Source organism: Sphingobium sp., from assembly GCF_003248505.1.
In the GTDB taxonomy this organism is placed as follows: Bacteria; Pseudomonadota; Alphaproteobacteria; order Sphingomonadales; family Sphingomonadaceae; genus Sphingobium.
The window spans coordinates 1-56109 of sequence record NZ_QFOA01000008.1; the positions used below are offsets into that span (position 1 = coordinate 1).

The 56109-nt window shown below is 66.7% G+C and carries 55 protein-coding genes, 1 pseudogene and 2 riboswitches (1 of these 58 only partly in view); of the genes and pseudogenes, 9 read left to right on the plus strand and 47 right to left on the minus strand.

Annotated elements, in window-relative coordinates:
• The 28 genes and pseudogenes from DI606_RS05270 to DI606_RS05405 all read right to left on the minus strand — a co-directional run.
• A pseudogene (locus DI606_RS05270) lies at positions 1–215 on the minus strand (hypothetical protein); the annotation flags it as partial.
• Between the two features lie 60 nt (positions 216–275).
• On the minus strand, positions 276–911 hold the full coding sequence (locus DI606_RS05275) for a DUF938 domain-containing protein (RefSeq protein WP_293980360.1): 636 nt from the start codon (positions 909–911) through the stop codon (positions 276–278).
• Positions 908–2482 (minus strand): aminomethyl-transferring glycine dehydrogenase subunit GcvPB, encoded by a 1575-nt coding sequence (gcvPB, locus tag DI606_RS05280; RefSeq protein WP_293980362.1) that lies wholly within the window; start codon positions 2480–2482, stop codon positions 908–910. Before gcvPB ends, DI606_RS05275 begins: the two co-directional genes overlap by 4 nt.
• The gene (gcvPA, locus tag DI606_RS05285; protein WP_293980364.1) at positions 2479–3837 is read right to left on the minus strand and encodes an aminomethyl-transferring glycine dehydrogenase subunit GcvPA; all 1359 of its coding nucleotides are present in this window, start codon (positions 3835–3837) and stop codon (positions 2479–2481) included. Before gcvPA ends, gcvPB begins: the two co-directional genes overlap by 4 nt.
• Positions 3838–3889: 52 nt before the next feature.
• The gene (gene gcvH, locus DI606_RS05290) at positions 3890–4261 is read right to left on the minus strand and encodes a glycine cleavage system protein GcvH (RefSeq protein ID WP_293980365.1); all 372 of its coding nucleotides are present in this window, start codon (positions 4259–4261) and stop codon (positions 3890–3892) included.
• Between the two features lie 34 nt (positions 4262–4295).
• Positions 4296–5459, minus strand: a complete 1164-nt coding sequence (gcvT, locus tag DI606_RS05295) for a glycine cleavage system aminomethyltransferase GcvT (protein ID WP_293980366.1) — start codon at positions 5457–5459, stop codon at positions 4296–4298.
• A gap of 73 nt (positions 5460–5532) precedes the next feature.
• Positions 5533–5633, minus strand: a riboswitch (glycine riboswitch).
• Between the two features lie 2 nt (positions 5634–5635).
• A riboswitch (glycine riboswitch) is annotated at positions 5636–5736 on the minus strand.
• Between the two features lie 96 nt (positions 5737–5832).
• Positions 5833–6993 carry a deoxyguanosinetriphosphate triphosphohydrolase gene (locus tag DI606_RS05300; RefSeq protein WP_293980367.1) on the minus strand — a complete coding sequence of 387 codons (1161 nt, stop codon included), beginning with the start codon at positions 6991–6993 and terminating at the stop codon, positions 5833–5835.
• Positions 6994–7002: 9 nt separating this feature from the next.
• Positions 7003–8955, minus strand: a complete 1953-nt coding sequence (locus DI606_RS05305; RefSeq protein WP_293980368.1) for an SPOR domain-containing protein — start codon at positions 8953–8955, stop codon at positions 7003–7005.
• A 118-nt stretch (positions 8956–9073) separates the two neighbouring features.
• Positions 9074–10495, minus strand: coding sequence for a cell division protein FtsZ (gene ftsZ, locus DI606_RS05310; protein ID WP_293980370.1), 1422 nt, complete (start codon positions 10493–10495; stop codon positions 9074–9076).
• A 111-nt stretch (positions 10496–10606) separates the two neighbouring features.
• Positions 10607–11890, minus strand: a complete 1284-nt coding sequence (ftsA, locus tag DI606_RS05315; protein ID WP_293980371.1) for a cell division protein FtsA — start codon at positions 11888–11890, stop codon at positions 10607–10609.
• Positions 11891–11894: 4 nt separating this feature from the next.
• Positions 11895–12833 (minus strand): cell division protein FtsQ/DivIB, encoded by a 939-nt coding sequence (locus DI606_RS05320; protein ID WP_293980372.1) that lies wholly within the window; start codon positions 12831–12833, stop codon positions 11895–11897.
• Positions 12826–13776 carry a D-alanine--D-alanine ligase gene (locus tag DI606_RS05325; RefSeq protein WP_293980374.1) on the minus strand — a complete coding sequence of 317 codons (951 nt, stop codon included), beginning with the start codon at positions 13774–13776 and terminating at the stop codon, positions 12826–12828. Before DI606_RS05325 ends, DI606_RS05320 begins: the two co-directional genes overlap by 8 nt.
• Positions 13773–14672 (minus strand): UDP-N-acetylmuramate dehydrogenase, encoded by a 900-nt coding sequence (murB, locus tag DI606_RS05330; protein ID WP_293980376.1) that lies wholly within the window; start codon positions 14670–14672, stop codon positions 13773–13775. Before murB ends, DI606_RS05325 begins: the two co-directional genes overlap by 4 nt.
• Positions 14669–14866, minus strand: coding sequence for a hypothetical protein (locus tag DI606_RS05335; protein ID WP_293980378.1), 198 nt, complete (start codon positions 14864–14866; stop codon positions 14669–14671). The genes murB and DI606_RS05335 overlap by 4 nt, the downstream gene beginning before the upstream one ends.
• A complete protein-coding gene (murC, locus tag DI606_RS05340; protein WP_293980380.1) occupies positions 14866–16293 on the minus strand; it encodes a UDP-N-acetylmuramate--L-alanine ligase in 1428 nt (475 codons plus the stop codon). Before murC ends, DI606_RS05335 begins: the two co-directional genes overlap by 1 nt.
• Complete coding sequence (gene murG / locus DI606_RS05345) at positions 16290–17456, minus strand: undecaprenyldiphospho-muramoylpentapeptide beta-N-acetylglucosaminyltransferase (protein ID WP_293980381.1); 1167 nt, start codon at positions 17454–17456, stop codon at positions 16290–16292. Before murG ends, murC begins: the two co-directional genes overlap by 4 nt.
• Positions 17453–18655: an FtsW/RodA/SpoVE family cell cycle protein gene (locus tag DI606_RS05350; RefSeq protein WP_293980481.1), complete on the minus strand. Its 1203-nt coding sequence runs from the start codon at positions 18653–18655 to the stop codon at positions 17453–17455. Before DI606_RS05350 ends, murG begins: the two co-directional genes overlap by 4 nt.
• A 48-nt stretch (positions 18656–18703) precedes the next feature.
• Entirely contained in the window at positions 18704–20017 is a 1314-nt protein-coding gene (gene murD / locus DI606_RS05355; protein ID WP_293980482.1) for a UDP-N-acetylmuramoyl-L-alanine--D-glutamate ligase, read from the minus strand.
• A 5-nt stretch (positions 20018–20022) separates the two neighbouring features.
• Positions 20023–21096 carry a phospho-N-acetylmuramoyl-pentapeptide-transferase gene (mraY, locus tag DI606_RS05360; RefSeq protein ID WP_293980383.1) on the minus strand — a complete coding sequence of 358 codons (1074 nt, stop codon included), beginning with the start codon at positions 21094–21096 and terminating at the stop codon, positions 20023–20025.
• Positions 21096–22490 carry a UDP-N-acetylmuramoyl-tripeptide--D-alanyl-D-alanine ligase gene (murF, locus tag DI606_RS05365; RefSeq protein ID WP_293980384.1) on the minus strand — a complete coding sequence of 465 codons (1395 nt, stop codon included), beginning with the start codon at positions 22488–22490 and terminating at the stop codon, positions 21096–21098. The genes mraY and murF overlap by 1 nt, the downstream gene beginning before the upstream one ends.
• Positions 22487–23929, minus strand: coding sequence for a UDP-N-acetylmuramoyl-L-alanyl-D-glutamate--2,6-diaminopimelate ligase (locus tag DI606_RS05370; RefSeq protein ID WP_293980483.1), 1443 nt, complete (start codon positions 23927–23929; stop codon positions 22487–22489). Before DI606_RS05370 ends, murF begins: the two co-directional genes overlap by 4 nt.
• Positions 23929–25632, minus strand: a complete 1704-nt coding sequence (locus DI606_RS05375; protein ID WP_293980385.1) for a penicillin-binding protein 2 — start codon at positions 25630–25632, stop codon at positions 23929–23931. The genes DI606_RS05370 and DI606_RS05375 overlap by 1 nt, the downstream gene beginning before the upstream one ends.
• Positions 25632–26282 carry a colicin transporter gene (locus DI606_RS05380; protein ID WP_293980386.1) on the minus strand — a complete coding sequence of 217 codons (651 nt, stop codon included), beginning with the start codon at positions 26280–26282 and terminating at the stop codon, positions 25632–25634. The genes DI606_RS05375 and DI606_RS05380 overlap by 1 nt, the downstream gene beginning before the upstream one ends.
• A complete protein-coding gene (gene rsmH / locus DI606_RS05385; protein WP_293980388.1) occupies positions 26279–27235 on the minus strand; it encodes a 16S rRNA (cytosine(1402)-N(4))-methyltransferase RsmH in 957 nt (318 codons plus the stop codon). Before rsmH ends, DI606_RS05380 begins: the two co-directional genes overlap by 4 nt.
• Complete coding sequence (locus tag DI606_RS05390; RefSeq protein ID WP_293980390.1) at positions 27232–27729, minus strand: division/cell wall cluster transcriptional repressor MraZ; 498 nt, start codon at positions 27727–27729, stop codon at positions 27232–27234. Before DI606_RS05390 ends, rsmH begins: the two co-directional genes overlap by 4 nt.
• Positions 27730–27910: 181 nt before the next feature.
• Positions 27911–29125, minus strand: coding sequence for an ABC transporter (locus tag DI606_RS05395; protein ID WP_293980392.1), 1215 nt, complete (start codon positions 29123–29125; stop codon positions 27911–27913).
• Positions 29126–29156: 31 nt separating this feature from the next.
• Positions 29157–29468, minus strand: a complete 312-nt coding sequence (locus tag DI606_RS05400; RefSeq protein WP_293980394.1) for a hypothetical protein — start codon at positions 29466–29468, stop codon at positions 29157–29159.
• Positions 29469–29509: 41 nt separating this feature from the next.
• Entirely contained in the window at positions 29510–30505 is a 996-nt protein-coding gene (locus tag DI606_RS05405) for a cysteine synthase A (protein ID WP_293980484.1), read from the minus strand.
• A gap of 159 nt (positions 30506–30664) precedes the next feature.
• Here DI606_RS05405 and DI606_RS05410 point away from each other — a divergent pair, with 159 nt between their 5' ends.
• Both DI606_RS05410 and DI606_RS05415 read left to right on the plus strand, forming a co-directional pair.
• Positions 30665–31645, plus strand: a complete 981-nt coding sequence (locus tag DI606_RS05410) for a cell wall hydrolase (RefSeq protein ID WP_293980396.1) — start codon at positions 30665–30667, stop codon at positions 31643–31645.
• 356 nt (positions 31646–32001) lie between these two features.
• Positions 32002–32130: an entericidin A/B family lipoprotein gene (locus tag DI606_RS05415; protein ID WP_293980397.1), complete on the plus strand. Its 129-nt coding sequence runs from the start codon at positions 32002–32004 to the stop codon at positions 32128–32130.
• An 86-nt stretch (positions 32131–32216) separates the two neighbouring features.
• Here DI606_RS05415 and tatC read toward each other — a convergent pair whose 3' ends face one another.
• The 9 genes from tatC to DI606_RS05460 form a co-directional block, all read right to left on the minus strand.
• Positions 32217–33014: a twin-arginine translocase subunit TatC gene (gene tatC / locus DI606_RS05420; protein ID WP_293980398.1), complete on the minus strand. Its 798-nt coding sequence runs from the start codon at positions 33012–33014 to the stop codon at positions 32217–32219.
• A complete protein-coding gene (gene tatB, locus DI606_RS05425) occupies positions 33011–33469 on the minus strand; it encodes a Sec-independent protein translocase protein TatB (protein WP_293980399.1) in 459 nt (152 codons plus the stop codon). Before tatB ends, tatC begins: the two co-directional genes overlap by 4 nt.
• Before the next feature lie 32 nt (positions 33470–33501).
• A complete protein-coding gene (locus DI606_RS05430) occupies positions 33502–33735 on the minus strand; it encodes a twin-arginine translocase TatA/TatE family subunit (protein ID WP_293980401.1) in 234 nt (77 codons plus the stop codon).
• Between the two features lie 28 nt (positions 33736–33763).
• Positions 33764–34357, minus strand: a complete 594-nt coding sequence (gene scpB, locus DI606_RS05435) for an SMC-Scp complex subunit ScpB (protein WP_293980403.1) — start codon at positions 34355–34357, stop codon at positions 33764–33766.
• Complete coding sequence (locus DI606_RS05440) at positions 34354–35115, minus strand: ScpA family protein (protein WP_293980485.1); 762 nt, start codon at positions 35113–35115, stop codon at positions 34354–34356. Before DI606_RS05440 ends, scpB begins: the two co-directional genes overlap by 4 nt.
• 8 nt (positions 35116–35123) lie before the next feature.
• Complete coding sequence (nagZ, locus tag DI606_RS05445; RefSeq protein ID WP_293980405.1) at positions 35124–36137, minus strand: beta-N-acetylhexosaminidase; 1014 nt, start codon at positions 36135–36137, stop codon at positions 35124–35126.
• 67 nt (positions 36138–36204) lie between these two features.
• On the minus strand, positions 36205–36927 hold the full coding sequence (locus tag DI606_RS05450; protein WP_293980407.1) for an SPOR domain-containing protein: 723 nt from the start codon (positions 36925–36927) through the stop codon (positions 36205–36207).
• Positions 36928–36942: 15 nt separating this feature from the next.
• Positions 36943–38670: an arginine--tRNA ligase gene (gene argS / locus DI606_RS05455; RefSeq protein ID WP_293980409.1), complete on the minus strand. Its 1728-nt coding sequence runs from the start codon at positions 38668–38670 to the stop codon at positions 36943–36945.
• A gap of 119 nt (positions 38671–38789) precedes the next feature.
• Complete coding sequence (locus tag DI606_RS05460; RefSeq protein WP_293980486.1) at positions 38790–39398, minus strand: hypothetical protein; 609 nt, start codon at positions 39396–39398, stop codon at positions 38790–38792.
• 160 nt (positions 39399–39558) lie between these two features.
• On the opposite strand from DI606_RS05460, the gene ispH reads away from it, so the two are divergent.
• Genes ispH through rnhA form a run of 3 tightly spaced genes read left to right on the plus strand, consistent with a single transcriptional unit; the run spans position 39559 to position 41942 of the window.
• Positions 39559–40518 (plus strand): 4-hydroxy-3-methylbut-2-enyl diphosphate reductase, encoded by a 960-nt coding sequence (ispH, locus tag DI606_RS05465; protein WP_293980411.1) that lies wholly within the window; start codon positions 39559–39561, stop codon positions 40516–40518.
• Positions 40519–40521: 3 nt separating this feature from the next.
• Entirely contained in the window at positions 40522–41499 is a 978-nt protein-coding gene (gene thrB / locus DI606_RS05470; protein ID WP_293980412.1) for a homoserine kinase, read from the plus strand.
• A complete protein-coding gene (gene rnhA, locus DI606_RS05475; protein ID WP_293980414.1) occupies positions 41496–41942 on the plus strand; it encodes a ribonuclease HI in 447 nt (148 codons plus the stop codon). Before thrB ends, rnhA begins: the two co-directional genes overlap by 4 nt.
• 22 nt (positions 41943–41964) lie before the next feature.
• Here rnhA and DI606_RS05480 read toward each other — a convergent pair whose 3' ends face one another.
• The gene (locus DI606_RS05480; RefSeq protein ID WP_293980416.1) at positions 41965–42768 is read right to left on the minus strand and encodes a nucleotidyltransferase family protein; all 804 of its coding nucleotides are present in this window, start codon (positions 42766–42768) and stop codon (positions 41965–41967) included.
• Positions 42769–42808: 40 nt separating this feature from the next.
• On the minus strand, positions 42809–44308 hold the full coding sequence (locus DI606_RS05485; protein ID WP_293980417.1) for a M23 family metallopeptidase: 1500 nt from the start codon (positions 44306–44308) through the stop codon (positions 42809–42811).
• A gap of 241 nt (positions 44309–44549) precedes the next feature.
• On the opposite strand from DI606_RS05485, the gene DI606_RS05490 reads away from it, so the two are divergent.
• From DI606_RS05490 to DI606_RS05505, 4 genes are all read left to right on the plus strand, one after another.
• Complete coding sequence (locus DI606_RS05490) at positions 44550–47246, plus strand: helicase-related protein (protein ID WP_293980418.1); 2697 nt, start codon at positions 44550–44552, stop codon at positions 47244–47246.
• A complete protein-coding gene (locus tag DI606_RS05495) occupies positions 47239–47532 on the plus strand; it encodes a S4 domain-containing protein (protein ID WP_293980420.1) in 294 nt (97 codons plus the stop codon). Before DI606_RS05490 ends, DI606_RS05495 begins: the two co-directional genes overlap by 8 nt.
• Before the next feature lie 127 nt (positions 47533–47659).
• Positions 47660–47998, plus strand: a complete 339-nt coding sequence (gene fdxA / locus DI606_RS05500) for a ferredoxin FdxA (protein ID WP_293980422.1) — start codon at positions 47660–47662, stop codon at positions 47996–47998.
• A 232-nt stretch (positions 47999–48230) separates the two neighbouring features.
• Positions 48231–48758, plus strand: coding sequence for a CarD family transcriptional regulator (locus DI606_RS05505; RefSeq protein WP_293980423.1), 528 nt, complete (start codon positions 48231–48233; stop codon positions 48756–48758).
• Positions 48759–49026: 268 nt separating this feature from the next.
• On the opposite strand, the gene uraH is transcribed toward DI606_RS05505, so the two are convergent.
• The 8 genes from uraH to DI606_RS05545 all read right to left on the minus strand — a co-directional run.
• Complete coding sequence (gene uraH, locus DI606_RS05510) at positions 49027–49428, minus strand: hydroxyisourate hydrolase (protein WP_293980424.1); 402 nt, start codon at positions 49426–49428, stop codon at positions 49027–49029.
• Positions 49429–49499: 71 nt separating this feature from the next.
• The gene (locus DI606_RS05515; protein WP_293980425.1) at positions 49500–50003 is read right to left on the minus strand and encodes an asparaginase domain-containing protein; all 504 of its coding nucleotides are present in this window, start codon (positions 50001–50003) and stop codon (positions 49500–49502) included.
• A gap of 20 nt (positions 50004–50023) precedes the next feature.
• Positions 50024–50806 (minus strand): pyrroline-5-carboxylate reductase, encoded by a 783-nt coding sequence (locus DI606_RS05520; protein ID WP_293980487.1) that lies wholly within the window; start codon positions 50804–50806, stop codon positions 50024–50026.
• Between the two features lie 35 nt (positions 50807–50841).
• Positions 50842–51348, minus strand: coding sequence for a YbjN domain-containing protein (locus tag DI606_RS05525; protein ID WP_293980426.1), 507 nt, complete (start codon positions 51346–51348; stop codon positions 50842–50844).
• A 41-nt stretch (positions 51349–51389) separates the two neighbouring features.
• On the minus strand, positions 51390–51689 hold the full coding sequence (locus tag DI606_RS05530; RefSeq protein WP_293980428.1) for an accessory factor UbiK family protein: 300 nt from the start codon (positions 51687–51689) through the stop codon (positions 51390–51392).
• A 39-nt stretch (positions 51690–51728) separates the two neighbouring features.
• On the minus strand, positions 51729–52277 hold the full coding sequence (locus tag DI606_RS05535) for a TspO/MBR family protein (RefSeq protein ID WP_293980429.1): 549 nt from the start codon (positions 52275–52277) through the stop codon (positions 51729–51731).
• Positions 52278–52300: 23 nt separating this feature from the next.
• Complete coding sequence (locus DI606_RS05540) at positions 52301–55405, minus strand: efflux RND transporter permease subunit (RefSeq protein WP_293980431.1); 3105 nt, start codon at positions 55403–55405, stop codon at positions 52301–52303.
• A 4-nt stretch (positions 55406–55409) separates the two neighbouring features.
• Positions 55410–56109: the 3' portion of an efflux RND transporter periplasmic adaptor subunit gene (locus DI606_RS05545; protein WP_293980433.1), read on the minus strand. The gene runs 374 nt beyond the window's last position; 700 of the gene's 1074 nt are visible here — the last part of the coding sequence; its start codon lies off the right edge, out of view; it ends in the stop codon at positions 55410–55412.

Consider the following 56109-nt stretch of genomic DNA (forward strand, 5'->3'; position numbering starts at 1 on the left):
CCCTTGCCATAGGCGGCGGCATAGTCCGACACGATGAGGTAGAAGTCGAGCATCAGCCCGTCGAGATGGGCTTCGCGCAGGCACGATCCGTAAAACAGCACGGCACGCGCGGCGGCCGGATAACGGGCGGCAAGCGCGTCCGCCATGGCAACGGCGCGCGGGTCGGCGGCGAGCAGCAATTCCTCACGAACGAGATCGGACAGGTGCGACGGCATGGCGCTTCCCCCTATCCCGGAGGACGCGTGAATTAAAGTCTGTTTCAGTCGCCGCCCCGCCTACCCTGCGCGCCGGAACAGCAGCGTCAGATTGTTGGCCGGCATGGGATGCACGACAGCGGGGTGGAAGCCGGTGCGGGCGGCAAGAGCGTCGGCCTGCTCCAGTTGCCGGACGCCCCATGCGGGATTGCGAGCGCGCAGGTCCGCGTCGAAGGCGATGTTGCTGGGCGCGGCGGGCGCGTCTGTACAGAACCATGGACCGTAGAGGATGAGCGGTGCGCCCGGCTCCAGCAGCCTAGCCGCCTGGGTGAACAGACCGACCGTGGCTTCCCACGGGCTGATATGCGCCATGTTGATGCAGAGAATGGCGTCGGCGCTGGCGATGGGCCAGTCCGGCGCCATCGCATCGAGGCGGATCGGTGCGCGCAGATTGGGGACTGCGGCCTCCGCCGCCCAAGCCGCGATGGACGACAGGGCAGCGGAATCCGGGTCGGTCGGTTGCCAGTCTAGCCGCGGAAAGGAGACAGCGAAGTGGACAGCATGCTCGCCACTTCCGCTCGCGACCTCCAGCACGAGGCCGGAGGGCGGAAGCATGCCCCGAAGTATCGTTACGATAGCGTTACGATTTCGCAACGTGGCGGGCGCGTGGCGTTTTTCGCCTGCCGCGCCCGCTTCGCCCGGAACCCAGACGCTCATTCGGCGGCTTGCGCCACCTCCGCCTCGGTCCAGCTCAGCACCGGCTTGCGCGCCGCCAGCGTTTCGTCGAGGCGACGACGCGGGGCGTGGTAGGGCGCGCCCTTGAGCGCTTCGTCCCCGGCCTTCGCCCGCTGCGCGAGGCTGCGCAGCGCCATGATGAACTGGTCGAGCGCCGCCTTGCTTTCCGTTTCGGTCGGTTCGACCAGCATCGCGCCGTGGACGACCAGCGGGAAATACATGGTCATCGGGTGGAAGCCTTCGTCGATCAGCCCCTTGGCCACGTCGAGCGTGGTAAAGCCGTCCGCGAACCCCTTGTCGCTGAACAACGCCTCATGCATGCACGGGCCGCTGGGTCCGAAGGGCGCATCGAGCACATCGTCGAGGCTGCGCAGCACATAGTTGGCGTTGAGGACGGCGTCTTCCGCCACCTGGCGCAGGCCGTCCGCGCCATGGCTGAGGATATAGGTCAGCGCGCGGGTGAACATGCCCATCTGGCCGTGGAAGGCACACATGCGTCCGAAGCTTTGCGGCATTTCCTCCCCGACATTGTCCTCCTCGATAAGGTGGATGGTGCCGTCGGCCATGCGCGCGGTGTAGGGCAGCGGACCGAAGGGCGCGAGCGCTTCGCTGAGCACCACCGGGCCGGAGCCGGGACCGCCCCCGCCGTGCGGCGTGGAAAAGGTCTTGTGCAGGTTGATGTGCATCGCATCGACGCCGAGGTCGCCGGGGCGCACGCGCCCGACGATGGCGTTGAAGTTCGCGCCGTCGCAATAGACGAAGGCCCCGGCGGCATGGACCGCATCGGAAATCACCTTCATGTCGCGTTCGAACAGGCCGCAGGTGTTGGGATTGGTGATCATCACCGCCGCCACATCCGGGCCGAGCCGGGCTTTCAGCGCTTCCAGGTCGACGCGACCGTCCGGGGTCGCGGGGATATCCTCCACCTTGTAGCCGCAAAAGGCCGCGGTGGCGGGATTGGTGCCATGCGCGCTTTCGGGCACCAGCACGACCTGACGCGCGTCGCCGCGCGCTTCGAGCGCGGCGCGGATGCACAGCAGGCCGCACAGTTCGCCATGCGCGCCCGCCTTGGGCGTCATGGCGACGCCGTGCATTCCGGTCAGCTTGATGAGCCAGACCGCCAGCTGGTTGATGACGTCGAGCGCACCCTGCACCGTCGACTGCGGTTGCAGCGGATGGATATCGGCGAAGCCGGCCAACCGGGCCACCTTCTCATTGAGGCGCGGATTATGCTTCATCGTGCAGGAGCCGAGCGGAAACAGGCCAAGGTCGATGGCATAATTCTGGCGGCTGAGGCGGGTATAGTGACGCACCGTCTCCTGCTCCGACAGGCCGGGCAGGCCGATGGCGTCGGTGCGGGCCAGCGTGCCGAGGCGGCTTTCGACCTGCGGCGCCTGCGCGAAATCGACGCCGGTCGTTTCGGTCGAGCCGATCTCGAAGATCAGCTTCTCCTCCAGCATCAGCGCGCGGTTTCCGGTGGCGGTGACAGGTGCCATATGCGCTTCGTCCGCGGCCTGCGGCGCAGTGGGGCGACCTTCCTTGAGCATGGTCATGCCAGTTCCTCCTCCAGCGCCACGGCGAGCGCTTCGACATCTTCGGGCGTGGTGGTTTCGGTGACGGCGACGATCAGGCCGTTGGCAAGATCGGGCGCCTTGGGGAACAGGCGACCCAGCGACACGCCGCCGAGCACGCCCCTGTCGGCGAGACGGCGCACCGTTTCCCGCGCATCCTTCGGCAGGACCAGCGTGAATTCGTTGAAGAAGCTGTCGTTGAGCAGGGTAACGCCCGGCACTGTCGCCAGGCGATCCGCCGCCTGCACCGCGAATGCGTGGTTGAGCCCCGCCAGTTCGCGAAGGCCCTTTTCGCCCAGCAGCGTCATGTGGATGCTGAACGCGAGCGCGCACAGGCCCGAATTGGTGCAGATGTTGGAGGTCGCCTTTTCGCGGCGGATATGCTGCTCACGGGTGGAGAGCGTCAGCACGAAGCCGCGCTTGCCCGCCGCGTCCACCGTCTCGCCGCACAGGCGGCCCGGCATCTGGCGGACATATTTCTGCTTGCACGCGAACAGGCCGAGATAAGGCCCGCCGAACTGGAGACCGACGCCGATCGACTGGCCTTCGCCCACGACGATGTCCGCGCCCATATGGCCCGGCGCGCGGCACGCGCCCAGCGCAACCGGCTCGGTCACGACCGCGATCAGCAGCGCGCCTGCCGCATGGGCGGCGTCGGCCAGCGGGGTCAGGTCGGCGATGCGGCCCAGAATGTCGGGATACTGTACCACGACGCAGGACGTGTCCCGGTCGATCCCGGCGACCAGCGCGTCGATGTCTGTCGCGGCGTCCAGCGTGGGCGCGTCATGGACCAGCGCGTCGCCGGTGAATTTCGCCATCGTCTGCGACACCGAAACATAATGCGGGTGGAGGCCCGACGAGAGCAGCGCCTTGCCCCGCTTGGTGATGCGGCGCGCCATGACGATCGCTTCCCAGCAGGCGGTGGAACCGTCATACATGGACGCATTGGCGACATCGCAGCCCAGCAGACGCGCGACCTGCGTCTGGAATTCGAACAGCACCTGAAGCGTGCCCTGCGCGATTTCCGGCTGGTAAGGCGTGTAGGCGGTGAGGAATTCGCCGCGCTGGATCAGGTGATCGACGCTGGCAGGCACATGGTGGCGATAGGCCCCTGCCCCCAGGAAAAAGGGCGCCTCGCCCGCCGACAGGTTCTTCCGCGCCAGCGCGCTCATGTGGCGTTCGACCGCCAGCTCGCTCGCATGGGGCGCAAGCCCCTCGATCGGGCCGGAAAGACGCGCCTGCGCAGGCACGTCCACGAACAGGTCGTCGATGGAAGACGCGCCGACGACGGAGAGCATCTCCTGCCGGTCGCTGTCGGTAAGGGGTAGGTAGCGCATGTCTGTTTCCCGTTCCGCCACCCCCGCCCGCGCGGGAGTGGCGTTCAAAAGATCAAAGGCTGGCGACGAACTTCTTGTAGGCGGCTTCGTTCATGAGGCCTTCCAGTTCGGCCGCATCGGCGATGCGCAGCTTGAAGAACCAGCCGTCCTCCTCCGCGTCGCTGTTGACCAGAGCCGGTTCGTCCTCCAGCGCGCCGTTGCTTTCGACGACTTCGCCCGAAATGGGTGCGTAGACGTCGGACGCGGCCTTGACCGATTCGACGACGGCGGCGTCGTCGCCCTTTTCGAAGGCAGTGCCTTCGGCAGGCAGTTCGACGAACACGATGTCGCCCAGCTGCTCCTGCGCATAGTCGGTGATGCCGACGGTGGCGATTTCGCCCTCGACGTCGATCCATTCATGTTCGTCGGTGAAATAGCGGCTCATACAGATACTTCCCTTCGGCAAAAGGTGGTGAAAGTCAGGCCTTGCGGCGATACCGATGCGGAACGAACGGCATCGGCGCAACCACAGCGGCGATGCGCTTGCCGCGCACTTCGATTTCGAGCGGCGTATCGGGGGCGGCGTGGGGCAGGCTGACCCATCCCATGGCGATGGGCGCGCCGACACTGGGGGCGAAGCCGCCGGAAGTGACTTCGCCGACTTCGACCGCGCCTGCATAGATTTTCGCGCCTTCGCGGGCAGGCAGGCGGCCCTCGATCCGGAGGCCCACGCGGCGGGTGCCGGGGCCATCCGCCAGTTCCCGTGCGACGCGGGCGTGGCCGATGAAGCCCCCCTCTTCGCGCCGGCGCTTGCCGATCGCGAACCCCAGGTCCGCGCCGATGGGGCCGACGGCGGGCGTCAGATCGTGCCCATAGAGCGGCAGTCCTGCCTCCAGCCGCAGCGAATCGCGCGCACCAAGGCCGATCGGCTTCACCTGCGGCAAGGCGCACAGCGCGTCGGCAAGCAACGTCGCGTCGTCGGCGGGGACGCTGATTTCGAACCCGTCCTCGCCGGTATAACCCGACCGGCTGATCCACAGCGACACGCCGCGCCACCGGAACAGGCCGGACTGCATGAACAGGAGGTCGGCGGTTTCGGGGATCAGCGCGGCCAAAGCGGCACCGGCTTCGGGCCCCTGCAGCGCCAGAAGCGCCTGATCGTCCATGTGGTTCATCACCACTTCGTCGGGCAGATGCTCGATCATCCAGCCGATATCGTCATATTTGGTCGCACCGTTCACGACCATATAGACCGCCGCGCCGTCGAACGCGCCGTCCCCCAGCCGTGAGACCATGAGGTCGTCGAGGATGCCGCCTTCCTCGTCCAGCAGCATCGAATAGCGCTGGCGGAAGGGCTTCAACCCCCTGATATCGGCGGGGAGCAGCTGTTCCAGCGCGTCGTCCACGCCTTCGGTCCCATCGGCGCCCGAAAAGCTGAGCTGGCCCATATGGCTGACGTCGAACAGGCCCGCATGTTCGCGGGTCCAAAGATGTTCGGCCATGATGCCTTCATACTGGATCGGCATGTGATAGCCCGCAAAGCCCACCATGCGCGCGCCCTTCGCCCGGTGCCACGCATCGAGCGGCAGTTCCTGCAAGGGCAGTTCTTCTTCCAGATGGGCGATGTCGTCATTGGCGGTCATGAAGCCGGCCTTTCCGTGAGGGGTCGCATGGCGACAGGGATAGCCCGCCCTGCGGGCCGGACTCGCTGCCACCCCCTCTGTCACGGAACCTGAGAGCTTTGACCAGTGGCGAGAAGGCCACATGGCTTACCCCTTCGGTGGGACGGGTTTTGCACGCGTCCGCTTTCCAGAGTGCCCAGCGCGATGCGGTCCTTTGGCCTGAGAGATTCCGGGGCGGTTGCTCCTTCGGCGACGGGTCATGCCTGAAAGGCCGCCCATGCTCTCCCGCATCGTGCCCGACGGACGAATCCGCCGGAGACGCCCGTTGCCTTGCGTCAAAGGACGCGGCGCGTCAATCGCTTTGCTCGATGTGGGGCGATGCCCCTCCCACGGGTCACGCCGCCGGGAGGCTTCCGAAAATTTCCGCATGGCGTTTCTCGGCGTAGCGATCCGTCATGCCGGCGATGAAATCGGCGATGTGGCGGCTACGCGCGGGTTCATCGCCCGCGCAATCGTCGCGCCATTCGGTCGGCATCAGCGTGGGATCGGCCCGATAGGCGCGGAACAGGTCGGTCACGATAATCCGCGCGCGGTCGGCGGCGGCCAATTGTTCGGGGTGATGATAGAGCGTCGCATACATGAAGCGCTTGAGTTCGCGTTCCTGTGCGGTCAGGTCGGGCGAAAAGCAGACGAGCGTGCGCCCGAGCGCGCGGACATCCTCCACCGTCTCCACGCCCGCGTCGGCGATGTTGCGGCGGGTGGAAGCGATGAGGTCGTTCGCCATGACGCCGATCTGTTCGCGCACGAGTTCGCGCAGCAGCCGGTCCTGCGGCACATCGGGATAGCGCGCGCGCACCCGGTCCCAGCACAGGCGCACCAGCGGCACCTCCAGCAACTGGTCGAGGGTCAGCAGCCCGGCGCGCAGCCCATCGTCGATGTCGTGATTGTCATAAGCGATGTCGTCGGAAATCGCCGCCAGTTGCGCTTCGAGCGAGGCATGGCTTTGAAGGTCGAGCGACACCATCGCGTCCAGTTCCCGCATCGCCCAGCCGGGACGCGTGACAGGCCCGTTATGCTTGGCCAGCCCCTCCAGCATTTCCCAACTGAGATTGAGGCCGCGAAACCGTGGATAGGGGCTTTCGAGCAGCATCAGCGTGCGCAGCGTATGCGCGTTGTGATCGAAGCCGCCATGCGCCTCCAGCGCGACCTCCAGCGCATCCTCCCCCGCATGGCCGAAGGGCGGGTGACCGATATCGTGCGCGAGGCAGAGCGCTTCGGTCAGATCCTCGTTCAACCCCAGCGTGCGCGCGGTGGTGCGCCCGATCTGCGCGACTTCGAGGCTGTGGGTCAGGCGGACGCGGAAATGATCGCCGTCGGGAGACACGAACACCTGCGTCTTGTGGCGCAGGCGGCGGAAGGCGATGGAGTGGATGATGCGATCGCGGTCGCGCTGAAAGATATCGCGCGGGCCGCGCACCTCCCCACCCTCCTCGGGATGGAGGCGGCCCCGGCTGGCGTCGGGGTGGCAGGCATAGGACGCAAGGCTGCTGGTCATGCCCGCCCCTTACTCGCCCGAAAGCTTCTCCACCACCTCTCCCGCGTCGCTTTTCCACGCGAACACGTCCGCGCCGCCCGCCTTGAGCTTCGTTTCCAGTTCCCTGGCGCGGGTGAAGCTGGGGAACGGGCCCACGAGCAGGCGATTGGTGCGGCCCCACCCGGCGCTCCAGGCGTCCTGTCCGCCAAGGGCATCATATTTGCGACGCAAACCCTTCATCGTGAAGGCGAGAGCGGACTTGCTTTGCCCCACGCCGACCTGAAGCCAGTTGCGCGACGGGTTTGCGGCAAGGCGCTTTTTCTCTTCGGCCTGCGCCTTGGCCTTTGCATCGGCTTCGGCCTTCGCCTTGGCTGCGGCTTCCTTCTTGGCCTTGTCGGCGGCCGCCTTGGCCGCCGCCTGCTTTTCCGCGCGCCGCTGCGTCTGGAGCGCGGCGACTTCGTCCAGATTGACGGCGGCGACGCGCGCCTCCCGCTCGGTCGCCGGCACGTCGATGGCGCGGATGATGTCGGCGAGCGTGCGGGTCGCTTCCGGGTTGGGCTGCTGCACCGGCGATGGCGGCGGCGGGGCGGCGGCGGTCTGGACCGGGGCGGCGGTCGCAGCCTGCGCAGGGGTGGGCGCGGCGGAAGGTGTCGAAGCCGGGAGCGTCGCGGAGGAAGATGGCGGCGTCCTGGACGCAAGCGTTTCGAAGCCGGGTGCGGGCGGCCCCTGAACCGGCGTGGCGGTCGTGGCATTGGACTGCCGCGTAGGCATAGGCGTGGACTGAGGCGTAGCCGTCGGCTGAGGCGCAGGCTGCGGAGTCGGTTGCGGCGCGCTGGCGACCGGTGTGGACGGACGCGAAACGGGGGAAGCAGGCAGCGGAGTCGCGGGCTGGCGTGTCGATGCAGGCAGGGGCTGCGTGGTCGCGGGGGTGGCGCGCGCCGTGGGTTGCGCCGGGGTGGGCTGCGCCTGCGCCAGTTGCGGCTGCGAGGATTGCTGCGGGGTCGGTTGCGACTGCGCGGGCTGTGGCACGGGGGCGGCGCGGGTCGCGGCAAGGCCCTGTGCGCTGGCAAGCCGCTGGGCCTCCCGGCGCTGGCGGCGTTGCTCGGCGCGGCTGAGAGGTCGTGTCTGCGGAGTCGCCGCCGCAACGGTCGTGGACGTGGCAGCCGGCGGTCGCGATCCGATGGCGACACCGGGCGCGGGCGGGGTCGGCACGATGGCGACCACGGTGGTGCCGATGCGTTGCGGGAAGTGACCGAAATGCACCGCCGCAGCTTTCTGCGCGGCGGTCAGATACGGCATTTTCTGCATATAGGGCGTGATCGCGGTCGCCAGCTGTTCCGGCATGGTCTGGAGCGCGACCTTGCGCGCTTCGGCCTGCTTGTTGTTCATCGCATAGATGAACGCGCGGTAGCGCCAGGCGGCCCGGTCGCTTTTGTAGAGTAGCGGTTCGAGCACCTTGTCCGCCGCCTCCACCTGCCCCGCGATGCCGAGCGAGGCCGCGTATCGGCGGATGAGTTCGTCGTCCTGCGGCGTGCGGGCAAGCGCCGCCTGATAGTCGCGCTGCGCCCCGGCCTGGTCGCCGGTCATGTCCCGTGCAAGACCGCGATCGGAAAGAACGCCGGTTTCGGAATAGCCGAGCCGCGTGGCCTCGTTGAACTGACGCAACGCCTCGGCGGGATTCTGGAGCTTGAGCATCACCCGGCCCAGCCCCGCCTTCACCCGACCGTTGCCGCTCTGCACCGCGTCGGCGCGGGCGAAAAAGCCCGCCGCGGCGCGCGGATCGTCGAGCGCCAGCGCCGCTTCGCCGGCACCGATCAACGCGTTCATGTCGCGGGGATTGGCAGCGAGGCGCGCAAGATTGCTGTTGAGGTCAGCCGCCCCGAGCGGACGCGTGAGTTGCGCCTGATCCGACTGGGCCTGCGCGGCGAAGGGCAGAGAGGCAGTGAGAGCGAGGGCGGAAATCAGGAAAGGGATGGGTTTCACGTCCGGCTCTTAATCACAATGCTTCCGCATGGGGAATGGATGGCATGAAAAAGCGCGCCGGACCGCCTTGAACGGTCGATGGCGCGCTTTCCTGACAAGGCGGGCCGAGCCGCGCCCTTTACTGGTTGTTCTGGCGATTGAGGAAACGCGGGATGTCGACGCCGGTGGCCGTATCGTCCGCACCCGGACCCTTTTCGCTGCCGCGCGTGAGGCCCGCCATGCGTTCGAACAGCGTGCCGCCGGTCGAGACGCGGGGTGCGGGCGCGGCGGCAGGAGCCGGAGCGGGCGGCGCGGCGCTTTCCGCGTCCAGCACCAGTTCGTCTTCATCGGGATTTTCGTCGGAGAAGACCGCTGCGGGCTTGGGCGGGGAGAAAGGCGCGGCGGCAGGCTGAACCGGCGCGGGCGCTTCGGGCACGTCGAGTTCGAGCGCTTCGGGCTCCGGCGCCTTGGCAGAGGTGGCGGGCGTCGCGGGAGCGGCGGGCCTGGGCACGGCGGGGGCCGACTGCGGCACCGACACCGAAGGACGGCTCGCGAAGCTGAACGGCTGCGTCAGCGGCTGGGCCTGCTGGCCGGTGTCGTTGTCGATGCCGGTCGCCACCACGGACACGCGGATCTTGCCGTTGAGATTGTCGTTGAAGGCGCTGCCCCAGATGATGTTCGCATCGGGATCGACCAGTTCGCGAATGTGGTTCGCGGCCTCGTCCACTTCCATGAGGCGCATGTCGTCGCCGCCCACGATCGAGACGATGACGCCCTTGGCGCCGCGCATCGATACGCCGTCGAGCAGGGGGTTGGCGATCGCCTTTTCCGCCGCCTGGAGCGCGCGACCGTCGCCTTCGGCTTCGCCGGTGCCCATCATCGCCTTGCCCATTTCGCCCATCACCGACCGCACGTCGGCGAAATCGAGGTTGATGAGGCCCGGCATGATCATGAGGTCGGTGATCGAGCGCACCCCCTGTTGCAACACCTCGTCCGCCATCTGGAAGGCTTCCTTGAAGGTGGTGTTGGGGTTGGCGATCAGGAACAAATTCTGGTTCGGGATGACGATGAGGGTATCGACATGCTTTTGCAGTTCCTCGATCCCGCTTTCCGCCGACTTCATGCGACGGTTGCCCTCGAAGGTGAAGGGCTTCGTCACGACGCCGACGGTCAGGATACCGCGGTCGCGCGCGGCCTTGGCGATAACGGGCGCAGCGCCCGTGCCGGTGCCGCCGCCCATGCCGGCGGTGATGAAGCACATGTGCGCGCCGTTGAGCGCATCTTCGACCGAGGCGATGGTTTCTTCCGCCGCTGCCTTCCCGATTTCGGGACGCGAGCCCGCGCCCAGACCCTCGGTAATCTGCGGGCCGAGCTGGATGCGGCGTTCGGCGGGCGAGCTGTTGAGTGCCTGCGCGTCGGTATTGGCCACGATGAAGTCCACGCCCTCCACCGAGGCGGCGATCATGTTGGCGATGGCATTGCCGCCCGCGCCGCCGACGCCGATGACCGCAATACGCGGCTTCAGTTCGTCCACATGGGGCGGGCTGATCTCAATGCTCATAATATTAGCTCCCTCAGCTTCCTCGTCAGGAAGCGACACCGTCATCTTCTGTTAACACCAGAAAACAGCCTTTTTCACCAGCTATTTTCACCGAAGCGCAATTTTGTCCGGTCAATAGTTCGTCTTGATCGCGCGCATCATCCTTTGCCACCACATCGGCGTCCCCAGTCGATGCACGGTCTGCGGCGCGGGCGCCATCGCGCGGAGATCAACCGGGTTGGAAGCGCCGTAAAGCGCCAGTCCCGCCAGTGTCGCGAAGGCAGGGCCGCTATGCGCTTCGGGCATGGCGGCAAGGCCGCGCGGACGCCCGACGCGCACTGCGCGGCCCAGCGCGCCCTGCGCATAGTCGGCGATGCCCTTCATTTCGGCGCCGCCGCCGGTCAGCACCACCTGCCGCCCGGTCGAATGAAAGCCCATGCCCGACAGCGCCGCATTCACCTCGATCATGATCCGGTTCAGCCGTTCGCAAATCACGCCGACGAGCGCCGCGCGCGTGATCTTGCCGCCTTCGGCATTGGGCCCGGCGACCTGCCCCGGCAGCGCGCTGTCGCCATGGGGCGCCGCGATCTCGATCATTTCGCGAAAATCGCGGGGGTTCTGCATCGCCGAACCGTAGAAGCATTTGATCCGCTCCGCCTGGCTGCGACGGATGCCGAAGGCCGAGGCGATATCGTCGGTAATGTCCGACGCGCCCATGGCGATGGAGTGCAGCCCGACCAGCATCCCACCCGCATAGAGCGACACATTGGTGACGCCCGCACCCATCTCCACCAGGGCGACACCCAGGTCGCGCTCCTCCTCCGACAAGCAGGCAAGGCCGGTCGCGATCGGCGCAGCGACGATCGAATTGACGTTGAGATAGGCGCCGCGCACGCACAGGTCGAGATTGGCGAGCGGCGCGCCGTCGGCCAGCACGACATGGATGTCGACGCCCAGCAGGTCGGCGTGCATCCCCAGCGGCTTCTTCACCGGCACCTTGCCGTTGATGGTGAAGCAGGTCGGTTGCGCATGGAGCACGACGCGGCCGTCGGGATCGATGCCCTGTTGCCCGGTCGTCAGCAGATCGTCGATATCGGCCTGCTCGACGCGATAGCCGCCCATGTCCCGTTCGACCGTGACGACATCGCTGACCAGGCTGCCGCCCGAAAAGCTGACCCACACATCCTCGATGTTGGTGCCTGCGACGCGTTCGGCCTGCTCGACGGTTTCCCGCACTGCAAGTTCGGTGCGCTCCATGTCGGCGATGAAGCCGCGCCGCACGCCCCGGCTTTCCCGCTGGCCCGTCCCCAGGATCGCGAGTTCGCCCGTGTCGGTGCGACCGGCGATCAGCGCCGACACTTTCCAGGAGCCAATGTCGACCGCCGTAATGAGCTTTTCGACCTTGGGCTGCGCCATGGGATCAGCCTTCCTCGCCCGGCGTCGAAGCCTTGGCGCTTGCGGCGTCGGTCGGCTTTTCCTGCACCTGGCCCTGCGGCAGGCGCAGGACGAAGCGGTCGGGATCGCGCATGTCGAACTTCACGATGCCACGGCCCAGCAGCCGGTTTACCCCGTCCATCCGCGCGAAATTGACGAGGGCGGAGGCGGAGGAACGCTCGCCTTCGGGCAGCGAAAGCGTTTCGCCCGACTGGAAGCGCAGGTCCCAGCGGCGATTGCCGACCCAGGTCGCGCCCGCCAGCATGGGTTTCAATGCCGGGGCATTTTCCATCAGCTTGTTGAGGCCCGCCGTCTGCGTATTCGCATTGGGGCCGACGACCAGCGGCAGGTCGGGCATCGCGCTGGCGGACACCGATTGCAACACCACGCCGTTCACGTCGATGAGGTGAAGCTGGCCATTATGCTGCCACACCGCCACCGGTTCCCGCTCGACGATGTCGACGACGAGCGTGTCGGGCAGACGCCGGGAAATGCGCGCGTCCTTGACCCAGCCGAGCTTCAGCATCTCGTCGCGGACCTTGGGCAGGTCGAGCGAGAGCATCGAGCGGTCCACCTGTCCCAGAGCGATGTTGTAGACCGACAGTTCGTCCATCCGTTCCACGCCGCGCACCTCGACCTTGTCGACTTCGAACCCGGCACGCGCGGCGAGATCGGCGGCCTGCGCCCGCATCATGCCGGGCACGCCTGCGAAAATGGCGATGGCGATGACGATGCCGCCGACGATGCCGACGATGGCCCAGCTGGCCATGCGCTGAAGCGTGGCTTCGCTGACGGGGAGGATTTCGATCAGGTTGTCGACCCAGCTGCGACGCTTGAGCGCGCGCCCGCGACCGCCCCTGGTCGCCCGCCCCTTCGCGCTGCTGAGCCGGGCGGTGCCGCCGCGACGGATGCGTGCTTCAGCCATGCTTCTGCCCCCCGGCGCGGGTCAGCGCCTCCTCCACGATCATCTCGACCAGCGTCGCATAGTCAATCCCCAGCTTCGCCGCCTGTTCGGGAACGAGGCTTAGCGGCGTCATGCCCGGTTGCGTGTTGACCTCCAGCAGGAACAGCCCCTCTATCCCCTGGCTGTCGTCCCAACGGAAGTCGGAGCGCGACGCCCCCCTGCAGCCGAGCAGCCGGTGCGCCCGCAGCGCGATCGCCCGGCACGCTTCGGTGATTTCGGGCGGGATGTCGGCGGGACAGACATGTTCGGTCATGCCGTCGGTATATTTCGCGTCGAAATCGTAAAAGCCGCTCTTGGGCCGCAATTCGGTGACCAGCAGCGCTTCCTCACCCAGCACGGCGGTGGTGAGTTCGCGACCGCGAATATAGGGTTCGGCCAGCAATTCGGCAAAGTCCTGCCACGGCCCTGCACTGTTGCGGCCGATGGGGTTGCCGTAATTGCCCTCCGCCGTCACGATGGCGACGCCGACCGAGCTGCCCTCGTTCACGGGCTTGAGCACATAGGGGCGCGGCAGCGGGTCGCGTTCGAACAGGCTTTCGCTTTCGACGATATGGCCGCCGGGCATGGGGATGCCATGGGGGACGAGCGCCTGCTTGGTCAGTTGCTTGTCGATGGCAATGACCGAAGTAGCGAGGCCCGAATGGGTGTAGGTCAGGCCCATGATATCCATCAGGCCCTGGATCGTGCCGTCCTCCCCCGGAACGCCGTGCAGCGCGTTGAAAACCACGTCCGCCTTCGTTTCGGCAAGGCTCTGCGCGACGGCGCGGTCCATATCGATGCGGGTGACGCGATGACCGCGCGATTCGAGCGCCTTGGCGACGCCCTCCCCGCTCGACATCGAGACCGGACGCTCCGCCGACCAGCCGCCCATCAGGACCGCGACATGCCAGGGACCGCGGCTCATTTCGCCACCCCGACGCGCTGAATTTCCCATTCCAGTTCTATTCCACTTTTTTCGCGCACGCGGCGACGGACTTCCTCGCCCAGCGCTTCGATATCGGCACTGGTCGCGTCGCCGGTGTTGAGGAGGAAATTGGTGTGCTTTTCGCTGACCTGCGCGCCGCCGACCCGAAGACCGCGACAGCCCGCCTCGTCCACCAGCGCCCAGGCCCGGTGCCCGTCCGGGTTCTTGAACGTCGATCCGCCGGTCTTGCTGCGCAGCGGCTGGCTTTCCTCGCGCGCGGCGGCGATACGGTCCATTTCCGCCTGGATCGCGGCAGGATCGCCGGGATGGCCGCGAAAGGTCGCGCCGACGACCACCGCGCCTGCGGGCAGGGTCGAATGGCGATAGGTATAGCCAAGGTCCGCGACGGGCAGCGTCACCCGCTCGCCCGAACGCAGCACGACCTGCGCCTCGACAAGGATGTCGCGGGTTTCGCGACCATAGGCGCCGCCGTTCATGCGCACGAACCCGCCGACCGTGCCGGGGATGGAGCGGAGAAATTCGAGGCCCGCAATGCCCGCGTCCCGCGCGGTCGAGGACACGAGGATGCCGGATGCGCCGCCGCCGCAGACGAGCGCGGTGGCGTCCGCCTGCTCGACCCGCGCAAATGCCTTGCCAAGGCGCACGACGACACCGGGCACGCCGCCGTCGCGGACGATGAGGTTGGAGCCGAGGCCCAGCGCCATGACGGGAATGGCGGGATCGAGATCGCGCAGGAAGGCGGAAAGATCGTCGGCGTCCTGCGGTTCGAACAGCCATTGCGCAGCGCCGCCCGCCTTGAACCAGACGAGCGGGGCGAGCGGGGCGTCGGGCCGGATCGAGCCGCGAACGGGAGGAAGGGCCGCCGTTGCGGTCAAGAGCGAAAGCCCCACAGGGTCATCCACCCCTTGAGCGCGCGCATGTTCGCTTCGCCCGCCTGCCCTGCCGCGCGGCTTACCTCGACCTGGCGCTGCGCCGCATCGACCATGTCGCGGGCGACTTCGATCCCCTTCATCTGCGCATCGATTACGCGCTTCTGCATTTCCAGGCCGACGGTGAACAGCTCGAACATCAGGCGGTTTCCTTGACCTTGGCGGCGACGGCAGGCGCAAGGCCCGCCGCCCATTTGGTGATATCGCCCGCACCGAGGCAGATGACCATGTCGTCCGGCTGGATGTCGGCAGCGATATGGGCGGCAAGATCGTCGGCGTCGACCACGGTCGCGGCGTTGCGGTGGCCGCGCCGCTTGAGCCCGGCGACCAGCGCTGCGCTGTCCACACCCTCGATCGGCTGTTCGCCCGCCGTATAGACGGGCACCGCATAGACGATGTCGGCGTCGTTGAACGCCTGCTGGAATTCGTCCATCAGATCGTGCAGGCGCGTGAAGCGGTGCGGCTGGACGACGGCGACGACACGGCCCTTCGCGCCCTCACGCGCGGCGGCGAGAACGGCTTTGATCTCGACCGGGTGATGGCCGTAATCGTCGATGACAGTCGCAGACCCTTCCCCCACCGCGATCTCGCCCACCTTGGTGAAGCGCCGCTTGACGCCGCCGAATTGGGCGAAGCCGGTTTGGACGGTCGCATCGTCGATGCCCATCTGAAGCGCGACGCCGATCGCGGCCATGGCATTGAGCACATTGTGGCGGCCGGGCATCGGCATTTCGATGCCCTCGATCCGGCGGACCGATCCGTCGCGCTCACGAATCTGCACGTCGAAGCGGTTGCCGCCGGGAATGGGCTGTACATTCTCGCCGCGAATGTCGGCCTGCGCCGAAAAGCCGTAGGTCACGATACGGCGGTCCTGCACGCGCGGCAGGATCGCCTGCACTTCGGGATGATCGAGGCAGAGCATCGCCGCGCCGTAGAAGGGCACGTTGCCCACGAACTCGACAAAGGCGTCCTTCACCCGGTCGAAGCTGCCATAATGGTCGAGATGTTCGGGATCGATGTTCGTGACGACCGCCAGCGTGCCGTCGAGACGCAGGAAGCTGCCGTCACTTTCGTCCGCTTCCACCACCATCCAGTCGCTGTTGCCGAGGCGGGCGTTGGAACCGTAGCTGTTGATGATGCCGCCGTTAATGACCGTCGGGTCCACTCCGCCCGCATCGAGCAGCGCGGCGACCATCGAGGTGGTCGTCGTCTTGCCATGCGTGCCCGCCACTGCGACGGTGGATTTAAGGCGCATCAGTTCGGCCAGCATTTCCGCGCGACGAATGACGGGGATGCGGGTTTCGAGCGCCAGTTCGACTTCGGGATTGCCGCGCTTGATCGCGGTGGAAGTGACGACCACGGCAGCATCGCCCAGATTTTCGGCCTTATGGCCGATCATCACCTTGATGCCCTTTTTCCGCAGCCCCTCGATCACATAGCCTTCGGCCATGTCGGACCCCTGGACCGCGTAGCCCAGATTGTGCATCACCTCGGCGATGCCGGACATGCCGATGCCGCCGATGCCGATGAAATGGATCGTGCCGATGTCGGTGCCGACACCCTTCATGCGGGAACTCCCTGGAGATTGAGCGTCGTCGGCGTCGGGCCGACCTTGACGGGATCGTTCATGATCGGTGCCTTGCCGATGCTTTCGAGCAGGTCCGCCATGTCGCGCGCCGCGTCGGGGCGACCGCAATTCCATGCGCGCTTGGCCGCGTTCTGAAGCGCGCCCGGCTCCATCGCCATTTTCTGCATCTGCTTGGCAAGTTCGACGGCGGTGAAGCGCGACTGCGGGATGGTGCGCGCGCCGCCCGCTTCGGTCATCTCGCGGGCGTTGGCGGTCTGGTGATCGTCCATCGCGCCGGGCAGCGGCACGAGGATCGCGGGGCGACCGGCGCAGGTCAGTTCGGCCAGCGTCGATGCGCCCGCCCGCGCGATCACCAGGTGCGACCAGCCGAGTTTTTCGGGAACGTCGTTGAAATAGGTGGCGAGGTCGGCGGGAATTTCCATCTCCGCATAGGTCCGGCGCACCCGCTCGATATCCTCGGCGCGGCATTGCTGCGTCACCTGAAGGCGGCGGCGGAGCGCGACGGGGAGCATGGAGAGACCCTCGGGCACCACGCTCGACAGGATGGTCGCGCCCTGGCTGCCGCCGATGACGAGGACACGGAACACGCTTTCGTCGGTGAGCGCGGGAAATTCCTCCTCGCGCAGCTGCTTCACTTCTTCGCGGACCGGGTTGCCGATCAGGTGGACCTTGGCGGCGTGGCGGCGCCTGAGGCGCTGCACGTCGGGGTAGGCAGTGGCGATGGCGGCGACGCGCCCGGCAAGCAGGCGATTGACGCGCCCCAGGACGGCGTTCTGTTCGTGGATGGCGGTGGGAATGCCATCGGCCAGCGCGCCCAGCAGAGCGGGCATGGCGGGATAGCCGCCGAAGCCGACGACGGCGGTGGGGCGGAAGGTTTCGTTGAGGCGCCGGGCCATCGCGCGGCCTGCGAGGATGGCTTTCAGCGCACCGGGCCAGCTTGCCGGGTTTTTCGTCATGCGCCCGGCAGGCATCACGTGCACCTGCGCGCTTTCGAAGATGCCGGGGATTTTCGCTCCGCGCTCGTCGGTGACCAAGGCGACGCGGTGGCCGCGCGCCATCAACTCTTCCGCGACCGCATGGGCGGGAATCATGTGACCCCCCGTCCCGCCGGCAGCGAGGACGAAGTGACGGGAAATGCTCATCGACCACTCCATTTGACGACCGTGTGCCGACCCATGAAGGGATTGCGCCGCGTGAACGCGAGCAGCAGGCCGACGCCGATACAAAGCGCCAGCATAGAGGAGCCGCCATAGCTGATAAAGGGCAGCGTCATGCCCTTCGACGGAAATATCTGGGCATTGACGCCCATGTTGATGATCGCCTGCAACCCGAACTGGGTGGTAAGGCCCGCAGCGGCGAGGATGGTGAAATTATCCTCCTCGTCCAGCAGGCGCAGTAGCACCCGCACGACGATGGCAAGATAGACGCAGGCGATGGCGATGCAGGCGAGGAGGCCGAATTCCTCCCCGATCACAGAAAAGATATAGTCGGTGTGCGCTTCGGGCAGGCGGAATTTATTCTGTCCGCCGCCCGGCCCCACGCCGGTGAAGCCGCCATGGGTGATCGTGCGAAAGGCAAGGTCGGTCTGGTCCGGCCCTGTGTCGAGCTGCACACCGATGCCCAGGAAGTCGTTGATGCGCTGCCGCCCGTTTTCGTAGAACATGTAGACGCCGACCAGCCCCGCCAGCCCCACGCCCCCCAGCATGGCGATCCACCGCATCTCAAGCCCCGACAAGAGCAGCAGCACACCCCAGCAGGCGAGGAAGATCACCGTCTGGCCGAAGTCGGGCTGCTTCATCAGGATCGCGGCGATCAGCAGGGTCAGCGCGCCGGTCAGCGGCATGACCGGCAGGCTCATGTCCTTGGTGCGCAACGACAGCAGCCAGGCGATGGTCACCACATAGGCGGGCTTCAAAAATTCGGACGGCTGGAACCGGAATCCGGGAAGGTCGATCCAGCGCTTGGCACCGTTGACCGTGCTGCCCAGGATCGGAACGACCAGCAGCATCAGGAAGAAGAAGGCGCAGAAGAAGATCGCCAGCCGCCGCGCCTGCGGGCGGGGCAGCATCGAGATGACCAGCATGATGGGAAGGCCAATGAACACCCACATCAACTGGCGGTAGAAATAGATGAGCGGATTGACGGCGATCTGCGCGGTCGACCGGTCGATGGCGGCAACGGGCGAGGCCGCGGCGACCGCCACGAGGCCGATCGCCATCAGCGTGACGATCAGCGACAGGAGAACCCGGTCGATCTCCCAGAACCAGATGGCGAGCGCCGTGCGCTCACGCGGGACGGTGCGGCCCTTGAAGCCTTTCACCAGTTCGCCCGGTCTGAACATCCCTGTCGCGCCTTCCCTGTTCATGCCCTGCCCCCGCAGCCCCCAGCCTTATTCGAGTGCCTCGACCGCCGCGACGAACGCGTCGCCGCGTGCTTCGAAATCGCGGAACTGGTCGAAACTGGCGCAGGCCGGCGACAGCAGCACCACATCGCCCGGCTGGGCGATGCGTGCGGCGCGGCGGACGGCGGCGCTTAGCATCTCGCTGTCGTCCACCGCCATAGAGTCGCGCAGCAGATCGGCGAACATATGCCCCGCTTCGCCGATGGTGTAGGCATGGGCGACGTTGGCGAAATGGGGCGCGCACTCGTCCAGATTGTCGGTCTTGGCGAGGCCGCCGACGATCCAGTGGATGCGGGCATGGCCGTCCTTCACCGGCCATGCGGCAAGCGCAGGTGCGGTGGAGGCCGGATTGGTCGCCTTGCTGTCGTTGACGTAGAGGACGCCGTTCAACTCGCGGACGCGCTGCATCCGATGGGGGAGCGAGGCGTAGCTGGCGAGCGCGTCGGCGATGGTCGCGGCGTCGATGCCGAGCGCCTTTGCGACAGCGATGGCGACAGCTGCGTTCTGCGCATTGTGCGGCCCTTGCAAGGAAGGCCAGGTCAGCTGCACGAGCGGGTCGATGTCGGTGGAAGCGACGCGAACGAGGGCGTGCGCGATGCCGTCTGCGATCTGGCGGCTGGGGTCGTCCTGCGTCGCGATCACGGCGACATGGCCGGGCGACTGCATGTCGAACAGTCGCGCCTTGGACGCGACATAGCCTTCGAACCCGTTGTAGCGGTCGAGGTGGTCGGGTGTGACGTTGAGCAGGACGGCCACATCGCTGTCGAGGCTGTGGGTCAGGTCGATCTGATAGCTCGACAGTTCGAGCACATAGACCCCCGCGCCCCGTGGGTTGGGTTCGAGCGGCGGCTGGCTCAGGATCGGGAGGCCGATATTGCCGCCCATGACGGTCGGCAGTCCCGCCTGCTCGACGATGTGATGGATGAGCGCGGTGGTGGTCGATTTGCCGTTGGTGCCGGTGATGCCGACCACCTTGTGCGGGGGCAGCGTAGGACGGGCGAGCGCGAACAGTTCGATGTCGCCGATGATCGGCACGCCTGCGAGCTTCGCGCGCATCGAGATGGGATGGCGGTTGAGCGGCACGCCGGGCGACACGACGATGCCGTCGAACCCGGCAAGATCGATCTCCATCGGGTCGCCCAGTTCGGCCTTGCCCTCCACCAGGGCGCGCGCTTCCTCCCGGCTGTCCCAGGCGACGACGCGCGCGCCGCTCGCCACCAAAGTCGCGACCGTGGCGAGGCCCGACCGGGCGAGGCCGAGGACGGCATAGGTCTTTCCCGCAAAAGCGTCGGCGACGATCATCCTCGTCACCGCAGCTTCAAGGTGGCGAGGCCGGCGAGCGCCAGCACGAAGGCGATGATCCAGAACCGGATCACGACGGTGGGTTCGGCCCACCCCATCTGTTCGAAATGGTGATGGATCGGCGCCATCTTGAACACGCGCTTGCCGGTCCGCTTGTAGAAGAAGACCTGGATGATGACCGACAGCGCCTCCACGACGAAGAGGCCGCCGATGATGCCGAGCACGATTTCATGGTGCGCGGTGACCGCGATCACCCCGATGGTGCCGCCCAGAGCCAAAGAACCGGTGTCCCCCATGAAGACGGCGGCGGGCGGCGCGTTGAACCACAGGAAGGCAAGCCCTGCGCCGATGATCGCCCCGCACAGGATGGTAAGATTGCCCGCGCCCGGCACGTGCGGGATGCCCAGATACACCGCGAAGTCCGCGCGCCCGACCAGATAGACGATGAGGAGGAAAGCCAGGCTGGCGATGATGACCGGCATGGTGGCAAGGCCGTCCAGCCCGTCCGTCAGATTGACCGCGTTGCCGAACGCCACGATCACGAAGGCCGCAAAGCAGAAGTAGAAGGGGCCAAGTTCGATCGCGGGACCGTTGTAGAAAGGCACGTAAAGCGCGGTGTTGCCGTGGCTGTGCACGATCATCCATGCCGCGACGCCCGCGATCAGGAATTCGGCCAGCAGCCGCGCCTTGCCCGACAGACCCTTGTGGCTGGCCTTCGTCACCTTGTCGTAATCGTCGAGGAAGCCAATGGCGCCGAAGCCCAGCGTTACGAACAGGCACGCCCAGACATAGATGGAGGAAAGATCCATCCACAGCAGCACGGACGCCACCATGGAGGTCAGGATCATGAGGCCGCCCATCGTCGGGGTGCCGCGCTTGGCCAGGTGGCTTTGCGGGCCGTCATCGCGGATCGGCTGCCCCTTGCCCTGCCGGACCCGCAGCCAGCCGATGAATTTGGGGCCGATGAGGAGGCCGATCAACAGCGCGGTCGCAATCGACGCGCCCGCGCGGAAGGACAGGTAGCGGATGAGGTTGAAGATCCCCGCGAAATCCATGGTCTGGGCAAGCCAGTAGAGCATCAGTGCTTATCTCCGTCGCGGGCCGCAGCGTCGGCAAGGGCAGCGACGAGGCGAGAGAGGCCCACTCCGTTCGAACCCTTGACGAGGATCGCGTCGCCCGCGCGCATTTCGGTCTGGATGAGGGGGATGGCGGCCGCCGTGTCGGGCACATGGGCATGAGGAATGCCGCCGCCCAGCGCGCTGGCGAGCGGGGCCATTTCCGCGCCGACGAGGATCGCGAAGTCGACCCCGTTTTCGGTCAGAGGATCGGCGAGCCCGGCGTGCAGGTCGGCACTTCGGTCGCCCAACTCGCGCATCCCGCCGAGGATCGCGATACGGCGGTCGGCGCTTTCGCGACCCAACTGGCGCAGCGTCGCGGCCATCGACAGCGGATTGGCGTTGTAGCTTTCGTCGATCAGCAGCGCTTCGCCGCCCTGTATCGGAAGGATGCGGCGCTCGCCCCGTCCCGGCAGGCCCGGCATTTCCGCGAGCGCGAGGCCCGCCGCCGCCAGATCGCCGCCCACGGCCTCGACCGCCGCCAGCACGGCCAGCGCATTCGAAACCCAATGGTCGCCGGGCGACGCAACGGTGAAGCAGATGTCCGCTTTGGGCAGCGTTGCCGTCACTATACTGCCCCCGTTCGGCGACGGCACGACGTCGAGCGCGCGCACATCGGCACCCTCCATCAGGCCGAAGGTCAGAATGTGGCCCGCGTGACGTTCCGCCTTGTCGTAGAGCGTGGCGACGTGGGGACTGTCATAGGGGATGATGGCGGTTCCGCCCGGTTCCAGCCCCTCGAAAATCTCAGCCTTCGCTTCGGCGATCTTTTCCTCGGTGCCGAAAAATTCGATATGCGCGGGCGCGATTGCGGTAACGATGGCGACGTGCGGGCGCACCTGGCGCGTGAGCGCGGCCAATTCGCCCGCATGGTTCATGCCCATTTCGAACACGCCGAAGGCGGTATCGCGCGGCATTCGCGACAGGCTCAAGGGCACGCCGACATGATTGTTGTAGCTTTTGACCGAGCGATGGACGTCATCGGGACGCGCCCGGTCGAGGGCGAGGAACAACGCCTCCTTGGTCCCGGTCTTGCCGACCGACCCGGTGACGCCGATGACTTTGCCGACCATACGCTTGCGCGCCGCCCTTCCCAGGGCTTCGAGCGCGGCGGCGCTGTCGGGGACGAGGATGTGGGGGCGCTCGACAGGCTCGCTGACGATGGCACCGCTCGCACCCTGGTCGAATGCCTTGTCGACGAACCGGTGGCCGTCGGTCGCCTCGCCTCTCATCGCGACGAAAAGGTCGCCGGGGCCGACTTCGCGGCTGTCGAAGGCGACGCCCGAAACGGCGAACGGCGCCGACGCGGCGCCGCCTGTGGCTTCAGCGATCTCGGCAGAGGTCCATAGATCGGTCACCCCGCACACTCCCGCGCGACCGTCACGTCGTCGAACGGCAGCACGCGGTCACCGATGACCTGGCCCTGCTCATGCCCCTTGCCCGCCAGCAGCACGATATCGTCCGCCCCCGCCTGCGCGATGGCGGCGGCGATGGCAGCGCGACGGCCGCCGATCTCTTCCGCGCCCGGCGCGCCCGCCATGACGGCAGCGCGGATCGCAGACGGCTCCTCGGAGCGCGGATTGTCGTCTGTGACGATGACGTGGTCGGACAGGTCGGAGGCAACCTTCCCCATCTGCGGACGCTTGCCCGCGTCACGATCCCCGCCCGCGCCGAACAGCGTGATGAGCCGCCCGCGCGTGTGCGGACGCAGCGCCTCGATGGCCGCGCGCAGGCCGTCAGGCGTGTGGGCGTAATCGACATAGACAGGTGCGCCCGACCGGGCGATGACCGCGCGTTCCAGCCTGCCGCGCACCGGCTGTACCCGACCGAGCAGTTCCATCACCCTGCCGGTATCCGCGCCCGTCGCGATGACGAGACCCGCGGCGGTGAGCGCATTGGCGGCCTGATAGGCGCCGATCAACGGCAGGTTGACCTTGTGATTTTTCCCTGCGGCCTCGACGGTCAACGTCTGGCCGAGTTGGGTCGGTGTGCGGTCGATCAGCTTAAGATCATTTCCCTGCATCCCGACGCTCAGCGTTCGAAGCCCCCGCTTGGCGACCCGTTCCAACGCCTTGGGCGACCATTCGTCGTCCGCCCATATGACCGCCTGGCCGTCTGCCCCCACCACCTCGTCGAACAGCCGCATCTTGGCATCGAAATAGCTGTCCATGTCGCCATGATAATCGAGATGGTCGCGCGACAGGTTGGTGAAAGCTCCCGCGATCACCGGCAGGCCTTCGGTGCGATACTGGTCGAGACCGTGGCTCGACGCCTCGAACGCGGCGTGGGTGATGCCTTCGCGCCGCAAGCCCGACATGTTGGCGAGGAAAGTGACGATATCGGGCGTGGTGAGGCCGGTCGACACCTGATCGACCGACGTGGTGACGCCCAGCGTGCCGATGGACGCCGCCTTGTGGCCCAGCATCCGCCAGAGCTGACGGGCAAGTTCCACCGTGCTGGTCTTGCCGTTTGTGCCGGTGACGGCGACGGTCACGTCCGGGAAAGGCGCGAAGAAACGCGCGGCCATCTGCGCGAAGAGGCGGCGAGGATTGGAATGCGCGATGTGCGCCGCCCCTTCGACCTTCGCTTCCGGCCGGGCGACGACCGCGACCGCCCCGGCCCTGACCGCGTCGGCGATGAAATCCTCTCCGTTGACGCGCTGCCCCTGGAACGCGCCGAAGATCGTGCCGGGGGCGACCTTGCGATTGTCGATGGCGAAGCCGGTGACGAGCGCGTTGCCGTCCATATCGGCGCCGACGCGCGCGTCCAGCCCATCGACGATCGTTGCCAAACGCATCATTCTTTCTCCGTGTCGCCGTGCAGCAGCGGCATGAGATCGGAAATGTCCACGTCGCGCTGCTCGTCGGGCATGACGCCCAGCATCGGGCCGACGCGCTCAACCACGCGCTTGACCACCGGCGCGGCAGTCCAGGCGGCGGTGCGCAGGCCGTACTGCCCCGTCGCCTCGTCCATGATCGCGATCACGACGTAGCGGGGATTGTCCATCGGAAAAGCAGAAGCGAAAGTCGTCACCAGCGAAGTCTTGTTGTAGCGCCCTTCCTGGGGCTTTTCGGCGGAACCCGTCTTGCCGCCCACCCGGAATCCCTTGGCGTCGGCGCTACGCCCTGTACCTGCCGCAACGATCATCCGCAACAACTGCCGCATCCGCGCGCTGGTTGCGGCGGAAAAGACGCGACGGCCTTCGGGCACTTCGGCGGGGGTGAGCTTGCGCACGGTGGCGGGACGCCAGATGCCGCCATTGACGAGCGCGGCGTAGGCGGCGGCGAGGTGAAGCGGCGTCACCGCGATGCCGTGACCGTAGGACGTGGTCATGCTGGTGATGCGGCCCCAGCTGGAAGGCCACAGCCCGGCGGCGCGTTCGTTGAACTCGATCGGCGCGCGCTGGTCGAAGTCGAGGCTACGGAACAGCTTCTGAAGATTTTCCGCGCCCATTTCGTCCGCGATGCGCGCGGTCCCGATGTTCGAACTGTGCACAAGAATTTCGGGCACGTTGATCCAGCGACCGAGCGGGTGGTCGTCCTTGATGCGGAAGCCGCCGATGGGGAGCGGTGCGGTCGCGTCATAGCGCTTGCTCATCGACGTGACGACGCCCGCGTCCATCGCGCCCGCGATCGACAGCGGCTTGAAGGCCGAGCCCAGTTCGTAGCGCGCCTGCACCATGTGATTGCAGAGCGGCGATTCGCTGCACCGCTTGCCCGCGTAGTTTTGAAGCTTGTTGGGATCGAACACGGGGATCGAGGCCATCGCGATGATCTCACCGGTGTTGGCGTCCATGATGATGCCGCCCGCGCCCTTCGCGCGCGTCTGCACGAGCTGGGCGTAGAGTTCGCTTTCCAGCGCGCCCTGCACCCGGCTGTCGATCGAAAGGGCGAAGGGCTGGCCGAGACGCGCGGCGTCGGTCAGGCGCGGGTTGAAGGCGGCTTCCGCCCCCATGCCACCGTGACCGTCTGCATTGGGCGCGAAACCCAGCACATGCGCGGCAAGCGTGCGCTGCGGGTAGAGACGCTCCTTCTCGCGCGGAAATTCGATGCCGATTTCGCCGAGCGCATTCACGGCAGCAACCTCTTCGGGCAGCGCGCGGCGACGCAGATAGGCCCAGCCGCGCCCGGTCAGCTTCTTGTAGAAGGCGGCTTCGGGTTCGTCGGGAAAGATTTCGTGCAGTTTGCGCGCCAGTTCGGCCGGTTCGCCGATCAGTTTCGACGGGCGAACCGCGACCGAATAGGCGTCCATCGTCCGCGCCAGCGGCACGCCGTTGCGGTCGACGATATCCGCGCGCGCGGGCAAAAGCCCGCCAAGGCCGTCGGCGCCGCTGCCCCCATGCGAAAAAACCCCCACCCAGGTGAGGCGGAGGACGAGAACGCTGGTAATGGCGAGAAACAGGATCAGCAGCAGCATCAGCCGATTATGGGCAATCGCGGTCAGATCGACCCGCTGACGCCCGGCGCGCGCGCCGCCCGGCTGAACGATGATCGTGGCCATCAGCGTGCCTCCTTCCGTTTCTCACGCGCGGCCTTGGCAGTGAGGTCGCCCAGCGTGCTGTCGTCGAGCAGTTTGGCGTCGAGCATCGCCATGCGTTCGGCCTTCCGCGCGATGGGGTTGGGCCGCGACACGTCTGCGTCGGCCTTCGCCTGCTGCACGACCGTCTTCTTCGCTGGCTTTTCGAGCCGGTCGACATTGTCGGCGGCGTGGGCCTCGCGAATGACGGCGATATCGCTGCGGATCTGAGTCGCGGCAGGGCTTTCAGGCGCCTTCTGCGTCGCGACCGGCAGGTCGGCGGGCGTTTCCACCATCGCCACCATGACGGGCGGCGCGACATAATCGGGTCCGTTGGGCTGCACCCCGTCCAGATGCGCCAGCGCCTGTTCGCCGCGCAGATATTGCTGCGCGGTGGGCGTCGCATAAAGGAAGTCGTGCTGGTTCCAGCTTTCCAGTTGCCGCATGGAGGAGCGTGCGCTGAATTCCGTTTCCAGATAGCGAATGTCCGCTTTCGCTCGGGCGATCTGCGCGCGCACCTTCATCAGTTCGTTGCGTTCGGTCGCGACCTTCAGCGACACCATATAGGCCCCGAGCGCGCCTAGTGCGACCAGGATCACCCAGATCAGGCTTTGGAGTCTCTTGACGGCGATCATGCGCGGACACTCCGGGGGGAGGAAGGGGATACAGGGGCAGAGGTGCGGACGGCGCTGCGCAGCGTGGCGGAACGGGCGCGAGGGTTGCGCGTCAGTTCCGCCTCGCCGGGACGCACTGCCTTTGCGGGCTTGGCGAACGTGGGAGCAGGCCCTGCGGCACGTTGCGGCAGGTGACGCGATCCCGTGCCTTCCCCGCCGCTGCGGTTGCGAAGGAACTGCTTGACGATGCGGTCTTCAAGACTGTGGAACGTGACGACAGCGAGCCGCCCGCCCTCCTCCAGCAGTGCCTCGGCAGCCTCCAGCCCACGCTCCAGCTCTTCCAGTTCGCGGTTCACATGGATGCGAATCGCCTGGAATGTGCGAGTCGCCGGGTCCTTCTTGTCGTGCGGCTTGTGGCCGAGCGCGCGACGCACGACGGCGGCAAGCTGGCCGGTGCGTTCGAGCGGGCGGGCGTCCACGATGGCGCGGGCGACGCGGCGCGAGCGCGGCTCCTCCCCATAGCGGTAGATCACGTCCGCGATCTCCTCCTCCGGGGCGGTGTTGAGGAAATCGGCGGCGCTCATCCCGCCTTGCGCCATGGTCATGTCGAGCGGGCCGTCCGACTGGAAGGAGAAGCCGCGCTCGGGCCGGTCGAGCTGCATCGAGGATACGCCGATGTCGAGCGTGACGCCCGACACCGCCGTCACGCCGCGCTCCGCCAGCAATTCCGCCATGCGCGAAAATTCGCCGGGGACGAGTGCGATGGCGCGTGCGTCCGCAAGCGGCTGCCCTTCCCGGATCGCATCGGGATCGCGATCGAAGGCGAAGACGCGCGCGCCCGCCTGCGCCATCGCGCTGCTGTAGCCGCCCGCGCCGAACGTGCCATCGACATGCACTTCGCCCGGGGCGATGGCGAGAGCGTCGAGCACTTCGGCAAGAAGGACGGGGACATGCGGGGCGGCAAGCGCGCTCACTTTGCCGCTCCGGTCGCGCGAGCATCGATCCAGCGCTGGACCTTGTTCCGGATGAGCGCGGGACGATCTGGGCTGGCGACCAGCGCTTCGGGTTTCCAGATCTGGAAATAACGGCCCACGCCGTAAAAGAAGATCGCATCGTCGATGCCGGCTTCTTCCTTGATATCGGGGTGCAGGAAGAAGCGGCCACCGTCGTCGAAATTCACGTCCTCGATTGTGCCGAGGCGGTTTTCGCGTTCCAGATCGGCATTGAAGGGGCGTCCGGCCTCATAGGCCTGGGCTTCCAGCTTCTCGACCTCTTCGAACAGGTGCAGCTTGTGGCTGAGGCCGAAGCCGATGGCACACCCATTGTCCATGTGGATCGAAAGGCAAAGGCGGTTCTGGCCGCCACTGGCCTGCGTGACCAGCTTGCGCATCTCCAGGGGCAGCACGAACCGGCCTTTGCCGTCCGCGACGCTGAACGCGTTGCCCGAATAGAGGATGACGTCCGACACGCTGGAAAAGGCCCCTTGTTCTTTGGGGCACAGACTTCCCGTCGCCGGAATCGCCGAAGCGAATCCACGCCACAGGACTGATCAACGCCTGGAAACCCCAATGCAGGTTACTTACCAAGCATGCGTTTGGCTGTGAAGGGATTTTTTGGGTGAGGATGGGAAATTCAGGTCGAAAATGGGATTAGTTGATTTCCTGCCTTTCCATCCGGTTATTTTCCGTTTTTGTTCCGCCGTGCTTCCTGCCGATACGGTTCGCCAGCACATACGCGCCCAGCATGGCCCACCCTGTCCCGGCCAGCACCGCCCAGCGGATCGCGGCCAGAACGTCGCCCGCCTCCCGCATCCAGCGGCCCGGAGACGGCATCGCCGCGCCCAGCCAGCGCGCCACGAGCGCGGGCGTGTCCGCGCTCCACATGCGGGGGTCGAGCGGGCGGGCGGGATCGGCCAGCCACAACCGGTCGTCGATCAGGTCCGCGTCGCCCACCAGCGTCACGCTGCCCCGGCCGATCCGGCGCACGGTCGCGTCGCCCTTCGCGCTCCATGCCGCGCCGGACAACGTGACAAGGGCACCATCGGGCAGGAAATGCCGCCGCTCGCCCGCCATCGGGTGGCCCGAGAGCGTCACCCCCCAATGGGCGAGCAAGGGCCCGAGCAAGCTGACCGAAGGGGGGCGGCGGCGGTCGCCGAGCGGCAGGTCCGAAGGCCAGCGTAGCGCCGGGTCGGCCAGCACCAGCGCATGGCCCCCGCCGCGCACCCACGCGTCCACGGCCACCATCTGCGCCGCCGTCAACGCGCGCGGTTGCGCCAGCAGCAATCGGCGTGCGCCGCTTTGGGCCAGTCGCCCGGGATCGTCGAGCGGCTCGACAGTGAAGCGGGTGCGCAGGACAGCGACGATGGGCGCGTCCCGCCGCTGCATCCTGTTCCGCCCCGGCTCTGCCCAGAAGAGCGGCAATCCGGTGACCACGACCAACGCCGGACGATCCGACAGCGGCGTAACGGGCTGGGCCGGGCCGCGCCACAGAAGGAATGCCGCCACCGCCAGGGCACAAGCCCCTGCCACGCGCGCGCGCCCCGCCCGTCGCAGCAGGACACCGCCTGCCGCCGCCATGATCGCCACCGCCAGCAATCCGGCGGATGCGGAAAAGAGGGGCGGCCTGCCCGATGCGATGGCGCAGAAAAGGACGGCCATGCCCGCAGCACCCATGGCCGCGCCCCATGCCAGCGCCGCCTGCCGCCGTGCGAGAGCCCATCCCACGACCGCCATGACGAGCGCCATGGGAAGGCTCCAGTCCCAGGGATCGGCCTGCCCCGTCAGCCAGGCGCGATGCAGGCCCGCCAGGAAGATGGCGAGCGGGGGCAGCCAGAGGCCGAGGAATCGAAGAAGACCCGCCCTCATCGGCGAAGACCTCCGGCCCGGAATCGCATCGTCAGCGCTGCTGCGCCGGCTGGTTCGGGTCCTGGTCCATCGGTTTGCGAATGTTGGGGTCGGGCTGAAGATCGGGCACGAGGGGCGCTTGCTCAGGCGCTGGCTGCACACCCAGTTCGGCCAGCGGCTCCTTGGGCGAGACCGCATTTTGCGTCAGCGTCGGCACGACCGGCGGCGGCGATGCCGTATCGTCCAGCCGCGCCTTCTCGATCACGATGTTGGCGAGACCGACGAGCAGGACCACGCCCGCCAGCCCGGTGAGGCCGATCTGGACGCGCTGCAACCCTTCCTGTCGGCGGGGCGTGTCAGCCATGCAACCCTTATATGTTTCTGTGCCGCGACCCGTGTCGGCAATCAGGCATTGTGCGCGAGCCAGGGGAACACCGTCAACCCCTTAGATTCCAGCCATTGACGGTTGTAGAGGGTGGAAAGATAGCGGAAGCCCGTATCGCACAGGATAGTGGCGATCCGCTTGCCCGGTCCGAGTTGCCGCGCCAGCGCCACCGCGCCCGCGACATTGATGCCCGACGACAGGCCAAGGCACAGCCCCTCCTCGCTCAAAAGGCGGCGAACCCAGTGCAACCCCTCCTCGTCCGAGATGCGGAATTGCGTGTCGATAGGCGCGCCTTCGAGATTGGCGGTGATGCGCCCTTGCCCTATGCCTTCGGCGACGCTGCTGCCCTCCGCCTTCAATTCGCCATGCGCGTAATATTCGTAAAGCGCCGCACCGTGCGGGTCGCTGAGCGCGATCGTGATCGCCTCATCCTTGGCCTTGAGGCCGAGGCCCACGCCCGCGATGGTGCCGCCGGTGCCCGCCGCGCAGGTGAAGCCGTCGACCCGCCCCTCCATCTGCGTCCAGATTTCCTCGGCGGTGCCCACGATGTGCGCCTTGCGATTGGCGATATTGTCGAACTGGTTGGCCCAGATCGCATTCTCCGTTTCTTCGGCGATGCGGCGGCTGGTGTGGACGAAGTGGCCGGGGTTGGAATAGGCGGCGGCGGGCACCGTCACCAGCTCCGCGCCCAGCGCACGTAGCGTGTCCATCTTTTCCCGGCTCTGCGTTTCGGGCATCACAATGATGGTGCGATAGCCCTTTGCGTTGGCGACCAGGGCGAGGCCGATGCCGGTGTTGCCCGCTGTCCCCTCCACGATGGTGCCGCCGGGCTTGAGCAGGCCGCGCTCTTCCGCATCGTTGACGATGAAAAGAGCGGCGCGATCCTTCACCGATGCGCCGGGATTGGCGAATTCGCACTTGGCGAAGATGTCGCAGCCGGTTTCCTGCGAGGGACCGGCAAGACGGACGAGCGGCGTGTTGCCGATGAGGGCGAGGCTGTCGGAAGCATGAAGCATGGGTGCGGAATAGCCGAGCGTGGGCGGCTTTGCCAAGCAAGGGAATGCTGCGCCCGGCCAAGCGGCCATTTTAACCTTTGCGCCCATTGTCGTCCCATCGCGGGACGCAGGCAAATCCGGTGAGGAAGTGGCAAGGCCATTGATGTAAGGGCCTTTGCCATGCGGGCGACGACAAATCAGAGACGGCGGTGGGGGCGGGCCACGGCGGCGGCGACCGGGCTGCTACTGCTGATCGCGCCGCGCCTCATCACCGCAGCGCCGCTCGACATGTTGGCCGCAGCGCCGGATAGGCAGCGCACGGTCGATCCTTCCGAGGACAGCGCCCTCAATTTCCCTGGGTCCGCCTTTTTCTTCGCGCAGGGGGCGTTCGATCCTGCACCGGGCGCGGCGCCGGTGCGCAGCGCGCATGTGCTGGGGCTGGACACAGTGGCGGCAGCGCCTGCTGCGATGTTCCGGGGGCTCACTCCGCTCGACAGCTATCGGGCGCTCCACTGCCTGACGTCGGCCATCTATTATGAGGCAGGCAACGAACCGGAGGACGGGCAGCGCGCCGTGGCGCAGGTCGTCCTGAACCGCGCGCGCAATGCACGCTGGCCCGCATCGGTGTGCGGGGTCGTGTACGAAGGGTCGGAGCGCGCGGACTACCGGTGCCAGTTCACCTTCAGTTGCGACGGGTCGATGACGCGGATGCCCGCCGCCGCTGCATGGGTGCGTGCCCGCCGCATCGCGCAGGAGGCGCTGGCCGGACGCATCTATGCGCCGGTGGGCCTTGCCACCCATTATCACACGCTGGCGGTGCATCCTCTCTGGGCCGACAGCCTGTCGCCGGTTGCCGTGATCGGCGCGCATATCTTTTATCGCAGGCCAGGCTTTGACGGATCGGCGGCGGCGTTCCAGCGCGCCTATCCGGGGCGGGAACTGGTGTCCGGCCCGGCCCGGACGGTCTGGCTCGTGCGCGCCGTGCAGCCGGTCGAAATGATGGCCGCGGGAACCGTCACGACGCCCGCCCCCTCCATGGCGGCAATAGCGGCCACCCCCGCCAACGGGCCGACCGCTGCGCCATCGCCGCCGCCGCAGGACGCATTGCCGCAATCGACGATCCGGCCCGAATATCGCAATAGCGGGCGTCCGTTGATCTGATCTCGCGCCTCGTTCCGCCGCAAAACGGGTATTGCATCCGGCAGCCTTTGCCGTCCCTGCAAAGAATTGAAATTGCCCGACAAAAAAGTTTGGCTTTTTTGCCGTTCTGCCGGAACCATGGCGCGGTTTTGGGGGTTCTTGTTCCCGGATAGCAAATCTTTTGCCCCCCGCTCTTGCTATCCAAAAAAATATGAGCCCGGAACGTCTCCCCCCCGACGCGTTCCGGGCTCAGCTTTTATCGGGGGTCGCCCGTTTGCATTCTTTATTCTTTCCGTCTGCGGAACGGAAATGGACGCGACGGGTTCTGCCTCTCGTTCCCGCTGCGGCGGGAAACGGATTTCTAGAGGAGACGTTCGATGACGAAGAAGATTCTGGCCGCTGTGCTTCTGACCGGTTCGCTGATGGTTGCTGCGTGCAACACCGTCGAAGGCGCTGGCAAGGACGTGCAGAGCGCTGGCAAGGCTGTCGAGAAGGCCGCCAACTAAGCCCGCAAGGGCGAATTCATTCCGCTCCCTAGCATGGGCCCGCCCTTATCCGGCGGGCCTTTTTTTTGTGTGTCGCAGGGCGCGATTTAGGCGTCCTGAGCGGACGCTTCCCCGGCGTCATCGGCGGTCGCGTCGCCCACCTGCCTGCGGTCGGTGAACCAGATCGCGACGATCGTGATCTCGTAAAGCAGGAGCAGCGGGATCGCCAGCATCAGCTGGGACACCACATCGGGCGGGGTCAGCACCGCCGCCAGGATGAACGCCGCCACGATCATGTAGCGGCGCATCCCGATAAGCTGCGCTCGCGAGACGAAGCCCGCGCGGTTGAGCAGCATCAGCAGCACCGGCATCAGAAAGCAGATGCCGAACGCGAGGATGAACTGCATGACGAGGCCGAGATAGGCGTCGGCGCTGGGCAAGGCTTCGACCGCCAGACCGCTGCTGTTTCCCTGAAACCCCAGGAAGAAGTGGAAGGCGGTCGGCATCACCACGAAATAGGCGAGGCTGGCACCCAGAGCGAAAAGGAACGGAGTCGCAAGGATGAAGGGCAGGAGCGCCTTCTTTTCCTTCGCATAGAGACCCGGCGCGACGAAGGCCCATAGCTGGTTCGCGATGATCGGGAAGGACAGGCAGAAAGCGCCGAATACCGCAATCTTCACCTGGACGAAAAAGGCTTCGTAAAGCTTGGTGTAGACGAGCCGACCGCCACCGTCGCCAAAGGCTTCCTTCAGCGGGTGGACGAGGATCGCGAAAAGCTGTTCGGAAAAATAGAAACAGACCGCGCCCGAAAGGAACAGGGCGTAGACGCATTTGAGCAGGCGGCTGCGCAGTTCGATCAGATGGTCGAGCAGCGGCGCTTTGCTGTCGTCGATGTCGGTCATCATGCCGCCGCGTCACCCTTGTGCGAGGCGGGATCGGAAAGAGCGGCGAGATAAGGCGGCCCTTCCGTCGCGGCGGGCGGCGTGGGAACCTGCGGCGGGGCGGATTGCGCGACGAAGGGCGGATGCGCGGGCGGGGCAGCGACATCCGCCGCCGAAGATTGCCCAAGGTGGGGCGGAGAGCTTTCACCCTCGGGCGAGGGCAGCGAGCCTCCGGCGATTTCGGGCGGATGTTCTTCCATGATGCGCTTGTTCTGCGCCGCCCACTTCTTTTCCAGTTCTTCCAGCTCCACTTCCCGCACCATCGCGTCGATGCCGGTGCGGAAATGGCGCGCCATGCCCTGCGCCTTCCCCACGATCTGCCCCACCTTGTAAAGCGCGCGGGGCAAATCCTTGGGACCGATGACGATCACCGCAATGATCACGATCACCAGGAATTCGGACGAATCGATGCCAAACATGGAGCGCTACCGGCCTGTGCTGGAGAAGAGGCTCAGGCCTTCGTCTTTTCTTCCGTGGCGCTGGGCGCGTCCTGTTCGGGAACGCGATGCCCTTCGATCCGGGTGGCGGGCTTGGCAGGCACGTCGTCATCCTCCGCCATGCCCTTCTTGAAGCTCTTTATGCCCTTGGCCACGTCGCCCATCAGGCCGGAAATGCGACCGCCACCGAACAGCAGCATGACGACCAGGAGCACGATGACCCAGTGCATCAGCGAAAAGGAACCCATGTTTAAATACTCCTAGCAGAAGGCCTATCTAGGCGTCTTCCTCGTCATTTTCCACAACGGATTGCCCGGCCAGACCCTCCAGCGCGAGATCGACGGGATCGAGCAGGCCTGCGGCGCGCAGATCCTCCATCCCCGGCAGGTCGCGGCGGCTGGCAAGGCCGAAATGCGACAGGAATTCGGGCGTCGTCGCATAGATGAGGGGGCGTCCGGGCACTTCGCGCCGCCCGGCGGGACGAACCCAGCCCGCCTCCATCAGCACGTCGAGCGTCCCCTTGGCGACCTGAACCCCGCGAATCGCCTCGATCTCCGCGCGGCTTACCGGTTCGTGATAGGCAATGATCGCCAGCGTCTCCATCGCGGCGCGAGACAGCTTGCGCGTTTCGTCCTTTTCGCGACGCAGGATGTGGGAAAGGTCGGGCGCGGTCTGGAAATGCCAGCGCCCGCCCCGCTCGACCAGATTGATGCCGCGCCCGGCATAAAGGTCGGCAAGCGCGGACAGCGATGTGGACAGGTCGCCGCCATCGCCCACATGCTGGCGAATTTCGGCGGGGGTGAGCGGCCCCTCGGCCACGAACAGCGTCGCTTCGACCGCGCGCAGAAAGTCGTCCGGCTCGGGCATCATGCGTGCGCCTCCGGTGCGGCGGCGCGCAGGTAGAGGGGCGCGAAGATGCCGTCCTGCGCGATGTCCACCCGCCCCTGCCGCGCAAGCTCCAGCGCGGCGACGAAGCTGCTGGCCAAAGCCGACTTCGCCCGTGGCGTGTCGATTTCGACGGGCAGGAAAGCTTCGAGCCGGGTCCAGTCGATCGCCGCCCCGATGAGTGCGCCCACGCGCTGGATCGCTTCGTCCAGCGTCATCACCGGGCGGACGGCGACGGTATGGACGACCGGCTGCGTGCGGGCGCGAATCTGGCCGTAGGTGGCGATGAGGTCGTAGAGGCTCGCACGCCACTTCGCCTTGCGGACGAGACGCAGCCCCTCGGGCGCGCGGCGGGTGAAGACGTCGCGCCCGACCCGGTCCCGCGCCATCAGACGCGCCGATGCGTCGCGCATGGCGTTGAGGCGCTGGAGCCGCAATTGCAGGCGCAGCGCCAGTTCCTCGGGGCTGGGATCGGGCTGCTCGGCCCGCGGGAGCAGCAGCGCGGATTTGAGGTAGGCCAGCCAGGCCGCCATGACGAGATAGTCCGCCGCCACTTCCAGCTTGAGCTGCCGGGCGCTGTCGATGAAGGCGAGATATTGCTGGGTCAGCGCAAGGATAGAGATTTCACGCAGGTCCACCTTCTGCCCGCGCGCCAGCGTCAGCAGCAGGTCGAGCGGACCTTCCCAACTGTCGAAGCTGACGGTCAGGGTATGGGGCGGCGCCACCGCCGTGGTTTCGAACAGGTCGTCGTTCAAGCCGCCACCAGTCCCAGCAGGGCGTCGCGGGTTGCAAGCAATTCTTCCATCGGCGGCTGATCCGTGCCGCGCGTCACCGATGCCATCGCCCGGTCGAGCCGCGCGCGAGACAGATCGGAAAGGTCGGGCAGCCGTTCGGCGATGCCGACCATATCGTCCATCCGTCCCCAGCAATTGAGCGCCAGATCGCATCCCGCCGCGACCACGCCCGCCGCGCGGTCGGGAATGCTGCCCTGCAACGCCTGCATATCGAGATCGTCCGACATCAAGAGCCCATGGAACCCGATCGAGTCGCGAATAATCTCCCCGATGATCGTGGGCGACAGGCTGGCGGGGCGGGCCGCGTCCCATTCGGTATAGACGACATGCGCAGTCATCCCCATCGGCGCGGACCGCAGGGTGCGGAACGGCGCAAGATCGGTTTCGAGCGCGTTGAGGTTTGCGTCCACCACGGGCAGTTCGTGATGGCTGTCGACCGTGGCGCGACCGTGGCCGGGCATATGCTTGACGATGCCCACCACGCCGCCGTCCGCCAGTCCTTCGAGCGTCGCACGGCCGAGCGCCGCCACGCGCATCGGTTCCGCGCCCAGCGTTCGGTCGCCCATGATATCGCTCGCGCCGTCCTGCCGCACGTCGAGCAGCGGCAGCGCGTCGACGGTGACGCCGACCTCCGCCAGCATCAGCGCGATGGCGCGGGCGTTGGCGCGGGCGGCGGCGATGGCGCTCGACGGCGCGCGATCGTAGAGGCGGTCGAACGCGGCCCCCGCCGGGAAGGCGGGCCATTGAGGCGGTTGCATCCGGGCGACGCGCCCCCCTTCCTGATCGATCATGACGAGCAGGTCGTCGCGCCCGTGCAGACTGCGCAGATCGTCGGTGAGCGCCCGCATCTGTGCCCCATCGACGCAGTTGCGCCTGAACAGGATGTAGCCAGCGGGCTGCGCCTGCGCGAAGAAGGCGCGCTCGTCGGGCGTAAGGGCGGGACCGGACAGGCCGAAGATGACTGGCTTCATGACGTCCGATGGTAACGGCAGACAGGTCCGAAGTCGAAGAACTTTGTCGAACGGCCTGTCGCGCGCGTCAGTTGACGACGAGACAGCTTTCGCCCGCGACCTTGAGCTTGCCGCAGACAAGGCTCGCCTGTCCGCCCGCCGCCACCCGCAGGCGATAGAGGGTGCTGCCGCCCACTTCCACCGGCTCGACCGTCATGGCGAGGGGGGAGAGATAGGCGAACCGCTTCGACAGCTTGCCCCACGCATCCTTGGCGAGTGCCGCGCTGCCATAGGCGCCGAGCTGGATCGTGCCGCTGCGTGCGGCCTTGGGCGCGGCGGTGGCCGCGGTCGCGTGGGTTTCGTCGGTGACCTTTGCGGTGACGCTCTGCGACGGGCGGGCGGGCGCGGCGGGGCGCGTGGCAACCGGCGCAGGCGCGGTCTTGGCGATGGGCGCTTCGGGCACGCGGCTGGGATCGATGCGTCCGTCCCGCGCGACGCCCTCGCTCGCGGCGTAGCTGGCGTCGCCCTCTCCGTCGAATTTCCGGGCGTCCGCCTCGTTCGCCGCGATCTTGTAGCCGCCCGCCGGCGCGGCGATCAGCTGGCCTTCGCCCGCCCCGCCGGTGCCCGGACGGTTCTGCACCCACCATACCGCCGCGACGACGCCGCCGATGATCGCGAGGCCGAGCAGGATGAGGCCGAGCAGCCGGAGCGGGGAAATACGGTCGTCATCGACATCGTCGACCGCCGGTTCCAGCCACGGAAGACGATCTTCGTCGTCCAGATCCAATCTACCGCGCGCATACTCACCCATGGTCGCCCTTCGCCTTCAGCTCATTTCCGTGAGAGCGGCCACGCCCATCAGGGCGAGCCCGTTGCGGATAATCTGCCCGATTCCCATCGCGAGGAAAAGCCGGGTTGCGGTGAGCGCCGGATCGTCGGCCAGGATGACGCGGGCGCGCGGATCGTCGTTGCCCATGTTCCACCAGCCGTGGAAGGCGGAGGCCAAATCATTGAGATAAAAGGCAATCCTGTGCGGCTCCCGGACCTGTGCCGCGCCGTCGACGACGCGGGGAAACTGCGCGGCGAGCTTGACGAGGCCAAGCTCCGCCGTCCCAAGAAGGGACAGGTCCGGTTGCGGCAGGGCAATGCCCGCTTCCTCCGCCCGGCGGCCGAGCGAGGAAATGCGCGCATGGGCATATTGCACGTAGAAGACGGGATTGTCCTTCGACGCTTCGACCACCTTGGCAAAATCGAAGTCCATCTGAGCGTCGGCCTTGCGCGTCAGCATGGTGAAGCGGACGACATCCTTGCCCACTTCGCGCACCACATCGGCGAGCGTCACGAAATTTCCCGCGCGCTTCGACATCTTGACCGGCTCGCCGTCGCGCAGCAGGCGGACCATCTGGATAAGCTTCACGTCGAAGCGCGCCTTGCCCTCCGTCAACGCAGCGACGGCGGCCTGAATGCGCTTCACCGTCCCGGCATGGTCCGCACCCCAGATGTCGATCAGCTGGTCGGCGCTCTGGGCCTTCTGGAAATGATAGGCCATGTCCGCGCCGAAATAGGTCCACGAGCCGTTCGATTTCTTAATGGGCCGATCCTGATCGTCGCCGAACCGGGTCGAACGGAACAGCGGCAGCTCAACCGGTTCCCAATCGTCGGGCAGCTCGCCCTTGGGCGCTTCGAGCGTGCCGTCATAGACGAGGTCGTGGGCGCGCAGCCACGCTTCGGCCTCATCGGGCTTGCCTGCCGCCTGCAATTCCGCTTCGGAGGAAAAAAGATCGTGATGAATGCCGAGCAGCGCGAGATCGCTGCGGATCATGTCCATCATTCGCGCCACGGCAAAGGTGCGGAAGAGGACGAGCCATTCGCTTTCGGGCGCGCCGACGAACCGATCGCCATATTCCTGCGCCAGCGCCTGCCCCACCGGGATCAGGTAGTCGCCGGGATAGAGCCCCTCTGGGATGGTGCCCACATCCTCGCCCAGGGCCTCGCGGTAGCGCAGATGCGCCGAGCGGGCGAGCACGTCCACCTGGCCGCCAGCGTCGTTGATATAATATTCGCGGATCACCTTGTGCCCGGCATATTCGAGCAGCGTCGCCAGCGCGTCGCCGACCACAGCGCCGCGGCAATGGCCCATGTGCATGGGGCCGGTGGGATTGGCCGACACATATTCGACGTTGACGGTCACGCCCTGCCCCACGGTCGAGCGCCCGTAGTCGTCGCCGTCCGCGTGGATCGTGCCCAGTTCCTCACGCCACGTCGCGTCGGTGAGGGTCATGTTGATGAAGCCCGGCCCGGCGATGGCGGCGCTTTCCACCTCGTCCAGCGCCTGCAACCGGGCGACGATCGCTTCGGCGAGCGCGCGGGGATTGGTGCCTGCGGGCTTGGCCAGCACCATGGCGGCATTGGTGGCAAGGTCGCCATGGCTCGGGTCGCGGGGCGGCTCGACCGTCACGGGTTTGCGATTGAGGCCGGGCGGCAGCGTGCCCTGCGCCTCCAGCGCGTCGAGCACGGTGTCGAGATGGGCGGCGAAACGGGTGTAAAGGGACACGGGACGACACTTTCCTGGCAAAGGTCCGTTCGCCCTGAACCAAGTCGAAGGGCCGCTCTTTTCGTCAAGAAAGGCCGGGCTTCGACTTTGCTCAGCCCGAACGGGGAATGGGGCTGCGCTTAACGGGTCGCATTATATCGGAGCTGGTCCTGCGTCAGGTTGAACCCGACCAGCAGCTCGAAACTGGTGCGCTGCAACGCCGCCTTCACGTCCGGCTGGGCGAAGGGATCGATCGCGGCGTCGGCATCGCCCGCCTTGCGCTTCTGCGTGATCTTCGCCTGAATGTCGGCGGGCAGCGTCGCGGCGGCCTTGTCCACATAAGAACCGGCCTTCGCCTGCGCGCTGGCGCGCAGCTGGCCGGGCGCGAAGTTCAGCGTCACCTGGCCGACACGCTTGGCGATGACGTTGGTGCCGGCCTGCACGACCGCAGAATAATAAGGCAGCGTGACCTGCCGCGCGGCGCTGGCGTCGGTGCGGCGCGCATTCACGGTGAAGGTCGCTTCGGTATAGAATTGCGCGCCGTCCGCGCAGGTCGAGCGCAGATCGGTGATGTTCGCGACGACGTCGATCGCGGACGCATCGGTGCTGCTTGCGGGATTGAACAGAGTGACATCCCCGGTCCCGGCGGGAATCGCGGCGGTCGGGCAGGCCGAGCGCACCGCGACGACGCCGCCCGTCGCGTCGATCTCGCCCCGCCGCGAACAGCCCGCCAAAGCGAGGGCGAGCATGGCAGTCGTGGCGAGGGGAGCGATTTTCACGGGCAGACAATCCTCAAAAAGGCGAAAGCCGGGCGAAGCCGCCGACTTTGCGCTTCCTTATCCATCCCCCGCGCGCCACGCAACCTCAAGGCTCTTTCTTCGCACGGCACATTCGCCTAAGCGGCAGAGCATGACAGACGCGCCCGCCGAACGCCGCCCACTGACCCTGCTGATCGCCGCGCCGCGCGGCTTTTGCGCCGGGGTCGACCGCGCCATCGTCATCGTGGAAAAGGCGATCGAGAAATATGGCGCGCCCGTCTATGTCCGGCACGAGATCGTCCACAACAAATATGTGGTCGACAGCCTGAAGGCCAAGGGCGCGATCTTCGTCGAGGAACTGGATCAGGTGCCCGACGGCCTTCCCGTCGTTTTTTCCGCCCATGGCGTGCCCAAGGCAGTGCCTGCCAGGGCGGCAGAACGCGGGCTCGACTATCTGGACGCCACCTGCCCGCTGGTCAGCAAGGTGCACCGGCAGGCGGAGCGGCAGGTGGATGCGGGCCGCCACATCCTGTTCATCGGCCACCGGGGCCATCCCGAAGTCATCGGCACGTTCGGACAGGTGCCCGAAGGCACGATGACCCTGATCGAGACGGTGGAGGACGCGCACGCCTTCACCCCCGTCGACGCGGACAACCTTGCCTTCCTCACCCAGACGACGTTGTCGGTGGACGACACCGCCGCCATCGTCGCGGTGCTGGAGCGCCGTTTCCCCGGCATCGCCGCGCCCAAGGGCGAGGACATCTGCTATGCCACATCCAACCGCCAGACCGCCGTCAAGGCGATCGCCGCGCGGTGCGACGCGCTCTATGTCATCGGCGCGCCCAACAGCTCCAACTCGCTGCGGCTCGTCGAAGTGGCGGAGCGCGAGGGGACGCGCGCACGCCTGATCCAGCGCGCGGACGAGATCGATTTCGACTGGCTTGCCGACGTGTCCACGCTGGGCCTGACGGCAGGCGCGTCCGCACCCGAAGTGCTGGTGCGCGAAGTCGCCGAGCGCATCGCCGAACGCTTCGCGGTGACAGAGGAACAGGTGGAGACCGCGCGCGAGAGCATCGCCTTCAAGCTGCCGCGCGGGTTGGAGGCAGCCTGAGGCATGGCGGTCTATACCCATGTTCCCGCCGAAGAGATCGATGCTTTCCTGACCCGCTACGACGCCGGACGGCTCGTGTCGGCCAAAGGCATCGCGGAGGGGGTGGAGAACAGCAACTATCTTCTCGAAACGACCGGCGCGGACGGGAACGGACATCGCTATATCCTGACGCTCTACGAAAAGCGGGTGGACCAAGCGGACCTGCCCTTTTTCATGGATCTGCTCGATCATCTCGGCGCGCGCGGATGCCTCGTCCCCCGGTTCATCGCGGACCGGGACGGACAGCGACTGCAACAGCTGGGCGGCCGGTCGGCCTGCCTGATCGAATTCCTGACCGGCATCAGCGTGACCGAGCCGACCCCGGCGCAGGCGCGCGCGGCGGGCGCGGCGCTGGGCGAGTTGCACCGGGCGGCACGAGGTTTCGGCGGCGAGCGGCGCAATGCGCTCGACAGGGCGGGATGGCACGATCTCGCCGCGAAGTGCGGGGATGATTTCGATCGCATCGCACCGGGACTTTCCGCGCGGGTGGCGGATGAACTTGCCTTCCTCGACGCGTACTGGCCTGCCGACCTGCCGCGCAGCGTGATCCACGCGGACCTGTTCCCCGACAATGTGCTGATGCTGGGGGACCGGGTGACCGGCCTCATCGACTTCTATTTCAGCTGCACCGACATCCGCGCCTACGACCTGGCCGTGACCCACAGTGCGTGGGTGTTCAGCCACGATGGCGCGACCTGGCACGGAGACCGCGCGGCAGCGCTGGGCGCGGGATATGAGGGCACGCACGGGCTGAGCGATGCCGAGCGCGAGGCATTTCCGGTGCTGTGCCGGGGCGCGGCGCTGCGCTTCCTGCTGACGCGCGCCTATGACTGGATCAACACGCCCGCCGACGCACTGGTGACGCGCAAGGACCCGCTCGCCTATCTGCGGCGGCTCGATTTTTATGCGAAGGCCGATCCGGCGGACCTGCTCGGCGCATGAGCGATCGTCCGCAAGTCGACATCTTCACCGACGGCGCGTGCAAGGGCAATCCCGGTCCGGGCGGCTGGGGCGCTGTCCTGCGTTTTGGCGACAAGGAAAAGGACATATCCGGCGGCGAGGCGCAGACCACCAATAACCGCATGGAAATGATGGCGGCGGTCGAGGCGCTGAACGCCCTTACCAAGCCATGCCGCGTGACGCTGCATACCGATAGCAAATATGTGATGGACGGCATCACCAAATGGGTCTTCGGCTGGCAGAAGAACGGATGGAAGACGGCGGACAGAAAGCCCGTCAAGAATGCCGAGCTGTGGCAGGAATTGCTGAAGGCCACCGCGCGGCATCAGGTGACGTGGCGATGGGTAAAGGGCCATGCCGGCCACCCGGAAAACGAGCGCGCCGACGCGCTGGCCTGCGCGGCGGCGGAGACGTTCCGGCGGTAACGTCGCGCCCGGTCGGGTCGGGCTATGGCTGGATCGCGCCTTCGCTTTTCCCTTGCAGGATCGATTCGATGAGGATCACGTCGTCGACCTTGTCCGCGTCGATGCAGGCTTCTGCGCTGTCCATTGCGACCAGGCGCGCTGCGAGACCGAATTTACGGCCGACCCGCGCGACGCCGCCGCGCAGGGTGAGGATGCGCAGCGCCGCGCCGATAAGCGCGGTCGGACCGAAGGCGGTCAGGACCTTCCACCCTTTCTTGCGATCCTGCTCGACTTCCTGCCATAGCGCGACGATCCGCTTTGCCTTGGCGCTGCCGAACCAGAAGAGGTTCGCCCCCGACCACCAGCCGTCGCGGAACTTGAGCCAGGTCCGGCGCGACTGCGGATAGCGGGCAAGCAGCGTGCGCCGTTCGACCAGCGCGACAGCGAGATCGACACCTTGCGCTTCGCCCACAAACTGGTCGAGCATCGCCGCATCGAGCAGCACGTGATCGGCGGTGGTGACGAGCAGGGGGTAGGAAACGCCCTCCCCCTCCATCAGCGCCAGCAGCGACGAGGCGATGCCCTGCCCGCCCGTTTCGAACCGCACGCGCGGATCGGCGGCGAGCCAGGCGGTCGCGGGATCGTCAGCATAGAGGTCGGGCCGCTGGGTCAGGACGACGAGCCGCGCCACCGCCGGATGGCGGAGCAGCGCGCGTGCGGGATAGTCGATCATCGGTCGCCCGGCGACCGGCGCCAACGGCTTGACCGCAACGCCTGCCGCAAGAGCGAGCGGGTCGGGAACGGGGCGCGCGCCCGCGAGCAGGATGGCAGTGACGTTCGGGGTCATCGCCGCCCGTTAGCCGAGCGGACGACAACCATAAAGCGGCTTATTCGACCCTCGCTGTCGGGTCGGCGGCTGCCCCTCGCGCGAAACTGTCGTGCAATCCCACGCGCAGGGCGCGATACTGCGCCAGCTTCGCCCGGAAGGCGGCCAAGTCGGCTCCGGCCAGTTGCGCCGTAGCGGTGAACCTGACCGACAGCGGATTGACCGTCACGCCGTTGCGATAGAGTTCGTAGTGCAAGTGCGGTCCCGTCGACAGGCCGGTCGATCCGACATAGCCGATCACCTGCCCGCGCCGCACCCGCTGACCCGGCACCGCCGCGATCCGGCTCAGATGCGCATAGCCCGTGCCAAGGCCGCCGCCATGCTGGAGCCGCACAAAATTGCCGTGCCCGCCATGCCGCCCGGCAAAGGTGACCGTGCCGTCGGTCACCGCGTAGACGGGCGCGCCATAATGGGCCGCGAAATCGACACCCGCGTGCATGCGCATATAGCCCAGGATCGGATGGCGGCGCATCCCGAAGCCCGAAGTGATCCGTCCGGCCACCGGCGAGATGAGCTCTCCGCGCCGTTCCCCTACGCCCGACGCCTCGAACCATTCGGACCGACCGTCCTTCGTCCATCGGAGCATGTCGATGGATTTGCCCCTCGCGCGCTTGAGGCCCGCATAGAGAAGTTCGCCCACTTCCACGTCGCCGGTTTCCGCACGGCGGTATTCTGTTACGATATCGTAACGATCACCCGCACCGATGCTCCCGAGGTCCGCCTGCCCCGCGATCACGCGCAGGAATGCCTGCACCGCCCTGGGCGGCGCGCCCGCCGCGCGGGCCGATCGGTAGATGCTGTCGCCCACCACGCCCTGGATTCGCAGCGGCGTGCTGTCGACGCGGATGGGCACGCGGCGGATGGAGAGCGTGCCGCCCGCCCGCGCCATTTCGATGTCGAGGTCGAGCCGGGCGCGGAAGGAAAGCCGGTCGAGCGGGCGTGGCCGGTCGCGGCTGGCGCGGCGGCCAAGGACGATGTCGAGCCGGGTTCCGGGCCTGACGCCCGCGCCGATATCCCCGCCGACCATGCTCATGACGGTGGCGACATCCCCGCCGCTGACGCCTGCGCGCGACAGGGCGCGGGCGAGCGTGTCGCTGCTCCCCACCTGGGCACTCAGTTCGATCTGCGGGCGCTCGGGCGTGGCGCGCAGCGGCTGGACGGCGTCGGTCGGCCCCATGTGCCGCCCGCTGTCCGCCCCCAGCGCCAGCGGGGTGGTCATCTGGCTGCGCACTTCGTCATATTGCGCGTCGGATAACAGCGGGCCGGGCGCGCCAGGCACCGGATGGAAGCCGGGTGACAGATAGAGCGCAGTCGCGCACAGGCCGAAACAGGTGGCAAGGCCACGGAACCAGGTACGGCTGCCGATCCGCTGGCCCAGGTCGGGGACGAGATCGACTTGGTCCGCCCATTCGCGCAAGCGGGCGCGCCAGTCCTGCGCGGGCTTTGGTCCGCGCAACGCTTCGGTCGCCCACAGCGACGCCGTCGCGCCGCCCTGCTGCATTCCGAACGATCGATCCTGAAACAAACCCGCATCCCCCCGGGGGTTGAGCCGCCCGGCAACGTCCCCCGCGCCATGCGTGGGCGGGACCGTTGTGAAGGCACAGGGTTAATGTCAAATAAAGAGGTCCCTCGACGCCCCGCCATAGCGACGAAGCGTGCCCTTCGCCCGATCACCCGCGCAGGTGGTGCGGAACCCGCAATTCCCCTTGCCGAACCTGCCACGGTGCCCGACATAGACGGCAATGGCCCAGTTCGCCCGCTCCCCCCTTACTGCGGTCCTGGGACCGACCAACACCGGCAAGACGCATCTGGCGGTCGAGCGGATGTGCGGCCATTCCAGCGGCATGATGGGCTTTCCCCTACGCCTGCTGGCGCGCGAGGTTTACGACCGCGTGGTCGCGATCAAGGGGCCGGGCGAAGTCGCTCTCATCACCGGCGAGGAAAAGATCGTGCCGCCGGGCGCGCGCTATTTCCTGTGCACCGCCGAATCGATGAGCCTGGACCGCGAATTCGCGTTCGTGGCGCTGGACGAAGCGCAGCTGGGCGCGGACCCGGAGCGCGGACATATCTTCACCGACCGCATCCTGCGCGCGCGCGGCCGGGAGGAAACGATGATCCTGGGTTCGGCCAGCATCGCCCGGGTGGTCAAGGCGCTGGTCCCCGATATCGAGATCATCGGCCGCCCGCGCTTTTCGACATTGTCCTATGCGGGTGCCAAGAAGCTGTCCCGCCTGCCCAAAAGATCCGCCATCGTCGCCTTTTCCGCCGAAGAGGTCTATGCCGTCGCCGAGATGCTGCGCCGCTTCCGGGGCGGCGCGGCAGTGGTGATGGGCGCACTGTCGCCGCGCACCCGCAATGCGCAGGTCCAGATGTTCCTCAACGGCGAGGTCGATTATCTGGTCGCCACCGACGCCATCGGCATGGGGCTGAACCTCGACGTCGCGCACGTCGCCTTTGCCTCGCTGCGCAAGTTCGACGGGCGACGCACCCGCCGCCTTACCGTCAGCGAGATGGCGCAGATCGCAGGGCGCGCAGGACGGCATCATAAGGATGGAACGTTCGGGAGCCTGGGCCACGAGGATGGCGACGCTGCCTTCATGCCCGAGGAAATCGAGGCGATCGAGGCGCATCGTTTTCCGCCCATCGACCAGCTTTACTGGCGCGACGGCACACCGCGCACCGACAGCCTCGCCCGCCTGATCGCCGACCTGGAGGAAAAGCCCGACCGCCCCCAATTGCGCGCCGCGCCCGAAGCGGTCGATCTCGCCGTGCTCAAACGCCTGGCCGACGACCCGCTGGTGATCGAGCGGGCGAAGGGCAAACGGCAGGTCGAACGGCTGTGGGCGGCATGCGGGCTGCCCGATTTCCAGAAACTCGGCGCAGACCATCATGCCCGATTGGTGAGCCGCATCTGGCGTTACCTGTCGGAGGGCAGCGGGCATATCCCGCGCGACTGGTTCGCGGGCCAGGTCGCGCGACTCGATTCGGTGCAGGGCGATATCGACACGATTTCGGGCCGGATCGCCGCCGCGCGCACCTGGGCCTATATCGCGCATCGCGCCGACTGGCTTGCCCATCCCGCCGAGATGGCCGAGCGGACCCGCGCGCTGGAGGAAAAGCTCTCGGACGCGCTCCACGCCGCGCTGACGCAGCGTTTCGTGGACCGCCGCACGTCGATCCTGCTGCGCGACATCGGCCAGAATGCGAGCAACCTGCCGGTCACGGTGGAGCAGGACGGGACAGTCTGCGTCGATGGCGAGACGATCGGGCGACTTGACGGCTTCCGATTCTCCGTCGATCCCGCTACGCGGCTTGCCGATCGCAAATTGTTGCTGGCGGCGGCGGATCGCCGGCTTGGAAAGGTGTTGCGCGTGAAGGCTGAAGAATTGGTGGCGGCTCCCGACGCGGATTTCGCGCTGACGGACGAGGCGGGACAGGCACCCGGCATCGCATGGGGAGAGGTTCCGGTCGCGACCCTGCTCGCCGGCCCCACGCTGCTGTCGCCGGAAATCCGGCTCGACCGCGCGCTGATGGCGATGGGTCAGGATGTGCAGAAGCAAGTTCTGACCCGACTCGTCGCCTGGTTCGACGCGCAGAAGCAGAAGCACCTCCTCCCCCTCGTCAAAATGGGGGAGAGCGCCGCAGATCCAGCCGTTCCGCCGGTGGTGCGCGCCGTGTTCGCGCAGTTGACGGACGCAGGCGGCGTGATTGCGCGCATCGACCTCGACGCCGCGCTCGGCCACCTGGACAAGGACCAGCGGCACCTGTTGCGCAAGGCGGGGATCGATATCGGCGTGCTCGACATCTATCATCCGGGGTTGTTGAAGCCCGGCGCGGCGCGCTGGCGTTCGGCGCTGCTGGCCGCGCGGATCGCCAAGCCGTGCCTGCCGCTGCCCGGCCCCGGCCTGACGCTGATCCCGGCGGGCGAAAGGCCCGAGCAGATGGGCGCGCGGATCGCGGGCTTCCGTGGCTTCGGCGACCAGATGCTGCGCATCGACATGGCCGAACGCATGGCCCGCGCCGCGCACGAAGCCATCGCGAAGAACGAGCCTTTCACCGCGACCAGCCCGCAGATCGTGTCGCTGGGCCTCAACGAACCGGCCTTCCTGACGCTGATGCGGCTGGCAGGCTTCCGCCCGGTCGAGCCGGCGGCGGCCCCTGCGCCTGACGATAACGCGGACACGGTCGAGCCGGTCGAAGGCGCGGAACCGGTCGAAGCGGCTGTTCCCGCACCCGCAGGCGCGAACTGGGCATTCAGGGGGCGGCAGAAACCGCGCCCCGACCGTCAGCCCCATGGCGCCAAACCGCGCGGCCCAAGGCCCGAGGGCGAGCGTCGTCCCCCCAAGGACCGCGCCCCGCGCCCTGCCACCGGGAGCACGCCCGCGCCCGCCAACAACGCCTTTGCCGGGCTTGCCGAGCTGCTGGGGCGCAATGGCTGACGCAGCGGCGGTGGGGCATGGCCCTAGCCTTCGCATCGACAAATTCCTGTGGTTCGCGCGCTTGTCGAAAAGCCGCTCGCTCGCCCATGCGCTGGCCGAGGACGGGCATATCCGCCTCAACGGCCGCCGCATCGAGCGCGCCCATGCACCGGTGCGGGCGGGCGACCTCATCACCTTTCCCCATTTCGACCGGGTGCGTGTAGTTCGGGTCGTTGCGCTGCCGGCCCGGCGCGGCCCCGCGCCCGAAGCACAGGCCTGCTACGAGGAACTGACGGTCGGCAGCTGAAGGCGGGGGAGCGACCGCGATGGTCAAACCGTGCCTAATTCCGTGCCAACAATATCCTCATTGACCTGCGCGGCGCGGGGGCATAGCAGGACCGCGATTTTTCAAGTGAACCAAGAGTGCCCAGCCAATGACCTATGTCGTCACCGACAACTGCATCCGCTGCAAATTCATGGATTGCGTCGAGGTCTGCCCCGTGGATTGTTTCTACGAGGGCGAGAACATGCTGGTCATCAATCCCAACGAATGCATCGACTGCGGCGTGTGCGAACCCGAATGCCCGGCCGAGGCGATCCTGCCCGACACCGAAAACGGTCTTGAGAAATGGCTGGAACTCAACACCAAATATAGCGCCGAATGGCCCAACATCACGGTCAAGGGCGACGCGCCCGCCGATGCCGAAGCCATGAACGGGGTCGAGAACAAGTTGGACCAGTTCTTCTCGCCCGAGCCCGGTTCGGGCAGCTGAATTCCCGCCTCTTGCGCCTGCTATCCAGCGCCACCCCCAGACTTTGTGTCCGGGGGTGGTAATTTTGTTACGAATCTGCTAAGCGGGTTCGCAACGGTCGGACATCCCCCTGCCCGACCCTGGAGAAAAGAACTTCATGTCTTGACGGTGGCGCCGTGGACCTCCCGGCATGGCCTTTTGCGTCCATGCCCCGCGACGGCCCGTTCCCCCGGTCAAATTGGAAAGGTATCAAATGGCTGCCAAGGCGCTGTCCTTTGACGTTGGTGATTATGTCGTTTACCCCAAGCATGGCGTTGGCCGTGTGATCGAACTGCAAAAAGAGCAGATCGCGGGCATGGAGCTGGAGCTGTATGTGCTCCGCTTCGAAAAAGAGCGAATGACACTGCGCGTTCCGACCAACAAAGCCGAAGGCGTGGGTATGCGCAAGCTGTCCAGCAACAAGACGCTGGAAGAGGCCATGGAAACGCTCAAGGGCAAGCCCAAGGTGAAGCGCACCATGTGGTCGCGCCGTGCGCAGGAATATGAAGCGAAGATCAATTCGGGCGACCTCGTGTCGATCGCCGAAGTGACGCGCGACCTGTTCCGCGCCGATGACCAGCCAGAGCAGAGCTATTCGGAGCGCCAGATCTTCGAGGCAGCCTCGAGCCGCCTTGCCCGCGAACTCGCGGCGATGGAAGAAACGGACGAGCCCAGCGCGTTGCAGAAGATCCTGCGCATTCTGAACGAGGCCGCGCCGAAATACGCGAAGCTCGAAGGCTGATCGCAGAATTTCGTAAATTTCGAACCTGATAGAAAGAGGCGCTCCGAACGGTCGGTGCGCCTCTTTTTTTATGGCGGGCCGGTTATTCTTTCCTACTTCGTCTCTTCGGCTGCCGCCCGACTGAAGCGAGTGGCATCGTGTAATGCGGCATTGTCATTGCAGGGTCGGCTGTTGGCGAGGGCAATGCGGCGAGAGGCTTGACCGTAACGATGGTGCCGCCACCGCGCTGCGCGTCTCCACTACGTCACGCGGGCGCAATGCCCGGGGATCAGTTGCCGCGATAGCTGCTGTAGCCGAAGGGGCTGACGACGACGGGCACGTGATAATGCGCCTTGTCGTCCGATGCCCGGAAGACGACGCTGATTTCCGGGAAGAAGGGCGCAGCCTTCCCATCGCCGTAGCGCGTCATGTCGAAGCTGATGCGATAGGTGCCGGGGGGCGTCGTCAAGCCTTCGCCGAAAGAACGGATGCGTCCGTTCGCGTCGGTCTGCGCGGTGGCGATACGCCGCCATGTACCGTCTTCGTCCTTCCGCTCCAATGTCGCGGGAATGCCCGCCCCGCCGACGCCGCGCGCGAGGTCGAGGACATGGGTGGAAATTTCGGACGCGAAGGACGGCGTCACCGGGCAAAGCGCCAGCAGGGCAAACGGGGCGAAAATGGATCGGAGCATGGACATTCCTTTGCGGGGATGCAGGGACGGTGGCGGCTGCTGCGACGACACGCAACATGCCCCTTCGCGCATCATTCCGCGACGGGGACGAACGCGCCCTTTTCGCGATCCTTCACCACCTTGTCCGCGCGGAATACCGATCCGCTCATGGTGATGTAGACGCCGGGCGGCGCGACCTGCGCGGTGGCGAAGGCCATGCCGAGATTGAAATGCGCGTCGCTTTCACCGAACCGCGCCGGCGCGAGCGCCCCGACCAGCACGACGGTCTTACCGGGGATGGCGGCGAGATGCTTTGCCGTTTCGGTCATGGTATCGGTGCCGTGGGTGATGACGACATGGCTTTCGGGCGCGGCGGCGACACGGGCGCAGATCAGCGCGCGGTCCCGGTCGTCAAGTTCCAGGCTGTCCTTGCGCGTCACTTCTTCGATCCGGAAGGGGCGCTTGACCCGCGCGATCTCCAGCAATTTCGCCATCACGGTTTCCCCGACCTGATAGTCGGACAGTGCGTCGAAATAGACCTTGTCGATCGTGCCGCCGGTGGTGAGCAGCAGGATGGGAGTTTCAGGAGCGATCATGCGGGTTTCCTTGTTCGGCATCAATCGCCGCGCGCCATCGCTTCGCCCCGGTCGCGCGCCGCGGCGAGCGTATCGGTAAGCAGCGTCAGCAGCCGGTCGTCGGCGTCGAGAATGTTGAGGCCTTCGCGCGTCATGCCGCCGGGCGAGGCGACCCGGTCCGCAAGCGTGGCCGGGCTGGCCTGGGCGCGGACGGCCATCTGCGCCGATCCCGCGACCGTCGCAAGCGCCATGCGCGCGGCCTGATCGGCGGGGATGCCGATGGCCTCGCCCGCGCGCGCCAGAGCGTCGACGAAGCGGAACAGGAAGGCGGGGCCGCAGCCCGACAATGCCGTGACGCGGTTGAAGAGCGCTTCGTCGCCGATCCATTCGGCAAGGCCCAGCGGACGGATCAGCGCTTCGGCCTGCGCGCGGACATGCGCAGGCGTTGCAGCGTCGGTGAAGAGCGCAGTCACGCCCTCACCCAGACCCACCGGCAGATTGGGCATGGCCCGCACCACTGCATGAGGGACCGGCAAAAGGCCGCGCAGGCTGTCAAGCGAAGTGCCCGCGAGGATCGAGAGGATCGCGGTATCCGGGCGGCACAGCGGGGCGAGGCGCGCCGCGACGTCCGCCATCTGGTAGGGCTTCATGCCGAGGAGGACGGTCGTGCCTGCATCGAACGCATCGGGATAGTCGGTGACGACGGCGACACCGTCTGCCACCGCAGCGCCGCTCGGCCGCAGCACCGTCACCCGCGCCGGATCGAGACCGCAATCGAGCCAGCGAGACAGCATCTGCCCCGCCATATTGCCGCAGCCGACCATGAACAGGCGATCCGGCCAGTCCCTCCCCGCCACGCTCAAGCCTCTCCGCGCGTTTCGATCAGGCTGGCGGAAATGGCGTCGGCGGGGGATTTGCCGCCCCAGAGCACGAACTGGAACACAGGATAGAAGCGTTCGCATTCGTCGATGGCGGTTTCGACGAGCAGTTGCGCCTGGTCGAGCGTCAACGTACCGCCCGCGCCGAGCAGCGCGCCGTGGCGGAACAGGATGATGCCGCTCGACGACCAGAGTTCGAAATGGCCGATCCAGAGCTGTTCGTTGATAAGGCCCAGCGTTTCGTAGATGACGGCGCGCTTTTCCTCCGTCACCCGAATGTCGGGCAGGGCGAGAAGCTGGAGCACCTGGTCGTCGTCGCGCCAGATGCCGCGCAGCTCATATTGCGCCCACGACCCCTGGGTGTTGGCGACGATTTCGTCATCGCCGACCTGATCGAAACTCCAGCCATGCGCCTCGAAAAAGGCGGCGAGCATGTCGATGGGGGCCGCTTCGTGCCCGCCCTGTTCATATTCGTCACTGTCCATCATGGCCGGGCCTTATCACCGCAGGGGGCGAAAGGACAGACGGATCACTCCGCCTCGTCGGCCTTGGGCGTCGATGGCTTGACGCTTTTGGTGATCGGTTCGCCCGACTTGCCTTCCAGCGCATCGAGACGGGCCTTGAGCAGTTCGACTTCCTCGCGTGCGGCAGACGCCATCGCTTTGACCGCGTCGAATTCCTCTCGCGACACGAATTCCATGCCGCCGATCCATTCCTTCGCCCGTTCCCGCGCGTTGGATTCGAATTCGCGCGTCATCCCCGCCACGGTTCCGGCGGCACCGTTCACCAGCTTGGCCAGATCGTCGAAAAAGCGGTTTTCGCTCTGCATTGCACTATCCTTCCTGCGCGGGCAGGAACGCCCACTCGGTTATAATTGGGTCCTGAGCGCCGGAGCCACAAGGGTCCGGGCGTCGGGATTCAGTCGGGCGATCTCATAGTTGAGGAAGGACGCGAAGGCCAGCCAGGCGAGATAGGGCACCAGCAGCAGCCCGGCGACGCGGCGGATGCGCCAGAAGAGCGCGGCAGTCAACGCCGCGACCGCCAGCAGCGCGACGATCAGCAGCAGCGCGCCTCCCACCTGATGCGCGCGGAAGAAGAGCGGCGACCAGGCGAGGTTCATGACGAGTTGCACGAGGAACAGCGCGATCCCCGCGCCCCGCCCCTTTGCGCCCCGGGCGTGGAGGACGATGGCGAAGGCCAGCCCCATGAGGATGTAGAGGATCGTCCACGCGACGCCGAACAGCCAGCCGGGCGGCATCGATGCGGGCTTTTCCAACGCATCGAACCAGCGATTGCCATAGCCGCTATTGGCCATCCGGCCCGACAGGAAGCCCAGGAACACGATGGCGGGCACCGTGACCAAAGCCCAGCGAAGATAGGCGAGGCGCAACTGGCCCTGGGACGCGATTTCATTCATGGACGGCAACACTCCCCCCAATGTCACTCCGCCGGATCGGGCGAATCCGTCAAGGCCCCATCCAGCTTGCGGCTGACGGTTTGCGGAGAAACCGTGCGCTTGGCAACGCGCGAATAGAAGATCGGAATGAGGAACAGCGTGATGAGCGTCGCCAGGCTGACGCCGAACACGATGACGACGCCGATCGAATTGCGCGCCGCCGCGCCCGCCCCGCCCCGCAGGACGAGCGGAACGGCGCCGATCACCGTCGCGATCGAGGTCATGAGAATGGGCCGCAGGCGGCGCCGGGCCGCCTCGCGGATGGCCTGCGCGATGTCCAGCCCCTCGTCGCGCAGCTGGTTGGCGAATTCGACGATGAGGATGCCGTTCTTCGCCGCGAGGCCGACGAGCATGACGATGCCGATCTGGCTGTAGAGGTTGATCGATCCGCCGGTCAGCGCCAGCCCCAGCGCGCCGCCCGCCACCGCGAGCGGCACGGTGGCGATGATGACGCCGGGATGGACGAAGCTTTCGAACTGGGCGGCAAGCAATAGATAGACGATGAGGATGGTGAGGCCGAAGACCATCCAGATCGCGCCGCCCGTTTCGCGCAGCGACTGGCTTTCGCCGCGATAGCCGATGGCGAGCACTTCGGGAGACCGGCGCGCCTGATCCTCCAGGAAGCCGAGCGCTTCGCCCAGCGAGGTGCCCGGCGCGAGCGCGGCGGTCAGGGTGATCGCCCGCAGCTTGTTATAGCGGTTGAGCTGGCGCGGTCCTGCCACTTCCCGCACGGTGACGAGCGCCGACAGGGGAATGAGGGCGCCGCTGCGGCTGCGCACATTGATGCGTTCCAGGTCGGCGAGCGTGCGGCGGCCCCGATCCTCCGCCTGCACGACGACGCGATATTCCTCGCCCCGGTCGACATAGGTGCCGACACGGCGCGACCCCAGCAGGCTTTGCAGCGCCTGGCTGACATCGTTGACCGAAACGCCCAGATCGCCCGTGCGGGCGAGGTTCGTTTCGATCCGCATCTGCGGCTTGGTTTCCTTGTAGTCGCTGTCGAGGTTGATGAGGCCGGGATAGGCCGCCGCCGCCGCGACGATACGGTCGCGCGCCGCGACAAGGCCTTCGTAGGTCGATCCCGCCAGCACGATGTTGACGGGCAGCCCGCGCCCGCGCCCAAGGCCCGATCGCGGGGCCGCATTGCCGCGCACGCCCGGCTGATCGGCGATCACCTTGTTGATGATCGCGGCGACTTCGGACGTCTTGATCGTGCGATCTTCCCATGGACGCAGGAAGGCGATGATGTTGCCGCCGTTAAAGTCGTCGGTCGATCCGAAACCTGCGGGCGTTCGGATGACGAGGTTCTGGAGCGTCCCGTTTTTGCGCAGGAAGGCGAGGTCGTCCTCCACCTTTTCCATATATTGTTTCATGCGCGCGAAGCCGGTGCCCTCCGGCGCGGACAGCTGCGCCTCGACCACGCCGGTATCCTCGGCAGGCGCAAGCTCGCTCGGCAGGCGGGTGAAGAGGAAGCCTGCCAGTGCCAGAAACGCCGCCACGCCCAGCAGTGGAAAGAGCGGCTTGCGCAGCACATGGTCGAGCCAGCGCGCATAGCCGCCCTCCAGTCGCTGGAAACGGGCGTCCACCCAAAGGGCGAACCGGCCGCGCTCGGCGTTCTTGAGCAGCTTGGAGCAGAGCATGGGCGCAAGGCTCAAGGAAATGAAGCCGGAAAAGGCGATGGCGGCGATCATCGCGATGGCCAGTTCGCGGAAAAGGAGGCCGGTCTGCCCGGCGAGGAACATGACCGGCACGAACACGGCACAGACGACGAGCGTGGTCGAGATGATCGCAAAGCCCACCTGCCGCGACCCCAGATAGGCAGCGACGAGCGGGTCGTCGCCCTGCTCGACCCTATGATAGACATTTTCGAGGACGACGATGGTGTCGTCGACGACGAGGCCGATGGCGAGGACGAAGGCCAGCAGCGTCAGCAGATTGATCGACAGCCCCAGCAGCCACATGATGGCGCAGGTCGCAAGCAGGCAGATGGGGACCGTAACCGCCGGGATCAGCGTCGCGCGCACCGATCCCAGAAACAGGAAGATGACGAGAATGACGAGCAGCGCCGCTTCGATCAGCGTATCGTACACATTGTCGATCGCGCGTTCGATAAAGAGCGATTCGTCGGTGCCGATGGCGACGCGCATCCCCTGTGGCAGGGTGGGCCGGATCTCCTCGATCAGCGCCTTGGCGCGCTGCGCCACTTCCAGCGTGTTGGCGCCCGACTGGCGGATGACGCCGATGCCCACGGCGTTGCCCTGGTTGGAGCGGAAGCTGTTATAGGGATTTTCCGGTCCCTCCTCGATCCGGGCGACATCGCCCAGCTTCACCTGATAGCCATTCGCGCCGCGCCCCACGACCAGACCGGCGAACTGTCCCGGCGTCGCATAGGGGCGCTCGACCCGGAGCGTCTGGTTCTGATCCTTCGATTCGAAGCGACCGGCGGGCAGTTCCACATTCTGCTGCCGCAGGGATGCTTCGACATCCGCAGGCGTCAGGCCGAACGCGGCGAGTTTGGCCGCGTCGAACCATATGCGTATGGAGGGCCGTGCCTCGCCACCCAGATAGACGCGCGCCACACCGTCGATGGCGGCAAAGCGGTCGACCACATTGCGGTCGAGATAGTCGCTGATACGCACCTGCGACCAGCCGGGACGGGAAAAGGCGAGGAAGAGAATGGCGCGCGCGTCCGAATCCACCTTGCGGATTTCCGGTGCCAGCGCGTCTTCGGGCAAATCCTCCACCACCGATCCGACGCGGTCGCGCACATCGTTCGCGGCGCTGTCGATATCGCGGGAGGGATTGAATTCGATGTTGATGTTCGACGTGCCGTCCTGCGACGTGGAGGTGATCGTCTCGATCCCCTGCACGCCCGCCACGGCATCCTCGATCAACTGGGTGATGCGGCTTTCCACCACCGAGGCGGCAGCGCCGGTGTAGGTGGTTTCGACCGACACGACGGGAGGGTCGGTGTCGGGATATTCGCGCACCGACAGGCTGAGATAACCCACCACTCCGACGATGCAGAGCAGCACCGCGATGACGGCGGCGAAGACCGGACGGCGGACGGAAAGGTCGGAAAGCTGCATCGGGTCAGCCGGGCCTTCCGGGTCCGGACTTGCCGGCACCGGATGCGGGCTTGTCCCCCGCGAGACGGACAGTCGCGCCATCGGTCAGCTTGACGACGCCCTCCGTCACGACCTTTTGCCCCGCCTTGAGCCCCCCGGTGATTTCCACCAGGCCGTTCTGGCGAATGCCGGTTTCGACCTTGACGCGCTTGGCTGTGCGGCCTTCGAGCAGGAAGACGAAGCGGTCCTCGCCATCGCCCACGACCGACAGTTCGGGCACGGCCAGCGACTGGCGCCGCCGCGACAGGACGCTGACCGTCAGCAACATGCCGGGCTTCAGCCGACGGTCGGGATTGGGCAGGATAGCGCGGACGCGCACCGCGCGGGTCGCGGGGTCGATCACCGGATCGATGGTGGCGATGGTGCCGTTGAACGGGCGTTCCGGCCATGCCGCCGACACCGCCTTGATCGTCATGCCCTCGCGCAGGGTCGACAGGCGGGTTTCGGGGACGGTGAAGTCGAGCTTGATGCGCGCGATGTCGCTGACGGTGGCGATGGCCGTCCCGGCGGGGATGATCGCGCCCGCCGATATGGTGCGCAAGCTGACATAGCCCGAAAAGGGCGCGCGCACGACGCGGTCGGCGATGGCGGCGCGCGACTGGTCCGCCGACGCCTTCGCCGCGTTGGCGATCGCCATCTGCTGATCGAGCGAGGCGGCAGTGGCA

Excerpts from the sequence above, each read along its gene's own strand:
- DI606_RS05275 (WP_293980360.1), bottom strand. The coding sequence starts at position 911 with ATGAGCGTCTGGGTTCCGGGCGAAGCGGGCGCGGCAGGCGAAAAACGC.
- gcvPB (WP_293980362.1), bottom strand. The coding sequence starts at position 2,482 with ATGACCATGCTCAAGGAAGGTCGCCCCACTGCGCCGCAGGCCGCGGAC.
- gcvPA (WP_293980364.1), bottom strand. The coding sequence starts at position 3,837 with ATGCGCTACCTACCCCTTACCGACAGCGACCGGCAGGAGATGCTCTCC.
- gcvH (WP_293980365.1), bottom strand. The coding sequence starts at position 4,261 with ATGAGCCGCTATTTCACCGACGAACATGAATGGATCGACGTCGAGGGC.
- gcvT (WP_293980366.1), bottom strand. The coding sequence starts at position 5,459 with ATGACCGCCAATGACGACATCGCCCATCTGGAAGAAGAACTGCCCTTG.
- DI606_RS05300 (WP_293980367.1), bottom strand. The coding sequence starts at position 6,993 with ATGACCAGCAGCCTTGCGTCCTATGCCTGCCACCCCGACGCCAGCCGG.
- ftsZ (WP_293980370.1), bottom strand. The coding sequence starts at position 10,495 with ATGAGCATTGAGATCAGCCCGCCCCATGTGGACGAACTGAAGCCGCGT.
- ftsA (WP_293980371.1), bottom strand. The coding sequence starts at position 11,890 with ATGGCGCAGCCCAAGGTCGAAAAGCTCATTACGGCGGTCGACATTGGC.
- DI606_RS05320 (WP_293980372.1), bottom strand. The coding sequence starts at position 12,833 with ATGGCTGAAGCACGCATCCGTCGCGGCGGCACCGCCCGGCTCAGCAGC.
- DI606_RS05325 (WP_293980374.1), bottom strand. The coding sequence starts at position 13,776 with ATGAGCCGCGGTCCCTGGCATGTCGCGGTCCTGATGGGCGGCTGGTCG.
- DI606_RS05335 (WP_293980378.1), bottom strand. The coding sequence starts at position 14,866 with ATGTTCGAGCTGTTCACCGTCGGCCTGGAAATGCAGAAGCGCGTAATC.
- murC (WP_293980380.1), bottom strand. The coding sequence starts at position 16,293 with ATGAAGGGTGTCGGCACCGACATCGGCACGATCCATTTCATCGGCATC.
- murG (WP_293980381.1), bottom strand. The coding sequence starts at position 17,456 with ATGAGCATTTCCCGTCACTTCGTCCTCGCTGCCGGCGGGACGGGGGGT.
- DI606_RS05350 (WP_293980481.1), bottom strand. The coding sequence starts at position 18,655 with ATGTTCAGACCGGGCGAACTGGTGAAAGGCTTCAAGGGCCGCACCGTC.
- murD (WP_293980482.1), bottom strand. The coding sequence starts at position 20,017 with ATGATCGTCGCCGACGCTTTTGCGGGAAAGACCTATGCCGTCCTCGGC.
- mraY (WP_293980383.1), bottom strand. The coding sequence starts at position 21,096 with ATGCTCTACTGGCTTGCCCAGACCATGGATTTCGCGGGGATCTTCAAC.
- DI606_RS05370 (WP_293980483.1), bottom strand. The coding sequence starts at position 23,929 with ATGCGTTTGGCAACGATCGTCGATGGGCTGGACGCGCGCGTCGGCGCC.
- DI606_RS05375 (WP_293980385.1), bottom strand. The coding sequence starts at position 25,632 with ATGGCCACGATCATCGTTCAGCCGGGCGGCGCGCGCGCCGGGCGTCAG.
- DI606_RS05380 (WP_293980386.1), bottom strand. The coding sequence starts at position 26,282 with ATGATCGCCGTCAAGAGACTCCAAAGCCTGATCTGGGTGATCCTGGTC.
- DI606_RS05395 (WP_293980392.1), bottom strand. The coding sequence starts at position 29,125 with ATGAGGGCGGGTCTTCTTCGATTCCTCGGCCTCTGGCTGCCCCCGCTC.
- DI606_RS05400 (WP_293980394.1), bottom strand. The coding sequence starts at position 29,468 with ATGGCTGACACGCCCCGCCGACAGGAAGGGTTGCAGCGCGTCCAGATC.
- DI606_RS05405 (WP_293980484.1), bottom strand. The coding sequence starts at position 30,505 with ATGCTTCATGCTTCCGACAGCCTCGCCCTCATCGGCAACACGCCGCTC.
- DI606_RS05410 (WP_293980396.1), top strand. The coding sequence starts at position 30,665 with ATGCGGGCGACGACAAATCAGAGACGGCGGTGGGGGCGGGCCACGGCG.
- DI606_RS05415 (WP_293980397.1), top strand. The coding sequence starts at position 32,002 with ATGACGAAGAAGATTCTGGCCGCTGTGCTTCTGACCGGTTCGCTGATG.
- tatC (WP_293980398.1), bottom strand. The coding sequence starts at position 33,014 with ATGATGACCGACATCGACGACAGCAAAGCGCCGCTGCTCGACCATCTG.
- tatB (WP_293980399.1), bottom strand. The coding sequence starts at position 33,469 with ATGTTTGGCATCGATTCGTCCGAATTCCTGGTGATCGTGATCATTGCG.
- DI606_RS05430 (WP_293980401.1), bottom strand. The coding sequence starts at position 33,735 with ATGGGTTCCTTTTCGCTGATGCACTGGGTCATCGTGCTCCTGGTCGTC.
- scpB (WP_293980403.1), bottom strand. The coding sequence starts at position 34,357 with ATGATGCCCGAGCCGGACGACTTTCTGCGCGCGGTCGAAGCGACGCTG.
- nagZ (WP_293980405.1), bottom strand. The coding sequence starts at position 36,137 with ATGAAGCCAGTCATCTTCGGCCTGTCCGGTCCCGCCCTTACGCCCGAC.
- DI606_RS05450 (WP_293980407.1), bottom strand. The coding sequence starts at position 36,927 with ATGGGTGAGTATGCGCGCGGTAGATTGGATCTGGACGACGAAGATCGT.
- DI606_RS05460 (WP_293980486.1), bottom strand. The coding sequence starts at position 39,398 with ATGCTCGCCCTCGCTTTGGCGGGCTGTTCGCGGCGGGGCGAGATCGAC.
- ispH (WP_293980411.1), top strand. The coding sequence starts at position 39,559 with ATGACAGACGCGCCCGCCGAACGCCGCCCACTGACCCTGCTGATCGCC.
- thrB (WP_293980412.1), top strand. The coding sequence starts at position 40,522 with ATGGCGGTCTATACCCATGTTCCCGCCGAAGAGATCGATGCTTTCCTG.
- rnhA (WP_293980414.1), top strand. The coding sequence starts at position 41,496 with ATGAGCGATCGTCCGCAAGTCGACATCTTCACCGACGGCGCGTGCAAG.
- DI606_RS05480 (WP_293980416.1), bottom strand. The coding sequence starts at position 42,768 with ATGACCCCGAACGTCACTGCCATCCTGCTCGCGGGCGCGCGCCCCGTT.
- DI606_RS05485 (WP_293980417.1), bottom strand. The coding sequence starts at position 44,308 with ATGCAGCAGGGCGGCGCGACGGCGTCGCTGTGGGCGACCGAAGCGTTG.
- DI606_RS05490 (WP_293980418.1), top strand. The coding sequence starts at position 44,550 with ATGGCCCAGTTCGCCCGCTCCCCCCTTACTGCGGTCCTGGGACCGACC.
- DI606_RS05495 (WP_293980420.1), top strand. The coding sequence starts at position 47,239 with ATGGCTGACGCAGCGGCGGTGGGGCATGGCCCTAGCCTTCGCATCGAC.
- fdxA (WP_293980422.1), top strand. The coding sequence starts at position 47,660 with ATGACCTATGTCGTCACCGACAACTGCATCCGCTGCAAATTCATGGAT.
- DI606_RS05505 (WP_293980423.1), top strand. The coding sequence starts at position 48,231 with ATGGCTGCCAAGGCGCTGTCCTTTGACGTTGGTGATTATGTCGTTTAC.
- uraH (WP_293980424.1), bottom strand. The coding sequence starts at position 49,428 with ATGCTCCGATCCATTTTCGCCCCGTTTGCCCTGCTGGCGCTTTGCCCG.
- DI606_RS05515 (WP_293980425.1), bottom strand. The coding sequence starts at position 50,003 with ATGATCGCTCCTGAAACTCCCATCCTGCTGCTCACCACCGGCGGCACG.
- DI606_RS05520 (WP_293980487.1), bottom strand. The coding sequence starts at position 50,806 with ATGGTCGGCTGCGGCAATATGGCGGGGCAGATGCTGTCTCGCTGGCTC.
- DI606_RS05525 (WP_293980426.1), bottom strand. The coding sequence starts at position 51,348 with ATGATGGACAGTGACGAATATGAACAGGGCGGGCACGAAGCGGCCCCC.
- DI606_RS05530 (WP_293980428.1), bottom strand. The coding sequence starts at position 51,689 with ATGCAGAGCGAAAACCGCTTTTTCGACGATCTGGCCAAGCTGGTGAAC.
- DI606_RS05535 (WP_293980429.1), bottom strand. The coding sequence starts at position 52,277 with ATGAATGAAATCGCGTCCCAGGGCCAGTTGCGCCTCGCCTATCTTCGC.
- DI606_RS05540 (WP_293980431.1), bottom strand. The coding sequence starts at position 55,405 with ATGCAGCTTTCCGACCTTTCCGTCCGCCGTCCGGTCTTCGCCGCCGTC.